Below are 54,925 nucleotides of genomic sequence, written 5' to 3' on the forward strand. Positions count from 1 at the left end.
TAGGGGCATCCCCGGTATCCGACCGCCCGGCCCACTTGCGAGACGAAACCTGGACTCCGTCTCGGCGTCGCCATGATCGGCAGGACACGCCCTAGAGCTCGTCCGAAGGTACGCCGGCCCACGTCTCGGCCAGCACCTTGACCAGCCGGGTGTCGGTCGCCGGCACCTCGTCGAGGCTGGCGATGCCCCGGACTCCGTGCGAGTTCACCGCCGCCGCCCCCGGGAACGAGGTCAGGTCTGCGGCGTCGACAGGCCGCTGCGACCACGGCGTGCCGTTCATGGTCATCGCGATCTGCAGCAGCACCATGGTCACCCCGCGCAGCACCGGGGCCTGCGGCCACACCACCTGGTCGCCGTCCCACAGGGCGACGTTCCACGTCGTACCCTCGAGGACCTTGCCGTCGCGGCTCACGAACAGCCGGTCGTCGAAGCCCGCCAGCCGGGCCTCGCGCACGTGGTAGCTCTGCATGAAGGTGCCACGGTGCTTGTGCTCGGGGAGGTGCCGTTCGAAGGGCACGGTCTGGACCCGCAGCGGCGGACGGGGCGTCTCGGGCACCGGGTCGGAGACCGACACCAGCACGTCCGGCGGACCTTCGAAGCCGCCCGGGCCGGGCACCAGCATCACCTGGACCGACGCGTCGCGGACCCGGCGCAGCGCGTGCCGCACGAGGCCGAGCAGGCGATGCTCCTCCTCGACGCCGATCCGGTGGCCGAACAGCTCCTCCGCACCGTCGGCGAGCCGCGCCAGGTGCAGGGCGAGCCCCCGGACCCGGCCGTCGTGCACCTGGAAGGACGTGTAGTGCCCGTAGTTCAGCGTGACGAGCCGGTGCAGCTCCGCGACGCCGGGCTCCCGCCCGTTCAGCTCGACGTACATCGCGGCCAGCCTACGGGGTCCGGGTCACCCGGCATCCGCGGCGGCGGGCCATCGCGGCCATCGCGGCGGCGTCGGTGACGGCCGCGCCGCCGGGATCGTTGTTGAAATACACGTACGTCGGCAGCTCGGGCAGCCGGTCGAGCCACGAGGCCAGCGACGCGCGACCGTAGTGCGGCCACGGCTGTGCCCGGCCCTCGTGCATCCGCAGGTACGCGAAGTCGGCGGTCAGCCACAGCGGGGTCATCGGGCGCCCCTTGCGGTCCGCCCAGGCCAGCGCGGCGTTGTGCCGCTTGAGCACGTCACGCACCTCGTCGGTCCACCAGCTGTCGTGCCGCGGCTCGACCGCCACCTTCACCTCGCGCGGGAACAGCGACAGGGTCTCGTCGAGGGCCGCCACGTCGGCCTTGAGGGTCGGCGGCAGCTGGATGAGCACCGGCCCCAGCTTGTCGCCCAGGGCTTCGGCGCGGCCCAGGAAGCGGGCGACCGGCTCGGCCGGCTCCTTCAGCCGCTTGATGTGGGTCAGGTAGCGGCTCATCTTCACCGCGAAGCAGAAGTCGTCCGGGGTCCGCTCCCGCCACTGCGCGAAGGTGTCGCGCTCGGGCAGCCGGTAGAACGCGTTGTTGATCTCGACGGTGGCGAACGACTCGGTGAACTTCTCCAGCCAGAGCCGCTGCGGCAGACCCTCCGGATACAGGTACGGCCGGGTGTCGTCGCCGCCCTTGGGAGGACGCCAGTCCTTGTACTGCCAGCCCGAGGTCCCCATCACCAGCACACCCGGGGACTCCCCAGATTAGGGGTGATCGAAACGGGGTACCGCGGTGTCTCCACCAACGAAGGGGAAACGATCATGCGACTCAGCGACGACGACATCACCGGCGGCAGCGGCGTCTCGGGCGAGGGCGTGGCGGACGGCGGCGCGAACGCGAACGGCCAGGACGGCGGCGCTGACGGTGGCGCCGGCGAGGGTCCGGCCGACGGCGGCGCGAACCCGGCGGGCCACGACGGCGGCGCGGACGGCGGCGCGGGCGAGGGTCCGGCCGACGGCGGCGCGAACCCGGGCGGCGTGGACGGCGGCGCGGACGGTGGCGCTTCCGACGAGGGCCCCGCGGACGGCGGCGCCAACCCCGGCGGCCACGACGGCGGCGCCGACGGCAGCGCGTCCTGAGGATCCAGGTGACGAACCCGACGCCGGACGGCACCGACGACCGTCCGGCCCTGACCCGGGTCGTCGCCGTCGACCCGGCCAAGTTCGCCGAGGCGTACTGGGGGCGTCAGCCCCTGCTCACGCGCGCCGACGACCTGGCCGGGCCCGACGGCTTCCGCGACCTGCTGTCCCCGGAGGCCGTCGACGAGCTCCTCAGCGAGCGCGGGCTGCGGACCCCGTTCCTGCGGGTCGCCAACCAGGGCACCGTCCTGCCCGCGTCGGCCTTCACCGGCCCGGGCGGCGCCGGCGCCGAGATCGGTGACCAGGTCATCGACGACAAGATCATGAGGCTGTACGCCGACGGCGCCACCCTCGTCCTGCAGGGTCTGCACCGGATCTGGCCGCCGCTGATCCGCTACGCCGGCCGCCTCGGCGCCCAGTTGCGCCAGCCGTTGCAGGTGAACGCGTACCTGACGCCGGCCGGCAACAAGGGGTTCGCGACCCACTACGACACCCATGACGTCTTCGTGCTGCAGGTCGACGGGACCAAGCGCTGGCGCATCCACGAGCCGGTGCTCCCCGAACCGCTCGAACGCCAGGCGTGGGGCGGCCGGGCCGACGAGGTCGGCGCCGTCGCCCAGGGCCCGGCCGCGCTCGACGTGGTCCTCTCCCCGGGTGACGCCCTCTATCTGCCGCGGGGCTGGCTGCACTCCGCCGAGGCGCAGGGTGAGCGGTCGCTGCACCTGACGTTCGGCGTACGCGCCCTGACCCGCTACGCGATCGTCGAGGAGCTGCTCGGCCTCGCCGCCGGCGACCAGCGGCTGCGCGCCACCCTGCCGTACGGGATGGACGTCGCCGACCCCGGCCAGGTCGCCGCGGAGCTGACCCAGACCGTCACGGCGCTGCGGGACTGGCTGCTCACCGCCGACCCGGCCGACGTCGTCGACCGGCTGCGCGCCCGGGCCTGGCCCGCGACCCGTCCGGCCCCGGTGCGGCCGCTGGCGCAGCTCGCGTACGCGGAGAACCTCGGCCCGGACGACCGGGTCGCCGCCCGCGAAGGGCTGCACTGGGATCTGCGGGCGGACGGGCCCGAGCACGTGGTGCTCCGGCTGACCGGCCACACGTTGCGCTTCCCGGCGTTCTGCGAGCCGGCCGTACGCGCGGCGCTGGACGGCCGCACGCACCGCGTGGGCGACCTGCCCGGCCTCGACGACGACGCGGACCGCCTGGTGCTGGCCCGCCGCCTGCTCCGCGAGTCCGTCCTCGTCCCGGCCTGAGCAGGAGCCCGCGGTCTCCTCGTGAGGCCGCGGGCCGTCGACGTCAGCCGCCCGTGCCGGCGCTGTTCCGGACGGCGAGCATGATCACGACGGCGGTGATCACCGCCGAGACCAGCACGGTGGCCACGGACGAGGCGTCGAGGGGCGTGCCGCTGCGGTCCGCCACCCGCTTGGCCGTCACGACCGCCAGGATCGGCCCGAGCAGCGCCACGATCAGCGCCACGACCGGCAGGCCCACCGCCAGGTCACCGCCGCCCTCGCGGCCGGCCCAGCGCAGCAGCGACCACGCCGCCAGCCCCACCGCGCCGCCGAGCGCGCCCAGCCCGGCGTACAGCAGGGTGGCGCCCTTCAACGGCTTGGCCGGCGGCTTCCATGCCGCGGCGGACGCGGCCTCCTGCAGATATTCCTCGGCGTCCCGGTCGCGCTGCCGGGGGATCGTCGGCTGGGGCGGCTGCCCGAAGCGTTCCGCGGCCCGGCCCGCCTTGTGGGAGAACTCCGCCCACACCCCGGCGACACGCGCGTCGACCTCCTCGAGGCCGCGCTGCGCCGCCCGCAGCGCCGACTGTGCCTCGCGGACCCGGTCGTCGGCGGCGCGCACCGCCTCGTCGGCCTCGCGGGCCCGGGTGTCGTGCCAGGTGCGGGCCTCCGCGCGGTGGGCCGCCGCCTCCTCGTCGAGGTTGGTCAGCTTGCGGATCACGCTGCGGTAGTCGGGGGTGCGGCGCTCGAGCACGCCGTCTGGCTCTGTCATGACGGTCCATACGGGATGATGACCTCGGCGCCGCGGTGCACCGAGCGGTCGAAGTGCAGGGCGCGCCACGGCCGCGGATACCAGACCGGCGCGCCGTGGCCCGGGTAGTACGGCGAGAGCTCGCTGCCGTGCACGTCGAGCGCCACCCAGGAGCCGATCACGTCCGTGCGGGTGCCCTGGCCGCCGAGGGTGTCACGCAGCAGGGCGGCACCGCGCCACCAGCCGATCACGTGGACCCGGCGCTCCGGCCCCTGGCGCAGGATGCGGCGCAGCAGCTCGGCCGAGCGGGCGGGGGCGGCGTCCACCGCGTACAGGAGCAGGAAGAGTGGGCGGTCCGCGGCCGTGCCCTCGGTGGCGCGGTGGGCGGCGTCCTCGAAGAGGAACTCGACCGTGTCGCCGTCGAAGTAGCCCGTGTCCGGCGGCAGGACCCCCTTGAGCGCCTCCACCGCCGCGCTGGCGTCCGTGTCGAGGCAGGCCACCGCGAACTGGGCGGTGCCCGGCTCGAACTGCGCGGCCAGCGAGCGCGCGGCGGTGTGCAGGACGGCGCAGGCCTCGTCCACCCGCGTACCCATGACGGCGATGTTGCGGCCGGGGGCCCGGCGCAGGACCGTGCGCGCCGAACGGGCCTCGACGTCGATCGTCTCGCCGAGCAGCACCGCGGGTGCCGGCACGGCGCTCGCCGGGGCGAACTGCCGGAAGTCCGGGCTGTCGTCGAGGCGCGGGATCGCGTCGCCGTCGAACAGCCGCGGCGGCGGAAGATCCTGGGGGCGCCGGCGCCAGAGCCGGTGCTGCAGGTCGCTCCAGCGCTCGCGGTTGCCGGCGTCGGGCACCCGGACCACCCGGTTGGCCTCCGTGGCGCCCGAGTCGGCGTTGACCACCGCGTGGTAGCGGGGCAGCGCGTCGGCGGCCGGGTTCGTCTCGGCCAGCACCCGCCGGGCCCGGGGCAGAGCGATGCGCAGCGAGAACTGGGCGACCAGCGCGGGGCGGCCCCACAGCGCCTCGATGCCGGAGACGTCCTGGCTGGCCAGCACCAGGTGGATGCCCTGCGACCGGCCGCGGCGCGCAAGGTCCTCGAGCAGGTCCACCGCCTCGGCCGCGACCGCGTCCCGGCCGGCCAGCAGCACCTGGAACTCGTCGACGACCGCGACGATGCGCGGCCAGGTGCCGCGCGGGTCCTCGGCGCGCAGCTCCGCCAGGTTCGTCGCCTCGTGGCGCTTCGCCGCGTCCGCCCGGCTGCGCAGCTCGGCGCCCAGGAAGCGCAGCAGCGCCAGGCCGAACTCCCGGTCGGTGTTGACGTTGAGGCCGACCAGGCGTACGTGCGGCAGCCAGCTCGGGTCGCGGCGCCCCGGCGCGAACCGGGCGAACGACACCCCCTCCTTGAAGTCGAGCAGGTAGAAGGCCAGCTCGGCGGGGGAGTAGCGGGCGGCGAGCGAGCCCATCCAGGCGTAGATCAGGTTGGTCTTGCCGGTGCCCGAGGGGCCGGCGATCAGGGCGTGCGGTGGATAGTCGGAGAGCGTGACGTGCACCGGCGCGCCCTGTGGACTGTCGCCGAGCGGCGCGGTCAGCGCCCGCGCCGAGCTCTCCTGCCATTCCCGCTCGGGCAGCAGGCTGTCCAGCGCCACCGGCGCCGGGCCCGCGGCGACCGCATCCGCGATCTGCCGGCAGGTGCGGGTCACGACCGCCGCGGACGGGCCGTCGTCCAGGCGTACGGGCAGATCCCCGGTGCCGCTGACCCTCGCCTCGTCCCCGGGCACCGCCGTGACGATCTCGATGCCCGGGCCGGGCGCCACCGGCAGGCCGCGCACGACCAGGTGCACGCCGCAGGCCGCGCCGGTACGCAGAAGCCGGTCGAGCTGGCTGCGCTCGTGCCGCGACAGCTCGTCCGGGCGGCCGGCGCCGAGCAGGATGGCCACCCGCCACGGCTCCGGACGGCGCCCGGTCGCACCGGCCAGCTCGCGCAGCGACGAATGCTCGCCGGCCAGCACGGTCTCGTTGATCCGGCGGACGTGGTCGACGAGCTCGTCGAGCAGAGCCCCGAGGCCGCCGGGGCCGACGAACTGCAGGACGCCGGCCGTGGCGAGCGGGGCGAACCCGGCCAGACCACCGCCCAGCTGCTCGGGGTCGTACCCGGTCAGCGTGACGCGGCCCGGCTCGGCGCAGCCCAGCGCGCGCAGCAGCAGCCCGGCCACCACGTCGTCGCCGGTCGCCTCGTCGCCGCGCACCACGACGTGCCCCCGGTCCAGCAGCGGCACGAGCGCGGGCACCTCACCGTCGTACGGCAGCAGCAGCCGGCCCACCCGCAGCTCGGGCGCGGGCGCTGCGGACCCGGCCGGCGTCGGCCGCCACCGGGGCCACGGCAGCCCGGCCGCGCCCGGGGCGGCGAGCAGGGCGGTCTCGGCCGCGGCGCCCGCCAGCTCGGCCAGGTCGCGTTCGCGCTGCTCGTCGATCTCGCGCAGCCGCTTGTCCCGCTCGTGCGCGAGGCGCCGGCGGCGCTCCCGGGCGGCGGCCACGATCCGGCTGCGCCGGGTGGTGGCGGTCTCGTACTCGGTTCGGGCGGCTTCCAGCGCGTCCGTGGCCACCCCGAGCGCGTGCGACAGCGCGGCCCGGACCTCGACGACCTGCTGGGCGATCGACTCAGGCATCGGCGCCGTGGTGTCGCAGCGGCTCGGGCGCGTCCGGGTGCAGCGTGGCCGGGTCCCGGCCGAGGCGGGCCAGCAGCACACCGGTCAGCACGCCGGCCGTGACCGCCGAGTCGGCCGGGTGCGCCGGTGCCTCGGCCTTCGCCGGCGCCCGGCAGATGCGGGCGAGCAGGGTGTCGAGCACCGCGGGCGGCGTACCCGGCAGCAGCGACCTGACCCGGCCGCTCGCCGCCGTGCGCAGCCGCTGCAGGTCCTCGGGCCGCGGCTCGTGGCCGAGCAGGTCACCGGCGAGGCGGTGCAGCACCGGGTTGCTGGCCGCGGATAGCCCCAGGCCGGTGGCGGCGTTCACCTCGTGCAGGTCGCGGCCGAGCCGGGCCCGGTCGCCGGAGCGGACCCCGGCCGCGACACGGCGCAGCAGCTCGGCGGTGTCGGCGGTCCGGTCGGCCCGGGCACCGGTGTCCTGCGGCGGGGGCGGGGCCTCGCCGGTCAGGGCGGCGACCCGGTCCTGCCACCACTTGCCCAGCTTCTCCGGCGGTGGCTGCTGGTGCTGGTCGCCCGGTCCGGTCGCGGCCGTCTCCTCGGGCTTCAGCCCGGCCTTGTAGTCACCGTCCGGCGGCGGGCCGCCGGCCAGACCGAGCGCCGACAGGTACGCCGCGATCGCATCCTGCGCCAGGCGCAGTGCGGCGGCGGCATGCTCGGCGTGCTCGGTCGCGTTGCCGAGCTGCGGCACGCCCATCGGGTCCACGGACGTCTGACGCACCCAGTTGAGCAGGTCGGCGGCGCTGCGCAGCCGTTCCATGGCGACGGACACCAGTCCGGTGGGCAGCTCCTCCGACGTCGCGCGGAGCTGGGCGCCGAGTTCCTCCAGCAGCGACATCGCGTCAGAGCGTCGCCGTGTAGGTCTGCGCCTGCTCGACCGCCATCAGGGTCGCGCCCAGGCACTCCTCGAGCTGCTGGTCGGCCTGCGCCAGGGAGGCGTGAGCGGCGCCGACGGCATCGTTGCCGGAGCCGTCGAGCGCGGCGGCCAGGCTCTGCTGGGCCTCACCGAGCTTCTCCCGGGCCGCCTGGATGGCCGCCTGGCCCTCGGTGACCTGCTGGAGCGCGGCGTCCACGGCCGCTCTGACCTCAGCGACGCTGGCCACTCGTGCAGCCTCCCGGTGAAATCGTCATGGTGTTACGAGGCTCAGCTTAGTCGTCCGCCATGCGGTGGTCGTGCCCGCGTGCCCGTTTCAGCGCGGGACGCTGGTGGGGCCCCGGACCTCCGCGCCGAGGGCGGTCACCCGGGCGCGCAGGCCCCGGTCCGCGCTCACCACGACGACGCGCCGGTCCGCGCCCTCGGCGGCCACGATCGCCACGATCGCGTCGTCACCCGAGCCGGTGGCCCGCTCCACGCGTACGCCCTCGGCCGCGGCGATGTCGCGGGCCCGGCCCTCCACGACGAGGACGACCTCCACCGGGCCGGGGAGATCGGACAGCCCGCCGGCGTTGATCGGGATGAGGGCGTCGCGCAGCCGCGCAGTGGCGCCCGCTCGGTCGCGCCACCAACCGTCCGGCTTGGAGCCGACGACGTTGGCCGCGTCCACGACCAGCAGGGGGAGAGGCATGCGGCAAGCCTCTCACCTCATGCGGTGGCGAGCTGCTGGACGCCCAGCTGCGGATAGTCCTCGAGCCACTCCACGTAGAGCGGGTTGCGGGCGACCACTTCCGAGTAGGTCTCGCCGGCCATCTCGAGCAGCCGCGGCGCCACCCGGGCGGCCGGGCTGTCCGGGTGCCAGCCGAGCACCTGCCGCCATCGCAGCGGTGCCCCCTGGATCGGCAGGTGGGTCAGCCCGGCCGGGGGCCGGAAGGTCGGCTGGCACAGAGCCAGCGCCAGCCCGGACTCCACCATGTCCACGCAGCCGCGGATGTCGGTCTCCAGCATGCGCCGGGGGGTGAAGCCGGACCGGGCGCAGGACGCGGCGAAGCAGTCGCCGAAGCAGCCGTCGCCGGTGCCGGCCACCCACTGCTCCTCGGCCAGCTCGGCCAGGTCCACCTCGGTGCCCTTGGCCTGGGGGTGGTCCTCGGGCATGAGCACGCAGACCGCGTCGACGGCGATGGTCTGCCAGACCAGGCCGTACTCGGCGGACGGGATGGCGTCGCCGCAGACGCCGACCTGGGCGTAGTCGAGCTTGCCGGCGAGCACCATCGTCGCCAGTTCCTCCACGTAGTACGACGCGTGGGTGGAGATCTGCGCGTCCGGCTGGGCCTCGGAGAGCCGGTGCACCATGCCGCCGATGATCGGCCCGCCGATGGAGCCGATCCGGTAGCGGCTCATGGTGTTGTCGGAGCCGGCGCCGGCGAGCCGGGCCGCCTCGTCCTGCAGGCCCTTCATGGCCGGCAGCAGGACCCGGGCGCGGGAGAGCACCAGCTCACCCAGGGCGGTCGGGCGGGCGCCGCGCCGGTCACGTTCGAAGAGCGGCCCGCCGAGGGTCCGCTCGATGCGTTGCAGCTGCGCGGTCAGGGCCGGCTGGGCGAGGCCGAGCAGCGAGGCCGCCTTCGTCACGCTGCCCGTCTCCGCGATGGCACAGACCACCTTGAGATGCCGCAGCTCCAGGTTCATAGCGTGACGGTAGGACGTTCACGGGATATCGGCTAGACCTTCGGACGGCCAAAGATCGTCCAGTTGTGACAAACGGGTTAACCAAAAGGGCAGAACCAGCTAACCCGTACGCCCGTACGGAAACGTGACGTGTGGCATCTATCACTATGAGTGAATTCAGAGGTCCCGGGGGTACGTGATCCGCCGGCCCATCACGTCGCGGATCTTGTCCACGATGGCCACCGCCGGATCCACCACCTTGTTCCACGGCGGCGTCGCCGGAGTGCCCGGATGGGGCCGGGTCGGCGCCGCCTCCTCCGCCAGCTCCACCCGGTTGCCCAGCCGGATCAGCTCCTCCACCGACGCCATCCGCACCAGCAGCGGCATGAGCTCGCCGGCGGCCGCGTCCACGTGCCGCTCCAGCCGGCGGTGCACGTCCGCCGCCAGCTCCGCCCGGTCGTCGTCGCCCGCGGCCTCCAGCAGCCGCAGCGCCTCCAGCAGAGCCCGGTCCTCGGCGATCTCCCGGTCCGCCAGCTCCTCACCGCCCGGCACCGTGGCGCGCACGGCCGGATAGACGTACTGCTCCTCGGCGGAGAGATGGCGCGACAGGGCGGCGCTGACCACCTGGGCGACCGTCCGGCGGCGCCCGGCGGCCGTGCCGTCGGCGGTCAGCTCGGCACAGAGGGCGAGCAGCTCGCGATGCTCACGGGCGACCACGTCGGCCACATTCGGGCCGGTGGTCTCGCCGCCGACCGGCGGCAGCGGAGGCAGGGGTACGGACACGGCCGCGTCATACCCGGACCTGATCTCCCCCCAAACGCGCGCGGGCGAGCTGGTAAGAAGAGCGGATGGAACCAGTCACCGCCGCCGACGAGGTCGTGGGCATCTGCCGAGACCTGCTCCGGATCGACACGAGCAACACCGGCGACCCCCGCACCACCGTCGGTGAGCGTGTCGCCGCCGAGTACGTGGCCGCGCAGCTCACCGAGGTCGGCATCGAGGTCGAGCTGCACGAGTCGGCGCCCCGGCGGGCCAACCTCGTCGCCCGCATCCCGGGCCGCGACCGGTCCCGCGGCGCCCTGCTCGTCCACGGGCACCTCGACGTCGTCCCCGCGGACGCCAGCGAATGGTCGGTGCCGCCGTTCTCCGGCGAGGAGAAGGACGGCTACCTGTGGGGCCGCGGCGCCATCGACATGAAGGACTTCGACGCGATGATGCTCGCCGTCGTCCGCGACTGGCAGCGCACCGGCGTCGTACCGCCGCGCGACATCGTGCTCGCCTTCACCGCCGACGAGGAGGCGGGCATGGAGTACGGCTCGCAGTACCTCGTCCGCGAGCACGCCGACCTGCTCGAAGGCTGCACCGAAGCGATCGGCGAGGTCGGCGGGTTCTCCTACACGATCAACGACGACCTGCGCCTGTACCTGGTGGAGACCGCCGAGAAGGGCATCGACTGGCTGCGCCTGCACGCCCGGGGCCGCCCGGGACACGGCTCCTTCGTCCACGACGACAACGCGGTGACCGCACTCGCCGAGGCCGTCGCCGCCGTCGGCCGGCACAAGTTCCCGATGGTCGTCACGCCGACCGTGCGCGCGTTCCTCGAACAGGTCTCCGAGGCACTCGGCATCGAGATCGACCCCGACGAGCCCGAGCTCGCCATCGCCAAGCTCGGCCCGATCGCCGCCCTCATCGGCGCGACCGTGCGCAACACCGCCAACCCGACCCGCCTCGAAGCCGGCTACAAGGACAACGTCATCCCCGGCAAGGCGTCGGCCACCATCGACTGCCGTACGCTCCCCGGCCAGGCCGAGAACTTCCTCGAGCAGCTGCGCGACGTGATCGGCCCCGACATCGAGATCGAGCACCTGCAGCAGCAGCCGGCCGTCGAGACCGGTTTCGACGGCGCGCTCGTCGACGCGATGGGCGCCGCCCTGCGCGCCGAGGACCCGGGGGCGCGCGCCGTGCCGTACATGCTCTCCGGCGGCACGGACGCCAAAGCCTTCAGCACCCTGGGCATCCGGTGCTTCGGCTTCGCGCCCCTGAAACTGCCCGCCGACCTCAACTTCTCGGCGTTGTTCCACGGCGTCGACGAGCGCGTCCCGGTCGAAGGACTACAGTTCGGCGTGCGTGTGCTCGACCGACTGCTCAAGGCGAGCTGATGAGAGGACTTTTCGAACCATGACCGACCAGTACGCGGAGCTGGACGCCGCCCTCGAACGGGTCGTGGAGGCCGCCCGGGATCACCTGGCGGCGGTCAAGGCCGCCCAGGGCCGGGTGGACGACGACGACGTGTGGCAGGCCTACGTCAACCTCAACAACGCCTCGTTCGCGTACGACGAGCAGCTGCTCGACGCGTTCGGCGAGGTGACACCGTGGGACGTGGAGTCGATCGACCCGGACGAGGCGGACGCCCGCTTCGGCACGGCGATCGGCGGCCTCGACGGCGCCGCGGCCGACCCGTACGCGCAGGTGATCTCGGTGCGGCAGCGGCGCGACTACCGGGTGCCGAGCGTGGCGGCCCTGCTCCGGGTGGCGGACGCGGCCCGGCGCAACGCGGTGCCCGAGGACGAGGAAGCCGGCACGGTCGAGTCCGTGGGTGAGGCGGTTCTCGAGCTGCTGCAGGCGGGAGACGGGTCGCTGTCGTCGCTCGACGTGCCGGAGCTGGAGCCGCTCGACGGGCTGCTGACCGTGTCGGAGGTGAAGGAGCCGCTCGACCTGGAGGCATTCGCCGACGAGGACGGGACGGGGCCGTTCACGCCGGGGCCGGACGACCAGCTGGTCGGGCGCCTGGACGAGCACCCGTTCCTGCCGGACGAGGAAGACGAGGACGACCACGCGGGGCACAACCACTGAGTCGGGATCAAGGGGGGCCGGCTCTGCTGCCGGCTCCCACGTCGCTCTCGGTGGAGGCCGTCTCGCGCGGGTGCGGTGCTTCGCGGGGCCGGCGGTGGTTGCGCTAGTTGCACGCGGCTGCTGTGCTGCTGGCCTCCGCTTCGCTCCGGCGGGCACTGCGCCCCGAGGAGCCTGTGTCGAGGACACCAAAACAGACCACGGCAAAGGGCGCCTAGTCTGTTTTGGCGCCCTCGACACAGGCGGGCGCAGTGCGACTTTGGTCGCGGTCAGACCAGGGTGGGGTTCGGGCCGTTATCAGGTGAGCAACCCCGTGGGGTTGAGGTCCCGTGCGGCCCGGGGCTGGGGAGACGGGGCTCTACAGAATGAGGCCCGGCTGGGGGGATGCTCCTAGTTTGCGGCGGAGCATTACCTGCCGGGTTCCGTCTCGGAAGAGTTGGACTCGGGCCAGTTCCCAGCCCGAGAACTCTGCTTGGATGGCCAGCTGCGCCGCAGCGGTCAGACGATCGACATTCGACGGCAACCGCAGCGGCGCGTATTCGTAGTCCATGCGTCCTAATATGCGTCAGCTGCGGGTGCGCCACCAGTCCCCGGGCCGGTCAGACCCTCTCGTTCCGGGTAGCCGAGCGGGACCGCGGACACGTCGTCGAGGGCGCCGGCGATCTCGGTCGGCAGGGTGAGGTCCTCGCTGAGCAGGGCACCCTGCAGCTGCCCGGCGGTCCGGGCGCCCAGGATCGGGGCGGCCACGCCGGGGCGGTCGCGGATCCAGGCCAGCGCCACCTCCAGGGGTTCCACGCCCAGCCCCGCGGCAGCCGTGACCACCGCCTCGACGATGCTGGAGCTGCGCGGCTCCAGGTAGGTCTGCACGAACGGGGCGAGGTGGTCCGTGGCCGCGCGGGAGTCGAGGGGGCGGCCGTTGCGGTACTTGCCCGTGAGCACCCCGCGGCCCAGGGGCGACCAGGGCAGCACGCCGATGCCCAGCGCGGCCGCCGCCGGCAGGACCTCGCGTTCGATGCCGCGTTCCAGCAGGGAGTACTCGACCTGGGTGGCCACGATCGGGGCCCGGCCCGGGAACGCCCGCTGCCAGGTGGCGACCTGGGCGGTCTGCCAGCCGGCGAGGTTCGACACGCCCACGTAGCGGACCCGGCCGGTGTGCACCGCGTGGTCCAGCGCCGCGAGCGTCTCCTCCAGCGGGGTGTGCGGGTCGTAGCCGTGGAGCTGCCAGAGGTCCACGTAGTCGGTGCCGAGCCGGCGCAGCGACGCGTCGAGGGTGCGCAGGAGGTGACCTCGCGAGCTGTCCCGGCGGCGGTGCGGGGAGTGGCCCAGGCCCGCCTTCGTGGCGATCAGCACCTCGTCGCGGGGGACCAGGTGGCCGAGCAGTGACCCGATGACCGTCTCGGCGTCGCCGTCGCCGTACACGTCGGCGGTGTCGATCAGGGTGCCGCCGGCGTCGAGGAAGAGCTTGAGCTGGGCGGCCGCGTCGTCGGGGTCGGTGTCACGTCCCCAGGTCATGGTGCCGAGGGCCAGCCGGGAGACCGCCAGCCCGCTTCGGCCGAGCGGTCGCTGTTGCATGGGGTGAACCTTATTCAGCAAGAACGGCCCGCGGAACGGCGGCGGCAGGTCAATAGGGCTGCGGATGCGTCGGGTACGCGACGGAGCACCCCGAAGATCACTGAGCGTGTTCGCCTAGGCTTCGTATCGCGGAGCATCGGTGCTCCGGCAGGCAGGATCGGGAGGACCCGTGCGGCTCGGACTCAGCCTCGGTTATCAGACAGCGTGGACCACGCCCGCCGATCATCTGGCCATGGCGCAGGAAGCCGACCGGCTCGGCTACTCGGTGGTGTGGGCGGCGGAGGCGTACGGCTCGGACTCGCCGAGCATGCTGGCGTGGATCGCCGGACAGACCGAACGCATCGACGTCGGCGCCGCGGTCATGCAGATCCCGGCCCGCACCCCGGCGATGACCGCGATGACCGCCGCCACCATCGACACGCTCTCCGGCGGCCGGTTCCGGCTGGGGCTGGGGGTGTCCGGCCCGCAGGTCTCCGAGGGGTGGCACGGCGTACGGTTCGCCAAGCCGCTCGCCCGCACCCGCGAGTACGTCGACATCGTCAAGCTGGCGATCGCGCGCAAGCCCGTCGCCTACGACGGCGAGCACTACACGCTGCCGCTGCCCGACGGGCCCGGGAAGGCGCTGCGCCTCGGCTTCCATCCGCCGCGTCCGGCCGTACCGATCTATCTCGCGGCCGTGGGACCGAAGAACCTGGAGCTGGCCGGCGAGATCTCCGACGGCTGGCTGGCGATCTTCTTCGCGCCGGACGCCGCCGAGGAGAACCTGCAGCACATCCGGCGCGGGCGGGAGAAGGCCGGGGCCGGCCTCGAAGGCTTCGACGTCTGCCCGAGCGTGCCCGTCATGATCGGCGACGACATCGCCGCGTGCGCCGACGTGATCCGGTGGTACGCGGCGCTCTATGTCGGCGGCATGGGCAGCCGGGAGCAGAACTTCTACAACCAGCTGGCCGTGCGGATGGGCTACGCGGACGAGGCCAAGGAGGTCCAGGACCTCTATCTGAGCGGCAAGCAGCGCGACGCGGCGGCGGCCGTTCCGCAGGAGTTCATCGAGCGTACGTCCCTGATCGGCCCGAAGGAGCGGATCGCCGAGCGGATGCGCGAGTACGCGGCGGCGGGCGTGAACACCCTCTCGGTCAGCCTGTTCGTCGCCGACCGGGACAGCGGCATCGCCATGCTGCGCTCGGTCGCGGAGGCGTACGAGGCTTCCGGCGTGGCCGAGTAGCCGTGGCCACCGTCCTGCTGCTGCGCCACGGGCGCACCACCGCCAACGCCACCGCCCAGCTGGCCGGGCGCCGGCCGGTCGAGCTCGACGACACCGGCCGCGACCAGGCCCGGCGGGTCGGCGAGCGGCTCGGCGCCCTGCCGCTGTCGGCGGTCGTGACCAGCCCGCTGGCCCGCTGCCGGCAGACCGTGGAGCTGGCCCTGCCGGAGGTCATCCCCGCGGTCGACGAGGGGCTCATCGAGTGCGGGTACGGCGACTGGGAGGGCCGGCCGCTCAAGGAGCTGGCCGAGGATCCGCTCTGGCCGGTCGTGCAGCAGCACCCGAGCGCCGCGGTCTTCCCGAACGGCGAGGCCATGGCGGCCATGTCGGCCCGGGCGGTGGCCACGATCCGCCGCTGGGACGCCAAGGTGACCGCGGAGCACGGCGCCGACGCCCTGTGGCTGGCATGCAGCCACGGCGATGTGATCAAGGCCATCGTCGCCGACGCGATGGGGCTGCACCTCGACGAGTTCCAGCGCATCGTCGCCGACCCCGCATCGGTCAGCGTCATCCGCTACACGCCGACGCGGCCGTTCCTCGTCCGGCTCAACGACACCGCTGACCTGACCTCTCTCGTACCGGTGAAGAAGGCCGGCGACGACGCCGCGGAACCGGCTGCGCAGTCCGATGCCGCCGTCGGCGGCGGTGCCGGCGCCGGTGTCTGAACACTTCCTGTGACGGTTCTGTTACCCCTGCGTGTGCTCGCGTTGCGCCCTCGGCGAACCGGCCTGGTGCGCTGCGCGCTCACGCGTGCGGACGGATAGGGTCGTTGTCATGACCCACCAGGTGCATGCCTTCGAGCCGCCGGAGCGGTTCGTCGCCGGGACGGTGGGCGAGCCGGGCGACCGGACGTTCTTCCTCCAGGCCCGCGGTGGCGGCCGGGTGGTCAGCGTGGCGCTGGAGAAGGTTCAGGTGTCGCTGCTCGCCGAAAAGCTCGAGGAGCTTCTCACCGAGGCCAGCCGGCGCTTCGGCGTCGAGCTGCCGGAGACCTCACCGATCGTCGTGAGCGACAACGAGCCCCTCGACACCCCGGTGGACGAGGAGTTCCGCGTCGGCACCCTCGGCCTCGCCTTCGACGTCGACACCACCACGGTGGTCATCGAGGCGATCGAGGCCGGGGAGGCCGACGCCGAGGCCGAGCTCGCCGGCGACGAGGACGAGGACACCCCGCTCGACGACGAGGACGACGAGCCCGACGACGACCTCGACCGGCTGCGGGTCCGGCTCACCCCCGAGGCCACCCGGGCCTTCATCGACCGCGCCCGGCGCGTGGTCGCGGCCGGCCGCCCCCCGTGCCCGCTCTGCGGCCAGCCGCTGGACCCGGCGGGCCACCTCTGCCCCCGGCACAACGGCTACCACCGGTGACCACGGAGCCGGCCTCCGTGCTCGCCGAGGACGAAGCCCTCGAGCTGCTCACCCACGGGACGATGGAGCTCGAGGGCCGCCTGGTCGACGCCTCCAACACGACGCTGCGCGCCGAGATCACCCTCGACGGCCTGACCCGCCGCTGCGTGTACAAGCCGGTGCAGGGCGAACGTCCGCTGTGGGACTTCCCCGACGGCACCCTGGCCGGCCGCGAGGTCTCGGCGTTCCTCGTCTCCCGGGCCACCGGTTGGGGCCTCGTCCCGCCGACCATCCTGCGCGACGGCCCGCTCGGCACCGGCGCCTGCCAGCTGTGGATCGACGAGCCGGAGGACGCCGAGGCGCTGGTCGGCTTCGTCCCGGCGTACGACGTGCCCGAGGGCTGGCTGCCGGTCGCCTCCGCCCGCGACGAGGACGGCGACGCGTACGCCCTGGCCCACGCCGACGACCCGCGGCTGTCCCGCCTCGCGATCCTCGACGCCGTCATCAACAACGCCGACCGCAAGGGCGGCCACGTCCTGTACGGCCCCGGCGGCAGCGTCCACGGCGTGGACCACGGCGTCTCGTTCCACGTCGACAACAAGCTCCGTACGGTGCTGTGGGGCTGGACCGGTCGGCCCATCCCGCCGGAGTCGCTCGAGGTCCTGACCCGCTTGGGGGCGGAGCTGGACGGGGCGCTGGGGGAGCAGCTCGAGGAGCACCTCACGATCTCCGAGGTGCAGCATGCGCGGCTGCGGGTGCGGCGGCTGCTGCGCGCGGGCCGCTTCCCGAAGCCGCCGCAGGACTGGCCGGCCGTCCCCTGGCCACCGGTCTGAGGTTCCTCGCGGCGCGGTCTGAGTCTTTACTCACGCCGCGCCGAAACTGTCGGTGGGGCTCGATAGGCTCGTGACCATGGACGCTTGGACCGGGCACGACGTGCCGACCCTGCCGGGAGAAGCCGCCCCGCCGGCCCTGTTCGACTCGGCCCGCCGCGAGATCGTCCCCACAACGCCGGGGCGCACCGCGACGATGTACGTCTGTGGCATCACGCCGTATGACGCGACCCACCTCGGCCACGCCGCCACGATGATCGCGTTCGACCTGGTCCAGCGCGCCTGGCGCGACGCCGGCCTCGACGTGCGCTACGTGCAGAACGTCACCGACATCGACGACCCGCTGCTGGAGCGCGCCGCCCGCGACGGCGAGGACTGGGTCGTCCTGGCTATGCGCGAGACCGCCCTGTTCCGCGAGGACATGGAGGCGCTGCGGATGATCCCGCCGGCGCACTACGTCGGCGCCGTGGAGTCCATCCCCGCCATCGCCGGGCACGTGCGCGAGCTGATCGCCGACGGCTCGGCGTACACGCTGGACGACGGCACCGGCGACGTCTACTTCTCCATCGCAGCCTCCCCGTCCTTCGGCTACGAGTCGCACCTCTCCCGCGACGAGATGCTCAAGCTGTCGGCGGAGCGCGGCGGCGACCCCGACCGCGCCGGCAAGCGCGACCCCCTCGACCCGCTCCTCTGGCGCGGCGCCCGCGACGGCGAACCGGCCTGGGACGGCGGCGACCTCGGCCCCGGCCGCCCCGGCTGGCACATCGAGTGCGCGACCATCGCCCTGGGCCTGCTCGGCACCACCATCGACGTCCAGGGCGGCGGCAACGACCTGCTGTATCCCCACCACGAGTGCTCCGCCGCCCACGCCGAGCGCCTCACCGGCGAGTCGCCGTTCGCCTCCCACTACGTGCACGCCGGCATGATCGGCCTCGACGGCGAGAAGATGTCGAAATCCAAGGGCAACCTCGTCTTCGTCTCCCGCCTCCGCGGCGACGGCGTCGACCCCATGGCGGTCCGCCTGAGCCTGATGGCCGACCACTACCGCACCGACCGCCAGTGGACGGACGACGTCCTCAAGACCGGAGAAGCCCGCCTGGCCCGCTGGCGCTCCGCCGCCGCGGCCCCCGCGGGCCCGTCGGGAGAGGGGCTGCTGGCGGCGGTCCGTGAGGCCCTCGGCCACGACCTGGACACACCGGCGGCGCTCGCGCTGGTCGACGCGTGGGCGGAGGCGGCACTGTCCGGCGTGGGTGACGACACGGCGGCGCCGGAGCTCATGGCTCGGACGGTGGACGCGCTCCTGGGAATCCGCCTGTAGAACCACGCAGCCGCGCCCGTCCCGGCGGTTGTGTTGCTTGCCGGGGCCTGCGTCCGGCGGCCGGTCGCGGCCGCCGGACGGTCGTCGGTCAGGCCGTTGTCAGCGCGGGGTAGTCGGTGTAGCCACTGTGGTCGCCGCCGTACGCCTTGGTGTAGTCGGGCTCGTTGAACGGGCCGCCCGCCGCGAGCCGCTCCGGGAGGTCCGGGTTCGCCAGGAAGAGCGCACCGTACGACACCAGGTCCGCCTCGCCGGTCTCGACGAGCTTGAGCGCCTCCGGTCCGGTCCAGGCACCCGGCGTGTACGGGTTCAGGATCAGCGGTCCCTGCCACCGTGCCCGCAACTGCGGCGTGAACTCGGTGTCGGGACCCTCGGCGACGTGCAGGTAGGCGAGGCCGAGCGGGTTCAGGGCGTCGACCAGGGCCAGATACGTCTCCCGGTGGCCGTCCTCGACGATGTCGTTGAACGGGTTGGACGGCGAGATCCGCAGACCGACCCGGTCCGCGCCGATGGCCGCGGACACTGCCCTGGCGACCTCCACGACCAGGCGGATGCGGCCCTCGACCGTGCCGCCCCACCCGTCCGTGCGGACGTTGGCGTTCGTGGACAGGAACTGGTGGAGCAGGTAGCCGTTGGCGCCGTGCAGCTCGACCCCGTCGAAGCCGGCCTCGACGGCGTTGCGTGCGGCGGCGGCGAAGTCGGCGATGGTCGCCTGGATCGCGGCCTCGTCGAGCGGTTCCGGGGTGACCAGGTCCTTCGGGCCGTCGGCGGTGAAGACCTGGCCGGCGGCGGCCACTGCGGAGGCCCCGACCGGCGTCGCACCGTGCAGGCTCGGGTGGCCGATCCGCCCGCTGTGCATGATCTGGGCGAAGATCAGGCCGCCGCGCTCGTGCACCGCCGCGGTCACCGGCTTCCAGGCCTCGATCTGAGTGGCGGTGTGCAGGCCGGGAGTGTTCAGGTAGCCCTGGCCCACGGCGGACGGCTGGGTGCCCTCGGTGATGATCAGGCCGGCCCCGGCCCGCTGCGCGTAGTAGTGCGCCATGAGCTCGGTGGGGCTTCCGTCAGGCCCGTACGCCCGGCTTCTCGTCATGGGTGCCATGACCACGCGGTTGCGGGTGGTGTGGCGCCCGAGCCGGATGCCGTCGAATGCGGTCGTCATGACCATCTCCTGTCCTGGACAGCTATTTTGCTGTCCACGACAGGCAATCCCGGTCAGCGTCCGTTTCTTCCGGGGCGGCGCGGTGATCACCATCACCGTCACGGCGCTACGCTTCCGTGCATGACCGAGGCGCCGGGCGCGGCCGCGAGTGGGCCGATCAGCCACGCGATCTTCCGGCTGGCCCGCATCCACCAGCTGCTGGCCGGCCGGCTGCTGCGTGAGCTCGGCCTGCACCCCAGCCAGGAGCTGCTGCTCATGCGCCTCTGGGAGTCGGGGCCGCAACGCCAGACCGACCTCGCCGCCGAGCTGGGCACCGACTCGGCGAGCACCACCCGCATCGTGCAACGCCTCGAGGCCGCCGGCTACGTCCGCCGGCTGCCCGACACGGCCGATCGCCGCGCGTCCCTGGTCGCCAGCACGCCGGCCGGCGATGACCTGCGGGCGTGCGTCGAGCGGATCTGGGCGCAGCTCGAGGAGCTGACGGTGGGGGACATGAGCGAGGAGCAGCGCAAGGCGGCCCTGGCCAGCCTGGTGAGGCTGGAGGAGAACGTCCTGGCCACCGAGGAGGGCTCCCGCTGCGGCATGCCCGCCGGAAAGCGCGGCGCCCCGAGAGGGTAGGACTCGGGTGCCGGTGATGTCGGAGAAGAGCGTCCCGGCCGGGGGAGCACGGCGTCAGGCCAGCGTGAGGCCGGGGTCCGGGTCGGGCTCGGGAGCCGGCGCCGGGATGCGGTACTCCTCCGTCAGCGTCGTCATCGGGCCAGGCCAGGTCGCCTGCGCCACCTCGATCGGCTTGCGGGTCTCATCGAAGGCGACGTGCAGCAGGTGCAGCACCGGCGTGTCGGGCCGGATCTGGAGGATCTCGGCCTCCTCCCGGCTGGGCTGCCGGGCGCTGATCGTGTCGGTCGCCGACGCGTACCGCCGCCCGATCGCCTCCTCCGCTTCCTGATAGAGGGGGCGGCCGTAGGCTTCGGCGCGTTCCAACGAGGTGCCGGTCGCGTCGGTCACGCGGAACCAGGAGGCGCCGACCTCGACGGTGGCGTCCTCGGCGCGGACGATGTGGCGCCGGACCAGCATCTCGGTGCCGTCGCGGACGCCGAACGCGTCCGCCACCTCGGGAGGTGCCGGTTCCCGGCCGACGGCGGTGAGCTGCTGGCGGTAGCGGGCGGCGAGGTCGGCGTGGTAGCCGCGGTGCACGCCGTAGCGGCCGCGGGAGAGCCGGTTGAGCCGGCGCCGGGTACCGCGGACGTACGTGCCGGAGCCCGGCTTGGTGATCAGGATGCCTTCGACGCGCAGCTGGTCGACGGTCCGCTGGACGGTCTGCTTGGCCACGCCGAACATCTCGGCCATCGCCGGGATCGAGGGCAGCCGCTCGCCCGGCTGCCAGTCGCCGCGCCGGATGCGCTCCTTGAGCTGCGCCGCGATCTGCCGGTGCGGGAACTCGGCGGCGCCGGGATTGATCGTCATGCTCCGACCTCCAAACCCTAGGTTCCTAGGATGGCCTACGGGGTGTGCGCCGGGCGGCAGCGACACGCCGAAACTCGATCGACTGTGGTCGGAGGGCCGCCGGAGGATGGACGGCATGCTGAGCCCCGAGATCCTCGACTACTACCGGCGCGGTGGAGAACGGGTACGCCTCACCGCCGGCACCGGACGCCTCGAGTTCCTCCGGACGTGGGACGTGCTCACCCGAGTCCTGCCACCGCCACCGGGCCGGGTCCTGGATGTGGGCGGCGCCACGGGTGTCTACGCCGAGCCGCTCGCCGCCGCCGGTTACGCCGTACACGTGGTGGATCCCGTGCCGGACCACGTGGACGAAGCCGCGACGCTGCCCGGGGTGACCGCGCAGCCGGGCGATGCACGGCAGCTGCCGGTCCCGGATGCGAGCGCCGATGCGGTGCTCATGCTCGGCCCGCTGTATCACCTGCTGGAGCGTGCCGACCGGCTCGCCGCGTGGCGGGAGGCCCTCCGTGCGACACGGCCCGGCGGCGTCGTGGTGGCCGCGCTGATCACCCGTAACGCGGCACTCTTCGACGGGCTCGTGAAGAACTTCTTTCCGGATCCGGAGTTCCGCGATCTGGTGGATGGCGTCATGCGCGACGGCGTGCACGACAGCAACGGCGAGCGGTTCTTCACCCGCGCCTACTTCCACGATCCGCGCGAGGCCGCGCCCGAGGCGCAGGAGGCGGGCCTGACAGGGGTACGGGTGCTCGCGGTCGAGGGGCCGTTGGCCTACGCCGGTCCCGTCCTCGGTGACATCCTGGCCGACCCCGAGCGCACCGCCGTGCTGCTCGAGCGGATGCGAGGCGTCGAGGAGGATCCGGGAATCCACGGCGCCACGGGGCACCTGCTGGTCATCGGGCACCGGGGCGCCCACTAGGCTGTGCCGCCATGGAGGCTCTGCGGTTGATCCTGCGCTATGCGCACCTCATCGGCTTCGCGCTGCTGCTCGGCGGTGCCGTGGTCCAGTTCGTCTCGGGCAAGCTGCGGATCAACCCGGCCATGCTGTGGGGCTCGATCATCCAGGTGCTGACCGGCCTGGCGCTGGCCGCCCCGCTGCGTGGTGGCGGCGACGCCGAGCCCAGCCCCGTCAAGCTCGTGGTGAAGCTCGTGATCGCCATCATGATCTTCGTGATGGTGTTCATCCCGTGGCGCCGCAAGCGGGAGGACGTCAACCGCGGCCACTTCATCGGCATCATCGCCCTGACGCTGATCAACGCGGCCGTCGCCACCTTCTGGCACTGACCCGCCCGCGGGCGGGCGTCAAGGAACGGGCGTCCTCCGGCCCCGGAACGTTGCCGGGGCCGGAAGCGGATCCGGCTACCAGGAGCCGGCGGTCGGTCCGGCCGACCCGCCGCGCCGCCGCAGGTACTTCTCGAACTCGCTGGCGATCTCGTCCCCGGTCAGCGGCTTGATCCCCTCGTCACCGACCCGCTCCTCGAGCTCGCGCACGTACTCGCCCAGCTCCGCGTCCTGCTCGGCAGCCGCGCGGACCCGCTTCTCCCATTCGTCGGCCTCCTCGGCGAGGTCGGCCAGCGGCACCGGGAGGTCGAGCACGTCCTCGAGCCGGCTGAGCAGGGCCAGCGTCGCCTTCGGGCACGGCGGGTTGTTGGCGTAGTGGGGGACGTGCACCCAGAACGACAACGCGTCGAGCTCCGCGCGGCCGGCCGCCTCCTGCAGCACGCCGACGATGCCGGTGGGGCCGTCGTAGCGGGTCGGGACGACCTTGTACTTCTCCGCGACCTCCTTCTCGGACGCGGTGCCGCTGATCGGCAGGGGCCGGGTGTACGGGACGTCGGCCAACAGGGCGCCGAGCAGCACGATCCGGTCGACCTCGAGGCTGTGGCAGACCTCGAGGATCTGCTCGCAGAAGGTGCGCCACTTCATGCTGGGCTCGATGCCGCGGATCAGGACGACGTCGCGTTCCGTGCCGGGCGGGCTGGCCACGCTGAACCGGGTGGTCGGCCACTCGATCTTGCGGGTCTCGCCCTCGGCCATGGTGATGGTCGGCCTGCTGACCTGGAAGTCGTAGAACTCCTCCGGGTCGATGGTGGTGATCTCGCGGGCCTGCCACACCTGTTCCAGGTGCTCCACCGCGGCCGTCGACGCGTCCGCGGCGTCGTTCCACCCTTCGAAGGCGGCGATCGCCACGGGGGAGCGCAGCAGGGGGAGGCCGTCGAACTCTGTCACGATGCCAACCTTTCGTACCTCAGTACCTCAGAGCCTACGTGGCGTCACCGGATCCCACCCGGCGGCGCCCCGGCGGGGCCGCCGGGCGGGCCTCGCCAGAACTGGCGGGGGGCGTAGCCGTCGCGGCGCAGCCAGTGCTCGGTGTAGACGATGCGGGTGGCCGGCACGGCCACGAGAGGGCCCAGGGGAGGGTCGTCGAGGGAGCGAGACCGCTCCACGTGGTCGGACTGCCAGCGGACCGCCGGCCAGTAGGCGGCGAACTCCGGGTCGTCGGGGGAGAGGGTGCGCGCCTCGCCGAGGACCTGAGCGCCGCGGCTGCTCGCCTGCCCCACCAGCGGCGCGAAGACGCCGATCGAGACGCGGGGGTCGGCGGCGATGTTCCGCATCTTCGGTGAGCCGGCGGCCGCGGTGAACAGCAGGGTGAAGCCGAGGTGGAAGTAGCGGACCGGCGTTGCCAGCGGGCCCGAGGAGCCGGCTGTCGCGAGCACGCACATGTTCTGCGAGGAGAGCAGGTTGAGGATGCGTTCCTCGAGACGGTCCGGCGGGAGCCGGCGGCTCGGTGAGGGGCCGGCCAGCCATGGGTTGGTCACGGGCATGCGTGATCGTTGCACACCAGGGCGGGTAGCGCGGCGAGGTCGTCCAGGCTGTCGGCGGGCAGGTAGGCGTCGGGGTCGTCGCGCAGGGCCGCGGCCTGCGGGTAGCCGGCGTTGGTGACCAGCACCGGGCGCATCCCGGCGCGGGCCGCGCCCCAGTGCTCCCTGCTGCCGCCGTCGCCGACGAACCAGCAGTCGGCCGGCGTCACGCCCAGGCGCTGCGCCACCGTCTCGTACAGCCGGGGGTCGGGCTTGCGGTAGCCCTCCTGCCAGGAGAAGACGGGGGCGTCGATGAGCGGCGCGTACGGGGTGGACGGCCAGCGTTCCACCAGTTCACTGCTGCAGTCGCTGATGAGTCCCAGCCGGAAGCCGGCTGCGCGCAGGGTGCGCAGCGCGGGCAGCGCATCGGGGCGGGGGCTGTGCATCCCGGCTGCCCCGCGGAGCTGGGCGGCGACGGCCTCGGTGAGGGCCGCCTCGGACGGCGTGACGCCGCACCGCCGGGCGATGGTGTCCAGCGTGGAACGGGTGTCTCCGAGGAGTCCGCAGATCCGCTCGGGGAAGGAGCCGGACATCGCCGTCCAGAAGGCGTCGGCGGGCACGCCGAGCGCGGCTGCGGTGCCCGCGAAGGACGCTCGCCGGCCTGCTTCGAGCGACGGGTCGGTGAGGGTGCCGAAGAAGTCGAGGACGACGGCCTTCACCGGACGGCGTGGGGGGCCAGGACCGCGGCGCAGCGCAGGTTGCGGTAGTGGCCGCGGTAGTCGAGGCCGTAGCCCACGATCAGGCCGGGTTCCACGTCGAAGCCCACGTAGGTCGGCACGTCGAAGGCGGGGCTGTGCGGCTTGCGCAGCAGGGCGCAGACGGCGATGGACGCGGGCCGGCGCTGCTGGAGGTTGGCGATCAGCCACGACATCGTCAGCCCGGTGTCGATGACCGTCTCGGTGATGATGACGTCGCGCCCCTCGATCTCCAGATCAAGATCTTTGAGCAGGCGTACGGAGCCGGAGCTGCGTTTGCTCGTCGTGTACGAGCGCATCGCCATCCAGCCGATCTCGACCTGGGTCTCCAGGGCGCGGGCCAGGTCGACGGTGAACGTCGCCGCTCCGCCCAGCACGCCGACGAGCACGATCTCGCGCCCCGCGTAGTCCTTGCCGATGGTGCGGGCGAGTTCGCCGACCCGAGCGAGGATCTGGTCCTCGCTCAGCAACACCGCTTCCAGATCGCCTGCCACGTGCTCGGCGTCCACTCGTCTCCCCCGGAGGTCGGCCGGCCGGTCCTGCCGGGAATCCTGACACGCGGGGCTGCCGCGGCCAACACGGCCATCGCCCGCTCGGCTGACGCGGGGCACCCCGACCAGGTCGCCGTCGACGAGTCGGTGATCTTCGTCACCGCTGGATGTCAGGTCCTTGTCACGCTCCGTAGTCGGAGTGACGTGCTCCGCCGAAGTGCTGGCCAGATGCCCGCACCGAGGGGCGGATCATGTCGCCGTTTGTCCAGATCTTCGGCCGGGGCTCTATGCTGCGAAACGGTCTCCTGTAATGTCCGCGCGTCTCACTATTCATGTATTCATCACGATGGTGGAGTTGTGGCATGGCACGACGGTTCACGCTCGACGAGATCCGCACCCGCACGTACAAGGATCGCGACGCGTGGTGGACCGTCTGGCTGGTCGACCCGCTCGCGTCGCGGCTCGTGTGGCTGGTCGCGCCGCTGAAGTGGGTCACGCCCAACCTGCTGACCATGGGCGCCTTCCTGCTGGGCGTGCTCTCCGCGGTGTGCTTCGCCCAGGGTGACTACAAGTGGCTGGTCGCGGGCGCGATCGGCTTCCACTTCAGCTTCGTGCTCGACTGCATGGACGGCAAGATCGCCCGGCTCAAGGGCACCGGCTCGGTCTTCGGCTCCTGGCTCGACTACGTCTTCGACCGCCTGCGCGTCGTCACCTGCGCGGTCGCGCTCATGGGCGGCCAGTACGCACAGACCCACAACGTCCACTACCTGTGGATGGCCGGCGTGGTCATCTTCCTGGACGGCTTCCGCTACCTGAACGCCCTGCAGATGGGCAAGGTCAAGAACGACATGCGCCGCCGCCTCGAGGCGGCCCAGGGCGAGGGCGCGGCCCCGCCGATGTTCGTCGAGGAGACCGACTCCGAACACCCCGTCGGCGCGGCGGCGGTCACCGGCCCGGCCACCGACGGTACGGGCGCACAGCGGCCCGTGGTCGACGTGTACGGCGACTTCCGCACCAAGTTCAGCACCTTCGTGCGCATCCGCAACATGCTGGTCCGCCAGCGGATCCGCGCGCACCTGTTCAGCGGCATCGAGTTCCAGATGTTCGTCTTCATCATCGGCCCGCTGACGGCGCAGATCATCCCGGTGACCATCGGGTCCGGGATCCTGCTGGTCGCGTTCGAGCTGCTGCTGATCTACAAGCTCTGGACGGCGACCCGCAGCTACACCCGCCAGATGGCGAAGATGGGCGTGACATCGGAGGCGCAGGCCGAGGCCGTGGCCGCCGCGGCGGGCGTCGAGCCGGTCGAGCAGGTCGTCGACGCCGACCAGCTGGGCACCGACACCGTGGCCCTGCCGACGGTCACCGTCCGCCCCTGAGTCCCACCGGCGGGAACGTCCGGATCGCCCGGCCCCGGCCGGGCCGGAAGATGCGGCAGCGCGGCACTGCCTAAGACGCCTGCGCCGTGGCAAGCTGACCCGCCATGGACGCAGTGGTGATCGCCGGCGGGCTGCTGGCCTGCCTGGCCGTCCCCGTCGCGGCCGTGGTGCTCGCGGTCGTCGTCGGCCGCCGGCGGGAACGCGAACGCCGTGAGGCCCTGCAGACATGGGCGGCCGCCGCCGGCTGGACCCTCGTCTCGGACCCCGCGGTGGACTGGAGTGACCGGCTGCCGGGGCGCAACCGGCGCGGCGTGACGCTCGCGCTCACCGGGCCGTTGTGGGGACGCCGCGCCAGCGTCGCCGACTACTCGTACACCGAGACCAGCACGACCAGCACGCCGGACGGGCAGGGTGGCACCACCCACGGCACCAAGTCGACCACGCACCACTTCACGGTGCTCGTCGTCCACCTCGACCGGCCCTCGCAATACCTGGGCATCCAGCCGCGCGGAACCCTGTCGAAGTGGGGCCGGGCGTTGTTCGGCGCCGGTGCCGAGCTGGGGCACGAACGGTTCGACAAGGACTTCCGGGTGGTCGGTGAGCCGGGCGCATCCCCGTACCCGTTGAGCGCGGCCCTGCTCGCCGCCCATGTCGACGGTGCCGTGCCGGCCTGGACGCTGCAGGGCACGGACCTGATGACGTGCACGCCGGGCCGGCTCAAGGATCCGGCGTCGATCCCGCAGCTGCTGGGATCCCTCTACCGGGTGGCGGACCTGCTGAGCGGCCGTCCCCCCGCCGGCGGCTCCGCATAATCGGTGTCGTGGAGGATCATCCGCTGGAGGTCGGCGAGGACGCGACCACCTTCTTCCAGCCGCGGGCCATGGTGTTCGTGACGATGCTGTGGGTGATCGCGCTCGGCGCCCTCGGGTGCGCCCTGATCGTCCTGCTCGTGGTGCTCGGGCTGGGCATCCGCCCCACGGCTTCCGACCTGGTCACGGCGGTGGAAGCCTTGCTCATCGTGCCCGTGGTGGCTGCCGGCCTGATCGTGCTCGTCGCCTGGAACCGGTTCGGGTGGCTCAAGAGCTCGGTGCGCGGCCTGGAGTTCGGTGCCACCGGCCGGCGCGGCGTGCACGTGCCGTGGTCCGCGGTCGCCTCCGTCGGGCTGCGCCGCTGGGGGCCCTTCACCGAGCTCGTGATCACGCCGTCCGCGACGAGTGCGGTCACCGAGCTGCCCGGCCCGGGTCGCCGCCCGCGCATGCTGCGCCGCGACTCGGGGCCGGCCTTCGTGGTCGACGTGGGGCTCATGTCGCCCGGCCCGGACGTCCTGCTCGCGGAGCTGCACCGCCGCATTCCCGCGCGCGTCTGACAGTCAGCGGGCCGCCACTGCGGGCCCGCCGAAGGTGACCGGCACGCCGGGGGAGTACAGCACGCTGACCGGGGGCCCGGTCAGCGCCGGCAGGCCCGCCGCGCGGACCAGGCCGTCGTCGAGCTCCAGCAGCTCGGCGCGGAAAAGCGGCCACCGCGGGTGCTCGTTCGGCAGATGCACCGTACGGCCCCAGGCGCGCGTGTGCAGACCCCACCGGGCCGTCACGAAGTGCTCGAGCGGCGAGGGCTCGTCCAGCGCTGCTCCCGGCCGTACCGCAAAAGCGGTTGTGGCCCGCGGACCGGGCCATCGCCGCGTGCTGGCATAGCGCAGCACGCCGGCGTCCTTCTCGAGGGTCATCCGGGACCATTTGTACGGCAGCCGCAGCAGCGCCTGCGCGGTCAGCACGGGCAGCAACCGCTCCGCGTCCAGCGACAGGAACACCACCGCCCGCCGGCCCTGGTCGTCGACGCTGTAGAGCCGCACGTTCGTCTCGAGGAACGTCCCAGGTACGGCAGGCCGGGGCCGCGCATCGGGCCGAGCCCGACCATCCGGAACCCGATGAGGCCGACGAAGGTGACCCCGTCGAGCGTGTCCGGCACGGTGCCGCGCGGCAGGAACGGCGCCACGGTCTCCGGCGGGACCGCCCAGTGCAGGAAGGCCAGGTCCCGCCAGCTCTGCACCAGCCACGACCGCCGCACCGGGCGCAGCGTCTCCGGCGTCACGTCCTCGATCCGCACGCGCCCATCATGCACCGCGCCGTCGACCGTCCGGGCGCACACTGATCCGCTTTGCCCTGCCCGTCCGTATCGAGGGGTATCCCCGGTCACGCCTGCCCTCGGAGGACCCCCGCATGCCGGTGCCGCGCCACCGCCTCGTGATCCCGACCCTGCTCGCCGGCGCCCTCGTCGCGCTCGGCTGCGTCGCCGCACCGCAGGCCCCCGCCGGCCGGCCTCCGGCCCCCGCACCGACGACGGCCAAGAAGACGACCAAGGGCAAGACCCCGGACCCGAACCTCGACGGTACGGACACAGTCGAGGAGTTCCAGTCCGACGTCGAAGCCGCGCGCAGGCTCGCCGAGGAGTACTGGGCCGGCCAGTTCCGGCGGTCCGGGCTCACGTTCCGGCCGATCGCCGAGCTGATCCCGTACGACACCGAGGGTGAGGTGGACTGCGGTGGCCAGGGGCTCGGGCTGAACAACGCGGCCTACTGCTCGGCGGGCGACTTCATCGCCTACGACGCGAACTGGGCGTTCGCCGCGTTCCGCCAGATCGGCGACGCCTTCATCTTCTACCTGCTCGGCCACGAGTACGCCCACGCGATCCAGCGGCGGCTGAGCATCCAGAAGCAGTTCTCGATCGAGCAGGAACTGCAGGCGGACTGCATGGCGGGGGCGTACATCGGCGACATGGAGAAGGGCAACCGGCTGAACCTCGCCGACGGCGACCTGGACGAGCTCGCCCGCGGGCTGGAGGCGGTGGGCGACGACCCGGGCCAGCCGTGGTTCGCCGAGGGCGCACACGGTACGGCCCGGCAGCGCACCACCGCCTTCACCGACGGCTACACCCGCTCCCTGAAGCGGTGCCAGCTGTCGTAGCGGTCACACCAGGCCGCGCCGGAGCGCCTGGCGGGGGAAAATGGGGTTTTGGCTCGGCGACTCGGGAGGCCTGCCCTGACATCACGACAACCGGCTGCGGTGCTCTTCGACATGGACGGCACGCTGGTCGACAGCGAGAAGGTCTGGGACGTGGCGCTGCACGAGCTGGCCGCCCACGCGGGCGGCACGCTCTCGGAGCCCGCGCGGCTGGCCATGATCGGCAGCAGCATGGCCACCTCGATGCGCATCCTGCGCGAGGACCTCGGCCAGCCCGACCGGGACGAGACCGCCGACGTCGCCTGGCTGGAGCGGCGCGTCGAGGAGCTGTTCGCCGAGGGCCTGGTCTGGCGTCCCGGGGCGATGGAGCTGCTGCGGGCCGTGCGCGAGGCCGGGCTGCCGACCGCGCTGGTGACCTCGACCGGCCGGCGGCTCGTCGAGGTCGCGCTGGACACGCTGGGCCGGGACAACTTCGACGCGGTCGTCTGCGGTGACGAGGTGTCGGCCCCGAAGCCGGACCCGGCGCCGTACCGCACGGCGGCCGACCTGCTGGGCGTGCGGATCGACGAATGCGTCGCGATCGAGGACTCGCCGACCGGCATGGCCAGCGCGGTGGCGTCGGGGGCGGCCGTCCTCGCCGTCCCCGCCGAGCTGGAGCTGCCACCGACCGACGGCGTCCACCTGCGCGAGACCCTGGTGGGCGTGGACCCGGCATATCTGGCGACGATCTTCAGCCGCGTCACCACTTGACGCACGTCCGCGCCGGCCCCGAGCGGTCGGGGCCGGCGCGGAAGCTGTTCTCAGTCGTGAGCGATGGCGCCCAGCACGTTGAGCCGCGCCGCCCGGATCGCCGGCAGCACCGCCGCGATCACCCCGACGAGCGCCGCCAGCACCAGGTACGTCCCCATCCGCTCCCACGGCAGCACCAGCTCGGTGATCCCGTCGCTCTTCAGCGCCCGCGTCACCGCGGTGCCCATGCCCGCGCCGACTGTCACGCCGAGCAGCGCACCGAAGACCGAGATCACGACCGCCTCGACCGTCACCATGCGCATCGTCTGGGCCCGGCCGAGACCGACAGCGCGGAGCAGCCCCAGCTCGCGGGTTCGTTCCAGGACCGACAGCGCCAGTGTGTTCACCACGCCGAGCACCGCGATGAGGATGGCCAGCGCCAGCAGGATCTGGATCATCGTGATGAGCGTGTCGAACGTGGCGGCCTGCTGGTCCACGAATGCCGCCGCGTCGGTCGCCGACACCTCGGGGCTGTCCGCGACCAGCGCCTTGACCTGCGGAAGCACCGCCGAAACCGCGACGCCGTCGTCGAGGCGGACGAACCCGAAAGCCGGCTGGCTGATGCCGAAGTCCTTGGTGACCGCCCCCGGGAGCGTGATGCTGCCGGGCAGGGCGTCCTCGGCGTACGTGGCCACGACCGTATAGTGGTGCGGCTCCCCGCGGGACGCCTGCACGGTCACCGGGGAACCGACCTTCCAGCCGAGCTCGGCCGCCCGGGGCGCACTGACTGCGAGCTGGTCGTCCTTCAGCGTCGTCAGGGTGGTGGCGTCCGCACCGTACGTCTGCGCCAGCGAGGCCAGGTCGTCGGTGGCGGTCACGTACTGCCGCTTGCCGTCGATGAGCACCTGGTCCTCCCACAGGCCGGCTGCCGCCCGTACCCCGGGGATCTGTGCGGCCTTGCGCACGACGGCCGGATCGAACGTCGGCGGCCGCGGCCCGTTCTGGTCCCCGCTGATCATGATCTGGGCCTTGAGGACCCGGGCCGCCTCGGCCTTGAGGCTGCTCTTGGCCGAGTCCATGACCACGGTGACGCCGGTGACCAGGGCGATGCCCACCATGAGCGCGGCTGCCGTGATCGCGGTGCGGCGCGGGTTGCGTCCCGAGTTCAGCCGGCCCAGGCGGCCCGGCAGCGACCAGGAGAACAACCGGCCGAGCAGCGCCACCACCGGACGGCTGATCAGCGGCGTCAGCAGCGCCACCCCGACGAACGAGACGAGCACCCCGCCCAGGATCAGCCACAGCTCGGCGCCGACGTCCGCGAACAGGCCCAGGCCCAGCGCCGCCGCCCCGGCCGCGGTGACCGCCGCGCCCGCGACGCTGAGCTTCGTCAGCGGCCGGTCCGGCGTGGCGACGTCCTGCATGGCGGCCACCGGCGCGATCCTCGACGCCCGCAGCGCCGGCAGCACCGCCGCGACGACCGTGACGAGCACGCCGACGACGAACGAGCTGATGATGGCCGCGGCCGGCACGGCGAGCGGCGCCAGCTGCAGGCCGCCCGCGGCGAAGGACCCGAACAGGTACGCGAGCAGCGCGCCGACCCCGACTCCGGCGGCCAGCCCGAGCACCGCAGCGACCAGCCCGATGACGACCGCCTCGACGAGCACCGAGGTGATGACCTGCCGCCGGGCGGCGCCCAGCGCCCGCATCAGGGCGAGCTCCCGGGTCCGCTGCGCCACGATGATCGAGAAGGTGTTGAGGATGAGGAAGACCCCGACGAACAGCGCGACCCCGGCGAACCCGAGCAGGATCTGACCGAAGAAGCTGAGTCCCTCCTGCAGGTCCGCGGCGTTGTCGTCGGCGAGCTGGTCACCGGTCTTGACCACGTACCCGGTGCCGAGCGCGGACCCGATCCGGTCGCGCAGCGCCTCCGGCGTGACGTCGCCTGCGGCCTGGACCCGCACCGAGCTGTAGACGCCTGTACGCCCGAGCATCAGCTGCTGCGCCACGGGCTCGGTGAAGGCGACCTCCTGTACGCCGCCGAGGCTGTCCCGGTCGCCGCTGTAGCCGTACACGCCGACCAGGGTGAACTCCTTCTTCGGCTCGAGGGTGAGCACGCCGACGCGGTCACCGACCTTCAGCCCGGCGGCCTCGGCCACCGCCGCGTTGACCGCGATCTCGCCGGCGGCGGCCGGCCCGCGACCCTCGCGCAGCTGCACCAGGTCGTCCGCACCCCTCCAGGCGACGCCCATCCGCGGCGGCCCCATCGAGGTCAGAACCTTGCCGTCGCTGCCGATCACCCGCGCACCGTCGGCCTCCACGAGACCGGTCGCCGCCCGTACGCCCGGCACGGTCTTGATCTTGTCCACGGTGGCCGCCGGCACCGGCGCGGCGACCTGTTCGCCGTCCATCTCGGAGACCTCGACCTTGGGCTTGGCGGTCACGCCGACGTCGGTGGTCGAGTACGCGCTGGCGAAGACGGCGTCGAAGGAGCGGCTGAGCGTGTCGGTGACGACGAACGCGCCGGACACGAACATGACGCCGAGCACGACCGCCAGACCCGACAGGATGAGCCGCAGCTTGCGCGCCAGCAGGCTCTTGAGGGTCGCCCGCAGCATCAGAGCATCACCGGCTCGGCGTGCGTGTCCAGCTTCTTCATCATGTCCAGCACCGCGTCGGCGGTCGGCTCGGTGAGCTCGTCGACGATCTCCCCGTCGGCCAGGAACACCACCCGGTCGGCGTAGCTCGCGGCGACCGGGTCGTGGGTCACCATCACGATCGTCTGCTGGTGCTCGCGCACGCTGGCGCGCAGGAACGACAGCACCTCGGCCCCGGACCGCGAGTCCAGGTTGCCGGTCGGCTCGTCGGCGAAGATCACGTCCGGCCGCCCGATCAGCGCCCGCGCGCACGCGACCCGCTGCTGCTGGCCTCCGGAGAGCTGGCTGGGCCGGTGGCTCAGCCGGTCCCGCAGCCCGACGGTGTCGATGACGATGTCCCACCACTGCGGGTCGGGTTTGCGGCCGGCGATGTCCAGCGGCAGCCGGATGTTCTCCTGCGCGCTCAGCGTGGGCAGCAGGTTGAACTGCTGGAAGATGAAGCCGATCCGGTCGCGGCGCAGCCGGGTGAGCGCCTTGTCGTTGAGCTTGCTGACTTCGGTGCCGCCCACGTGGACGGTGCCCCGGTCGACCGTGTCGAGGCCGGCGAGGCAGTGCATGAGCGTCGACTTGCCGCTGCCGGACGGGCCCATGATGGCCGTGAACCGGCCCTGCCCGAACTCCGCGCTCACGCCACGAAGCGCGACGACCTGCGCCTCACCCGAGCCGTAGACCTTCCAGACCTCGTTCGCCCGGGCCGCCGCGGGTCGGTCGGCATTGGTCGTTGTCACTGTCGCTCCCTGTGGTCCGCCGTGGTCCGGCCGGGCGGTTCGCCCGGCCGGCGTTGCCAGTGTTCCGGCGGCGAGCGCCTCGGTCGTCCGCCCGAGGGCGGACAGCGACGCGGAGATTTCGGTGCGGGTCGCCACCTACGTCGGCTCAGGGTTTCCCCCGAACTCGCCATGTGACGTCACTTCGACGCTTGACAGACGTCATCGATGACGTCAGAGTGGTGGCATGGACCTCACGCCGTACGTCGAATCGCTGCAGGCCGATCTCTCCGCCGCCGCCGCGCCCGGGGGACCGGACACCGAACGGGCCGCGGAACTCCTCGGTCACGCCCTCGACGCATCGGTCCGGCTGGCGCTGCTACAGGCGCTGTCGGACGCCACGGCCGAGATCACCACCCGGCTGCACGGCCCGGTCGTCGACGTCCGCCTCCGCGGCCGCGAAGCCGACCTCGTCGTCAGCCACCTTCCGGCAGAGCCGGCACCCGACCCCGTCACGCCGCAGCCCGCCGCGGCCGACGGCGGCGACCTCGCCCGGCTCACCCTGCGCATGCCGGAGTCCCTGAAGGCCCACGTCGAACAGGCTGCCGCCGCCGAGGGAATCTCCGTCAACGCGTGGCTGGTCCGCGCGGTGATGGCCGCGGCGACCGCCACACCGTCGCCGCCGTCGGCCTCCGCCCCGCGGCGCGGCGGCCGCCGCATCACCGGCTACGCCCAGGCCTGACCACCCCCACCCACCAGCGAAGGAGCACTCTCGTGCCCGAGTTCGACCACTCCAGCCCCGTCACCGTCTCCCTGCGCGTGCAGCGCGGCTCCGCCGAGGTCGTCGCGGAGCAGCGCGAAACCGTGCGCGTCGACGTCACCGCCCCCGACGGCACCGACGCCACGGACCAGTTCACCATCGCCCTCGACGGCGACACCCTGATCGTGCACGCCCCCGACGCCGGCGGATGGGCGTGGCGGCGCACGGCCAAGGTCCACGTCGCCGTGCGCGTACCGCTGGACAGCACCGTCGCGGCGAAGTCCGCCGCCGCCGACCTGCGCCTCGCCGGCCGCTATACGACAGTGCAGGCGGTCCTGTCATCGGCCGACGTCCACCTCGAATACGCCACCGGCGACGTCCAGCTGAAGTCCTCCAGCGGCGACATCACCGTCGACCGCGTAGGCGGCTCCCTGCGAATGAACACCGCCTCGGGCGAGCTGCGCGCCGGTGACGTCACAGGTGACGTCAGCGCCGGCACGGCCAGCGGCGACATCGCCATCCACCGCGTCGGCGGCTCCGTCAACGCCCAGGCCGCCTCGGGCGACGTGGAGATCGGCACGATCAGCCAGGGCCGAGCCGACCTGCGCTCGATGTCCGGCGACGTCACGGTCGGCGTCGCCCCGGGCACCGGCGTGTGGCTGGACCTCACCACGGCCTCCGGCTCCACGACCAGCGACCTGGCGATGGGAGACACCCCGCCTGAAGGCCGCGCGGCGGCGACCCTTGAGCTGCGCGTACGCACGGCCAGCGGAGACATCAACGTGCACCGCGCCCTGGGCCACCCGGCCGCCGCCTGATGTCACCCGCCCGGCCGGACCCCGGCCGCCGCCCGGCTCACCCGCCGGGACGGATCCCCGGCCGGCGCCCGGCTCACCCGCCGGGACGGATCCCCGGCCGGCGCCCGGCTCACCCGCCCGGACGCACCAGTCCGGTTTCGTAGGCCAGCACGACCGCCTGCACGCGGTCCCGCAGCCGCAGCTTCGTCAGCACGTGGCCGACATGCGTCTTGACGGTCGTCTCGGACACCAGCAGCGACCGCGCGATCTCGGCGTTCGAGTGTCCCTTGGCGACATGCACGAGAACCTCACGCTCGCGCTCGGTGAGAGTGTCCAGCGCCGGCGCCGCAGCCGCGGTCTCGGCGGCGGGCAGGACCTCGGCCATCCGCCCCAGCAACCGCTGCAGGATCGGCGGAGCCACGACCGCGCCTCCGGCGGCAACGGTACGGATGGCAGCAACCAGCTCCTCCGCCGGCACGTCCTTGCCCAGGTACCCGGACGCCCCGGCGGCGACCGCCCCCAGCACGGTCTCGTCGGTGTCGTCCGCGGTCAGGATGAGCACCCGCACCGGCAGCCCCGACCCGGCGATCCGCCGCGTGACGGTCAACCCGTCGAGCCGAGGCAACCGCAGATCCATGACGACGACGTCGGGCAGCAACCGCCGGGACAACTCGACGGCCTCGGCCCCGTCCCCGGCCTCCCCGACGACAGCCAGCCCACCAGCGCCGGCCAGCGCCATCCGCAGCCCCGACCGAAGCATCGGCTGCTCATCGGCGAGCAGCACCCGGACGGTACGCACCACGGCCGGCCCGGCCGCTCTTGTCCCGTCGCCCGCCGTCACCGCCAGCCTCCCCGAACCCGACTCCGGCGCTCACCCTAAGCGATCGGCAACCCTCGCCGGGTGCGCGGTCCGCGGCTTGCGGCCTGCTTCGGGCGGTCGTCGGGCTTCGGTCGGGGTGTGGTCGCCGGCTCGGGGTGGGCGGTCGGCGGTTTACGCCGGGAGCGCGGTTGCTCGCCGGCGGCTGGCGGTCAACCCGGGCGGTTGGCGGACCTTGGCGGGGGTGTGGTCGGCGGCTTGGAGTTGGCGGTTTCGTCGGGCGGTCGGTTGTTCGTCGGCGGTGTGGTTGGCGGGTCTAAGCGCGTCCCGACCGGCGCCCGGCGCGACCGGTTGTTCGGTGACGTCAGGCAAGAGCCGGCCTGTGCTCATGGCTGACGGGGAACCGGCGTCAGAGCGTCACCGCCGGTGAGACCTTCCGTGGGCTGCGGGTAGGGCGGCGGGGTGCCGCCGAACTCGGGGCAGAACTGCTGGTGGCTGCACCATCCGCAGAGCCGGCTGGGCTTCGGGCGGAAGTCCTGCTCCCGCTTGGCGCGCTCGATGGCCTTAGACAGCGCGACGAGGGTGCGTTCGAAGCGTTCGAGCTCCTCCGCGTCCGGGCTGTAGTCGCAGACCTCCGCATCCTTGAGGTAGAGCAGGCGGAGCACGCGGGGCACGACGCCGCGGGTGCGCCACAGCACCAGGGCGTAGAACTTGAGCTGGAAAAGCGCCCGGCCCTCGAAGGCCTCGCGAGGCGCGCCGCCGGTCTTGTAGTCGACGACGCGCAGGTCGCCGGCGGGAGAGACGTCGAGGCGGTCGATGTAGCCGCGGATCAGCAGCTCGTCGTCGACCAGCGTGGAGACCAGGCTTTCGCGCTCCGCGGGCTCCAGGCGCCGGGGGTCCTCCACGGCGAAATACCCGTCGAGCAGCTCACCCGCGCCGGCGAGGAAGGCCTCGAGCCGCCCGCGCTCATCCGAAGGCGGTTCCGGCATGCCGGGCAGTGCCTCCGGCGCCGTCGTCGCGGCGCGGTTCGGCCCGGCATCCGTCGAGAGAGCCGCCAGAGGGCCGCCGGTTGCGACCGGGACGACGGGCGCGGCGGGGTGGTCCTCGACCGGGACGGGTGCGGGCACGTCGCCCGCCGTCTCGAAGAGCTGCGACAGGGCCGGCTCCTCCTCGACCAGGCGCTCCCACTGCGGGGTCACCAGCGCGGCCGCGGCGTCAGGCGTGCGTTCCTCGGCCGGCAGGTCGAAGAGGCGTTCCAGCACGGCGTGGACCAGCGTGCCCCGGACCTGGTCGCGGGTCGGCTGCTCGGGGAGCCGGTCGATGGTGCGGAAGCGGAACAGCAGCGGGCAGGTCTTGAAGTCGGCTGCGCGCGACGGCGACAGCGACGGCCCGGCGGGCCGTTCCCCGCCCGGCTCGGAAAGGGGCTCGGAAGGGGGCAAGACCGTTTCTGCCGTCATGCGGGTAAGGCTAGGGGAGGGGTATGACGAAACCGGCGAGGCGGGGCTCTCAGACTCGGTCCGTAGCATCGACGGCGTGGACGACAGAGGGCAGCGGAGCCGGCCCGTCCGGCGGCGCGGGGCGTGGGAGGTCGGGCGGGTGCTCGGCATCCCGGTCTTCGTGAATGCCTCGATGCTGCTGCTCGCCCTGCTGGTCACCGTCGTCTACGGCGGCTACGCGGAGAACCAGCTGGGACTTCAACCCCTTTTCGGGTACGGCGTGGGCCTCGGTTTCGTGGTGTGTCTGCTGGGTTCGGTGCTGCTGCACGAGCTGGGGCACGCCCTCACCGCGCGGCGGTACGGGATCGGTGTGCGCGGGATCACGCTGGAGCTGCTCGGGGGCTGGACCGAGATGGATCGGGACGCGCCCTCGCCCCGGGTCGACGCGCTCGTGTCGCTGGCGGGGCCGGCCGTGTCGCTGGTGCTGGGCGGGGTGGCCACGGGCGCCGCCTTCGCGCTTCCCGAGCGTACGGTCGCGGGTGAGATCGCCTTTCAGCTCGCCGCGAGCAACGTCATCGTGGCGATCTTCAACGTGCTGCCGGGGCTGCCGCTCGACGGCGGGCGGGCGCTGCGGGCCGGGCTGTGGGCGCTGTTGCGCGACCGGAACAGGGCTACGGAGCTGGCCGCGTGGGGCGGGCGGGGCATCGCGCTGGTCACCGGGTGTGCCGTGTTCACGCTCTATCGGCTGAACCTGCTCACCCTGTTCGGGCTGATCTTCCTCCTGCTCGTCGCCTTCACGCTGTGGCAGGGCGCCGGGCAGTCGATCCGGCTCGCGCGGATGACGCGGCGGTTCCCCCTGGTCGACCTGAAGACGCTGGCGCGGCCGCTCTTCGCCGTACCGTCGGGAACGTCGATCGCGGAGGCACAACGCCGCGCCGATGCGGCTGAGCCTGCGCGGAAGGGGCTGGCCGTGGCTGATTCCAGCGGCCGGGTGTTGGCTCTCGTGGACGGCACCGCGGCGGCTGCTGTGCCGGCGGAGCGGCGGCCGTGGGTGAGTGTCGACACCGTGGCGCGGGACGTGGCGCGGCTGCCGGCGATGCGGGTCGGGCTCACCGGCGAGCAGGTGGTCCGGGCCGTGCAGGCCCACCCGGGTGCGCAGTACGTGGTGACCTCAGGCGAGGATGTCGTCGGCGTGCTGCACGTCGCGGATCTGGCCGAGCTGCTGGAGCCGCGCCGGCCGGCCCGCCGTGCCGCCGCGAGGTAACCAGGAGAGGGATCAGTGACCGTTCAGGAAAACACCGTCGCCGCCGAGCCGGTTCCCGCCCACCGCGGGCCGTTCCGCCCGGGCGACCGTGTGCAGCTCACCGATCCCAAGAACCGCATGCACACCATCGTGCTGGAGCCCGGGAAGGCGTTCCACACCCACCGGGGGGCGCTCGAGCACGACGCTCTGATCGGGCTGCCCGACGGCAGCGTGGTCACGTCGAGCGGCGGCACGCCCTATCTGGCGCTGCGCCCGCTGCTGTCCGACTACGTGCTCTCGATGCCGCGCGGTGCGCAGGTCATCTACCCGAAGGACGCCGCGCAGATCGTCGCCATGGGTGACGTCTTCCCGGGTGCGAAGGTGCTGGAGGCCGGTGTCGGTTCCGGGGCGCTGACCTGTTCGCTGCTGCGGGCCGTCGGTGGCAGCGGTGAGCTGCACTCGTACGAGCTGCGCGAGGACTTCGCCGCGATCGCCCGCAAGAACGTCGAGGCGTTCTTCGGCGGGCCGCACCCGGCGTGGCACCTGCACCACGGCGATGTCGCCGACGCCACGGAGACCGGTTTCGACCGCATCATCCTGGACATGCTCACCCCCTGGGAGGCCCTCGACATGGTCGAGAAGGCGCTCGTGCCCGGCGGGGTGTTCATCGGGTACGTGGCCACGACTCCGCAGCTCTCCGAGCTCGTGGAGGCGCTGCGCGAGCGCGGTGGCTGGACGGAGCCCCGGGCCTGGGAGTCGCTGGTCCGCGACTGGCACGCCGAGGGTCTGGCCGTACGCCCGGACCACCGCATGATCGCGCACACCGCGTTCCTCGTGTCGGCCCGCAAGCTCGCGCCCGGCGTGACGGCACCGCCGCGGCGGCGCAAGCCCAGCAAGGGCGCCGAGGCGTACGCGCTGCGCAGGGCCGCTCAGGCGGCTCTTGCCGCCGAGCGGGCGGAGACCGGGACCGATCCCGGGGTGTGACGGCTCGCCCCGCGTCCGGTAGTTTCCGTCGCGGGTTTCATGGGGCTTGGGAGGGAACGGGTGGGCGCGATGTCATCTCCGCCGTTCGGGGGCAGCAACGAGATGCCGGCGGTCTTCCCGGACTGGTCGCCGTATGAGGATCTCGATTCGGCGGCACGCGCCTACCTGCGCGACCCGGAGGTGGCGCTGGACGCGCTCTTCGGGGTGCTGCGTGGTGCCTCTGTGCTCTGTTTCACGCTGGAGCGCTTCGTGAACGAGGTGAACGGCGTGTGGCAGGAGGTCGTCATCTGTGACGGCAGCCGCCTCGTGCTGTGGCACGGCGAGGACGTGGCGCCCGGCGACGGGCCGGTCGGCTCGATGACCTCGTCGTTGCGGGTGGTGCCGCTGTCGACCGTGACCGAGGTCGGGTGCCGGCGGCGCCTGACCCGCACGTCGAGCGGGCAGGCGCGGGTCGACAGCATCGACGTCTACCTGCTGCTGAGCTCGGTGGACGACGCGGTGCCGCCGCCGGGAATGGCCGAGGAGGAGGGCCGGGCGGCGCTGCGGCACGACGCGCTGCGCTTCGGCAAGACGCTGGACGACGGCGGGCCGGGGCAAATCGCCCGTTTGGAGGAGTTCTCCCGGATTGTCGCATCTTTGGTCGGCCGTCCGACACTGTGACATTTTCCGCTCTCCGCGGAGATCGTAGGGGCGCGGCGGAGCCCGTACCGAAAAAGATCAGTCCGCGTCCGGACCGGCCACCTCGACGTCGTCGGACGAGCGCACGACGTGGATGCAGTCGCCCGGGCACTCCTTCGCCGCGTCGATCACCTCGAGCCGCAGCCGCGCCGGCACCCCGGTGCGCACTCCGGGGCTCTGCAGCAGCTCACCGCTGCTGTCCTTGACGTACGCGAGGCCGTCGATGTCGAACTCGAAGACCTCCGGTGCGTACTGCACGCAGAGCCCGTCGCCGGTGCACAGGTCCTGATCCACCCAGACCTCAAGCTCATCAGTCCCGGTCTGCACAGACACCGAACACCTCCCAGAAATCGCCCTGTCCGACGGTACCTGAAGGGTCTGACCACCCGGTGCACCCACCTGACCCAATCGATCAAGGTTCAGTGACGAGGGTGTTGCATGGGTCGAAATCCGGCCCGCAGCGGTTAGTGTTGTCTCAAGACGTTCGAGCCCCCGGGGAGGTGGGACGTGGCACGTAGCGACGAGGCGGATTCACGCGCCGCACGTTGGGAGAAAGAGGCCAACGATCTCTCCAGCCAGGTTGCGTTCCTGCAGGAGGAACTCGCTCTGGTACGGCGCAAGTTGACCGAAAGCCCCCGACACGTCCGGCAGCTCGAGGAGCGGCTCGCGGCGACGCAGGCGCAGCTGGCCCGACTGACCGAGAACAACGACCGGCTCGTGGCGACCCTCAAGGAAGCCCGGGCTCAGATCGTCACTCTCAAGGAAGAGATTGACCGGCTCGCCCAGCCGCCCAGCGGCTACGGCGTTTTCCTGGCCGCCCACGAGGACGGCACCGTCGATGTCTTCACCGGTGGCCGCAAGCTGCGGGTCGCCGTGTCCCCGAGCCTCGAGGTCGAGGAGCTCAAGCGGGGACAGGAGGTCCTGCTCAACGACGCGCTCAACGTGGTCGACGCGTTCGGCTACGAGCGGGTCGGCGAGGTCGTCCTGCTCAAGGAGGTCCTGGCCGGTCCGGGCGGCGCCCCGGGTGACCGTGCCCTGGTCGTCTCGCACGCCGACGAGGAGCGGATCGTCCACCTGGCCGAGTCGCTGCAGGTGTCCGCGCTGCGGGCCGGCGACTCGCTGATGATCGAGCCGCGCTCGGCGTACGCGTACGAGCGCATCCCGAAGAGCGAGGTCGAGGAGCTCGTTCTGGAGGAGGTGCCCGACGTCGACTACACCGACATCGGCGGTCTGCACTCGCAGATCGAGCAGATCCGCGACGCGGTGGAGCTGCCGTTCCTGCACGCCGACCTGTTCCGGGAGCACCAGCTGCGCCCGCCGAAGGGCATCCTGCTCTACGGCCCGCCCGGCTGCGGCAAGACCCTGATCGCCAAGGCGGTCGCCAACTCGCTGGCGAAGAAGATCGCCGAGCGCCGCGGCGAGGAGAAGCACACCAGCTACTTCCTCAACATCAAGGGTCCCGAGCTGCTCAACAAGTACGTGGGTGAGACCGAGCGGCACATCCGCCTGGTCTTCCAGCGGGCGCGGGAGAAGGCCGGCGAGGGCACGCCGGTCATCGTGTTCTTCGACGAGATGGACTCGATCTTCCGGACCCGTGGCTCCGGCGTCTCCTCCGACGTCGAGAACACCATCGTCCCGCAGCTGCTCAGCGAGATCGACGGCGTCGAGGGCCTGGAGAACGTCATCGTCATCGGCGCCTCCAACCGGGAAGACATGATCGACCCGGCGATCCTGCGGCCCGGCCGGCTGGACGTGAAGATCAAGATCGAGCGCCCGGACGCGGAGGCGGCGAAGGACATCTTCGCCAAGTACATCCTCCCCGGCCTGCCGCTCAGCGCGGAGGACCTGGCCGAGCACGGCGGCGACGCCGACGTGACGGTCGCGGCCATGATCGAGGCGGTCGTGCTCCGGATGTACACGGAGTCCGAGGAGAACCGCTTCCTGGAGGTCACCTACGCCAACGGTGACAAGGAGGTCCTGTACTTCAAGGACTTCAACTCCGGCGCGATGATCCAGAACATCGTCGACCGCGGCAAGAAGATGGCCATCAAGGAGTTCCTCACCTCCGGCAAGAAGGGGCTGCGCCTGCAGCACCTGCTCGACAGCTGCGTCGACGAGTTCCGCGAGAACGAGGACCTGCCCAACACCACCAACCCGGACGACTGGGCCCGCATCTCCGGCAAGAAGGGCGAGCGGATCGTCTACATCCGTACGCTCGTCTCCGGCGGCAAGGGCGCCGAGGCCGGCCGTTCCATCGAGACGGCCAGCAACACCGGTCAGTACCTGTAGACATCGACGAGGGACGCGGGCGGAGGTCATCCTCCGCCCGCGTCTTCTCATCTCATTTCCTGTCGTCTTCGTCGCTCTGCGTGGTGCCGGCCGCCGTCGCGGGGCCTGCTCCCCGGCGCGAAGACGCCCGCTGTGACGGATGATCGCCACCGAGCGTGCCGTGACGCGTACGGCCCGGGGCGAGAACCGATACAGAAGCGTCTAGGCTCGACACATGGGCAACGGCAACACAGTCTCGGGCGGAGTGGTCGCATGAGCGTTCGGCGGATTATGGGCACCGAGGTCGAGTACGGCATCTCCGTGCCGGGGCAGCCCGGAGCCAACCCGATGGTCACCTCGTCCCAGGTCGTCAACGCCTACGGCGCCCGTCCCGAGCTCAACCGCGGCGGCCGCGCCCGGTGGGACTACGAGGAGGAGTCGCCGCTGCGCGACGCCCGTGGGTTCACCTACTCCGGTGCGGCGTACGACCCGGCGGACGCGCTCGCCGACGAGGACCTCGGCCTGGCCAACGTGATACTCACCAACGGCGCCCGGCTCTACGTCGACCACGCCCACCCGGAGTACAGCACGCCCGAGTGCACCAACCCGCTGGACATCGTGAAGTGGGACAAGGCCGGCGAGCGCGTGATGGCCGAGGCGTCCCGGCGCGCCGCCACGATCCCCGGCACCCACCGCATCCAGCTCTACAAGAACAACACCGACAACAAAGGCGCCTCGTACGGGTCGCACGAGAACTACCTGATGCGCCGCCAGACGCCGTTCGCGGACATCGTGGCCCACCTGACGCCGTTCTTCGTCACCCGGCAGATCGTCTGCGGCGCCGGCCGCGTGGGCATCGGCCAGGACGGCTCCGGCTCCGGGTTCCAGATCTCGTCCCGCGCGGACTTCTTCGAGGTCGAGGTCGGCCTCGAGACCACGCTCAAGCGCCCCATCATCAACACCCGCGACGAACCCCACTCCGACGCGGACAAGTACCGCCGCCTGCACGTCATCATCGGCGACGCGAACCTCTCCGAGATCGCCACGTACCTGAAGATGGGCACCACGGCGCTGATCCTCAACATGATCGAGGAGAAGGTCTTCACCGGCGAGCTCGGCGTGGCCGACCCGGTCTCGGAGCTCAAGGCGGTCAGCCACGACCCGTCCCTCAAGCACCTCATGCGGCTGCGCGACGGCCGCCGGCTCACCGCCCTGGACCTGCAGTGGGCGTACTACGAGCGCGCCAAGGCCTTCGTGGACGAGCGCTACGGCGCCGACGTCGACGAGCAGACCGCGGACGTGCTGCGGCGCTGGGAGGACGTGCTCACCAGGCTCGGCGACGACCCGATGAGCTGCTCCGACCAGCTCGACTGGGTGGCCAAGCTGCGCCTGCTCGAGGGCTACCGGGAGCGGGAGAACCTGGCCTGGTCGTCGCCCAAGCTGCAGCTGGTCGACCTGCAGTATTCGGATGTACGGCCGGAGAAGGGCCTCTACCACCGCCTGGTGGCCCGCGGCTCGATGAAGACCCTCCTCGGTGCGGAGGAGACCCAGCGCGCGATGGTGGAGCCGCCCGAGGACACCCGGGCGTACTTCCGCGGCCAGTGCCTGGCCCGCTACGCGTCCGAAGTGGTCGCGGCGAGCTGGGACTCGGTCATCTTCGACGTCGGCCGCGAGTCGCTCGTGCGGGTCCCGATGATGGAGCCCGAGCGGGGTACTAAGAAGCACGTCGGCGCCCTGTTCGACAAGTGCGACACGGCCAAGGACCTGCTCGAGGTGATCACGAGCCGGTGACCGGACCGGCCCGCGAGGCGGCCATCGCCCGGCGTCGGGTTCGCTGCGCGAGAAACACGCGGACGCGCGGACGTTTTCGTCGTACCCGCGAGGTAGGTTTTTCCCAACCCGAACCGGTTGGGTGTTGAAGGGGGACAGGGATGGCAACGCGAGACACCGGCGGTCAGTCGCAGTCCGGCAAGGGCAAGCGCGACGAGGAGATCGAGGACGTCACCACCGAGGCCAACCCGGAGGTTGCCGAGCGGCACGCCGAGATCACCGAGGACGTCGACGACCTCCTGGACGAGATCGACTCCGTCCTCGAGGAGAACGCCGAGGAGTTCGTCCGAGGGTACGTACAAAAGGGCGGCCAATAAACATATCCCCCGAAACGGACATTCGCCGCGCCGGATCGACACCTCGATCGGGATGATCGCGTCGGTCCGGCGCGCGGGATATGGTGCTTCAACTGCGACGGCGGACTCGGGTGGTTGCGGGACGGCCCGGAACCCCTCGCCGCCGCGATCACGTTTTCGAGAGGAACCACGTGGCAGCGGGTTTTGATCCATCCGGGCGTCTTCCAGATGTGTTCACCAACGCGGGGACGTCATCCTTCACGCAGTTCCTGAGCCAGGCCGCCCCCGAGCTGCTGCCGGGTCGCCGGCCGCTGCCGCCGGGCATGGCGGCCGACATCGCGCCGCACGGCACCACGATCGTCGCCATCGCCACCACCGAGGGTGTCGTGATGGCCGGTGACCGGCGCGCCACCATGGGGAACCTGATCGCCAGCCGGGACATCGAGAAGGTGCACCCGGCCGACGCCTACTCGCTGATCGGCATCGCCGGGACCGCGGGCATCGGCATCGAGCTCATGCGCCTGTTCCAGGTGGAGCTCGAGCACTACGAGAAGATCGAGGGCGCCATGCTGTCCCTCGACGGTAAGGCCAACCGGCTCGCCGCGATGGTGCGCGGCAACCTGGGCGCGGCCATGCAGGGCCTCGCCGTGGTGCCGCTGTTCGCCGGCTTCGACCTGGCGCCGGCCGACCCGTCGAAGGCCGGGCGCATCTTCAGCTTCGACGTCGCGGGCGGCCTCTACGAGGAGACCGGCTTCGACGCGATCGGCTCCGGTTCGCTGTTCGCCAAGGCGGCGCTGAAGAAGCGGTACAGGCCGGGTATCGGCACGCAGGACGCGATCCGGCTGGCCGTGGAGGCGCTCTACGACGCCGCCGACGACGACACCGCGACCGGCGGGCCCGACCTGACCCGCAAGATCTACCCGGTGGTGATGACCGCGACGGCGGACAGCACGCACCGGCTGACCGAGGCCGAGATCAACGAGGTGGCCGAGGCGGTCGTCGCCGGCCGGATGGAGAACCCGGGCGGCTGAGCCGCAGGACACGTCGCCGGTCCGGCTTCCGGACCGGGTTCGTGTCCCGGCAGCATCGTCCCGTCTCCGCCATCGCGACCATCACCCGCCATCCCGGCATCGAAGGAGTAGCCACCCGTGGCCATGCAGTTCTACGCCTCGCCCGAGCAGGTCCAGCGCGACCGCTCCGAGTACGCCCGCAAGGGCATCGCCCGCGGCCGCTCCGCCGTCGTGCTCACGTACGAGGGCGGCATCCTGCTGGTCGCCGAGAACCTCACCTCGCTGCGCAAGATCAGCGAGCTCTACGACCGGATCGGCTTCGCGGCCGTCGGCCGCTACAACGAGTTCGAGAGCCTGCGCCGGGCCGGCGTGCGGATGGCCGACCTCAACGGCCTGGCGTACGACCGGCGCGACGTGACCGGACGGGCGCTCGCGAACGCCTACACCCAGACGCTCGGCGCGATCTTCTCCGAGACCCAGAAGCCGTACGAGGTGGAGATCTGCGTGGCGCAGGTCGGCGCCACCCCCGAGGCCGACGAGCTGTACCGCATCACCTACGACGGCTCGGTCATGGACGAGCCCGGCTTCATGGCGATGGGCGGCTCCGCGGAGGCGATCTCCACCGTCCTCAAGGAGCGCCACGACGTGGCCGCGGACCTGCCGACCGCACTGGCCCTCGCGGTCAAGGGCCTCGGCAGCGTCGGCGGCGAGAACGGTGCGGCCCGCGAGCTCGGCGCGTCCCAGCTCGAGGTGGCCGTGCTCGACCGGCGCCGCAAGGGACGGGCGTTCCGGCGCATCGCGGGGGCGGCGCTCGAGACGCTGCTCGGCGGCGGCAAGGACCAGCCGGAGCCCGAGGTGGGCGAGGCGGGCGACACGGCACCGCCGGCCCCGGGCGAGGAGAAGCCGACGGTGTCAGCCGCCTCGGTCGACCTCGAGGGCAAGCCGGAGGACTCCGACAGCTGACCCGGCGATCCCAGCGCCCGGCGCTGACCGCCTGTGGCCTATGAGCGCGTCGAAGCTGCTGCTTCGGCGCGCTCACGCATTTCCCTGCCGAGGCCTGCCTCGTTGCCCTTCACTGCCCGGAATGCCTGCCTCTCAGCGCTCTCGTGAACCGGCGTGCCGCGCCCCGCGTCTTCAGCGCGAACGCCGCAGCCGTCGCCCGTCCGACGGTCGTGGCTGCCGCGGAACCGTTCCGACGAAAGGGGTTGGCGGATGCGAACAACCAAGACGCGGGTGGCGATCGGCGCGGCCGTGCTGATGGCGGCCGCCGCCGGGATTGTGGGGGCCGGCTTCGCCGACGCGGCGACGAGTGAGGTCGCCACGATCGCTCAGCGGGCCGCGGAGCAGGCGCCGGCGTGGCAGCCGAACACGGCGTACGCGGTCGGTGCCAAGGTGTCCTACGACGGAGTGGAGTACACGTGCAGACAGGCGCACACCAGTCTGGTCACGTGGGAGCCCCCGGCCACGCCGGCGCTCTGGCTGGCGGTGCCGGCGACCGTGCCGTCGACCGTGCCGTCGAGCGTGCCGAGCAGTGGTGCCCCGTCGAGCGAGCCGCCGGCCGTTCAGCAGGTGGCGGGCGTGATCCCGGCTCCGGTCGAGTACCGCCAGGACCAGGCGGCGTCCTTCACCATCACCGACAAGACGGTCGTGCGGACCGCTGACGACGAGGGCGCCAAGAAGGTCGGGGAGCAGCTGGCGGCGGCGTTGCGGCCGGCTACCGGGTTTCCGCTGGATGTGACGACCGGTACGGGGACAGGCGCCATCGCCCTGCTGCTCGACGGGGCCGATCAGCGGGTCGGGGCGGAGGGCTACCAGCTCGACGTCGCGGCCGACGGGGTGACGATCCGGGCCACCGCTGCGGCCGGGCTCCACGCCGGTGTGCAGACCCTGCTCCAGTTGCTTCCCCCGGAGATCGAGGCCGGCTCGAAGAAGGACGGGAAGTGGGTCGTGCCCGGTGGGCGCATCGTCGACTTCCCGCGCTTCGCGTACCGGGGCGCCATGCTGGACCTGGCGCGGCACTTCCACCCGGCGAACGACGTCAAGAGCTACATCGACCAGATCGCCAAGTACAAGATCAATTACCTGCACCTTCACCTCACCGACGACCAGGGGTGGCGGATCGAGATCAAGAAGTGGCCCGACCTGACCGTCAAGGGCGGCGGTGAGGGCACCGGCGTGAACGGCAAGGGTCCCGGCTTCCTCACCCAGCAGGAGTACGCCGACCTGGTCGCGTACGCCGCGGACCGCTTCATCACGGTCGTGCCCGAGATCGACATGCCGGGGCACAGCAACGCCGCGCAGGCCGCCTACCCCGAGCTCAACTGCGACGGCAAGGCGGTGCCGCCGCGGACCGACATCGAGGTCGGCTACAGCTCGTTCTGCGTCGCCGGTGACAAGACGTACGCGTTCCTCGACGACGTGCTCGGTGAGCTGGCGGAGCTGACGCCGGGCCCGTACCTGCACATCGGCGGTGACGAGGCCAAGGCGACGACCGACGCGGACTACCGGACCTTCATGTCGAAGGTGCTGCCGCTGGTCGCCAAGCACGGCAAAAAGGTGCTCGGCTGGAACGAGATCACCGCCGCCGACCTGCCCGAAGGTGCTGTCGCGCAGTGGTGGAACACCACGAACAGCGATCCGAACCTCGCCACCGCGGCCGGTAAGGGCACCAAGGTGCTGATGTCCCCGGCGAACAAGGCGTACCTGGACCAGAAGTACGACGCAAGCACGCCGATCGGTCTTTCCTGGGCCGGTCCGACGAGCGTGAAGACCGCGTACGACTGGGATCCGGGCGCGCTGGTGCAGGGCGTCGGGGAGGAGAACGTCCTCGGTGTCGAGGCGCCGCTGTGGTCGGAGACGCTGCTCAGCTCCGACGACATCGAGTTCATGGCGTTCCCGCGCCTGCCCGCCCTGGCCGAGGTGGCCTGGTCGGCCAAGGCGAGCCACGACTGGGAGGGGTTCCGTGCCCGCTTGGCGAGCCAGGCACCCCGCTGGGCCGCGTGCAACGTCAACTTCTTCAAGTCGCCCGAGATCGACTGGAAGGAGTAGGCGTGCGGCGGAGGCGGTCAGTCGATGACCAGGGGACGCCACCAGTCCCGGTGGTCGCGGTACCACTGCACCGTCTCCGCCAGCCCGGCGCGGAAGTCGACCTGGGGCCGGTAGCCGAGCTCCGTACGGATGCGGGTGTCGTCGAGGGCGTACCTCTGGTCGTGTCCCTTGCGGTCCTGCACGTGCTCGACCCGGTCCCAGGCGGCGCCGCACTCCTGCAGCAGCAGCCCGGTCAGGTCCTTGTTCGTCAGTTCCTCGTTGCCGCCGACGTGGTAGACCTCGCCGGGCCGGCCCCGGGTCAGCACCAGGGCGGTGGCGCGGCAGTGGTCGTCCACGTGGATCCAGTCGCGGACCTGTTCACCGTCGCCGTAGAGCGGCACCGTCCGCCCCTCGAGCAGGTTCGTGACGAAGCGGGGGATCAGCTTCTCCGGATGCTGGTACGGCCCGTAGGTGTTGGCGGCGCGGGTCACCGTAACGGGCAGCCCGTGCGTGCGGTGGTACGCCAGCGCGAGCAGGTCGGCGCCCGCCTTGGTGGCCGCGTACGGCGAGTTCGGGGCCACCGGGGAGGCCTCGGTCCAGGAGCCGGACGGGATCGAGCCGTAGACCTCGTCCGTCGACACGTGGACGAACCGCTCGACGCCGTGCCGCAGGGCCGCGTCCAGCAGGATCTGGGTGCCGACCACGTTGGTGGTCGCGAACTCGGCCGCCGCCAGGATGGAGCGGTCGACGTGGGATTCCGCCGCGAAGTGGACCACGTGGTCGTGCCTGCGCAGCACCGACTCCACCAGGGCCGCGTCGCAGACGTCGCCGGGGACGAAGTCGAGACGCTTGTTCTCCGCCACCGGGCCGAGGTTGGCGAAGTTGCCCGCGTACGTGAGCTTGTCGAGGACCGTCACCCGTGCTTGCTCCAGGCCCGGCAGCGCGTCCGCGAGCACCGCGCGCACGAAGCCGGACCCGATGAAGCCGGCGCCGCCGGTGACCAGAAGATTCATCAGACGCCGAGTGTATCCGCAGGTGACAGCGCTGCGACGGGAGATGACCACGCAGTGCTGCGGTGAAAGGGCGCGTTGTCACTGCCGTTGGGAGCCGTTCTGCCGCTAATGTTTCGACATGGAACGGCGAATTTTCGGCCTCGAAACCGAGTACGGCGTCACGTGCACCTACCGGGGGCAGCGGCGGCTGTCTCCTGACGAGGTGGCCCGCTACCTGTTCCGCCGAGTGGTGTCCTGGGGACGCAGCAGCAACGTCTTTCTCCGCAACGGTGCCCGCCTCTACCTCGACGTCGGTTCCCACCCCGAGTACGCGACCCCCGAATGCGACTCCGTCACCGACCTGGTCGCCCACGACCGCGCCGGCGAGCGCATCCTCGAGGGCCTCCTGGTCGACGCAGAGAAGCGGCTGCACGACGAGGGGATCGCGGGGGAGATCTACCTCTTCAAGAACAACACCGACTCCGCCGGCAACTCGTACGGGTGCCACGAGAACTACCTGGTGTCGCGCCACGGCGAGTTCGGCCGCCTCGCCGACGTGCTCATCCCGTTCCTCGTCACCCGGCAGCTGATCTGCGGCGCCGGCAAGGTCCTGCAGACGCCGCGCGGTGCGGTGTTCTGCCTCTCGCAGCGCGCCGAGCACATCTGGGAGGGCGTCTCCAGCGCCACCACCCGCAGCCGGCCGATCATCAACACCCGCGACGAGCCGCACGCCGACGCCGAGCGCTACCGCCGGCTGCACGTCATCGTGGGCGACTCCAACATGAACGAGGTCACCACGCTGCTCAAGGTCGGCAGCGCCGACATCGTGCTGCGGATGATCGAGGCCGGCGTGGTCATGCGCGACCTGACCCTGGAGAACCCGATCCGGGCCATCCGCGAGGTCAGCCACGACGTGACCGGCCGCCGCAAGATCCGGCTGGCGAACAACAAGGAGGTCAGCGCCCTCGAGATCCAGCAGGAGTACCTGGCCAAGGCGACCGAGTTCGTCGAGCGCCGCGGCGGCGACCAGACCGCCAAGCGGGTCGTCGAGCTGTGGGGCCGGGTGCTGTCCGCCATCGAGAGCGGCGACCTCGACCCGGTGGCCCGCGAGATCGACTGGGTGTCGAAGCTCAAGCTCATCGAGCGCTACCAGGCCAAGCACGAGATCCCGATGTCGCACCCGCGGATCGCGCAGCTCGACCTCGCGTACCACGACGTGCGCCGCGGCCGCGGCCTGTACGCGCTGATGGAGAAGCGCAAGCAGGTCGACCGGATCTCCAACGACCTCGAGATCTTCGAGGCCAAGGAGACGCCGCCGCAGACCACCCGGGCGCGGCTGCGTGGCGAGTTCATCCGGCACGCCCAGGAGAAGCGGCGCGACTTCACCGTCGACTGGGTGCACCTCAAGCTCAACGACCAGGCGCAGCGGACCGTGCTCTGCAAGGACCCGTTCCGGGCGTACGACGAGCGGGTGGAGCGCCTGATCGCCAGCATGTGAGGCCGGAGCGATAGGCTGGTCGGGCCATGACGACGCCGCAGGAGCCCGACCAGCACGCGCCCGGGGACAGGCGCATCGCACGGCGCCGGGAGAAGATCCGCAGCGAGGTCGCGCGCAACAGGGAGGGCGGCCACAAGGTCCCGACGTGGGTGCTGGCCGTCATCCTCGGCGTGCTGGTGTTCGGCTGGCTCTTCCTGGTCTTCTACTTCGGCTGACGCGGCGGGTCTTTGCCCCTGGCGCCGAGATCCGGAACGCTGGGGGCATGCCAGACATCATCGATCCCGCCATCAGTGACTACCTGCTCGCCCACTGCACTCCGGCCGACGACGTCCTGCGCGACCTGGCCGCGGAGACGAGGGCCTTGTTCCCGGACAGCGCGGGCATGCAGATCTCGCACGACGAGGGCGAGCTGCTCACCCTGCTGGTGCGGCTGACCGGGGCGCGGACGGCCGTCGAGGTGGGCGTGTTCACCGGCTACTCGGCCATCTGCATCGCCCGGGGGCTGGCCGAGGGCGGCCGCCTGATCGCCTGTGACGTCTCCGAGGAGTGGACGACCGTGGCGCGCGGGTACTGGAAGCGGGCCGGCGTCGACGACCGCATCGATCTGCGGATCGCCCCGGCGATCGAGACGCTGCGCGCCCTGCCGGCCGATCCGGTGGTCGACTTCGCGTTCATCGACGCGGACAAGACCGGTTACCGGGCCTATTACCAGGAGCTCGTGCCGCGGCTGCGGTCCGGCGGGCTGATCGTGCTCGACAACGTGCTGCAGGCCGGCCGGATCGTGAAGAGCGGCGATCCGACCCCGAACGTCGCCGCCATCCGGGAGGTCAACGACCTGGTGGTCGCCGACGAGCGGGTCGAGTCGGTGATGCTGCCGGTGCGCGACGGCGTCACCCTCATCAGGAAGCGGTAGCGAGCAACGACGCGGCGTGCCGTCCGGCGGCGGCGGCCGCGACGAAGTAGGCGTGGTCCTCGGCCAGGCCGCGGCCCATCGTCGACAGCTTGACCGGGCTGGCCAGCAGCGCCGCGTCCAGGCCGTCGGTCGCGACCTCGACGACGCGGTGCAGCGTCGCCAGCGGTGCCAGCGCCTCGGCGACGGCCTTCGCCAGATCCGCGGGCAGGTCGGCCGGCACCGGCAGGTCGGCGGGGACGAGCGCCACTTTCCCGTACGCGGTGAGGCTGTGGTGCGAGACCCCGCGGTGCCGGGGCCGGCCGTCGGCGTCGGAGATGCGCAGGGAGCCGACGGGGCGGCCGCCGAGTGCCACCACGGCGTTGACGGCTTCGCCCAGGGCGACCCCGGAGAAGCCCCACGGCGTACCGGTGCCGAGGTTGCCCGGGCCCTGGGCGACGATGGCGACGTCGGCGTGCAGCACGTGCCGGGCGGCGAGCAGGCCGGTGTGGACTGTGCTCGCTTCCAGGTCACCGCCGAAGGCCTGGCCGGTCGTGACCGTGCCGGCCAGGTGGTCGCGCAGGTCGTCCAGGGTGCGGGAGAACCAGGCCGGGAGGGCGCCGCCATCGGTCATCACGTACGCGACGCGCGCGTCGGGGCGGTCGGCGTGGACGCCGGCCAGGATCGCGGGCAGCGCTGAGTGCAGGTCCGCGGTGACCACCGGCATGTCGTCGATGCCGGTCGCCGCGGCCAGCGTCTCGTGATGCGGCGACGCCTCCTCGTCCACACCGAGCAGGATCGGCTGCAGCGGCGTGTAACGGGCCTTGACCAGGTGGCCCGAGTCCCGGGTGGTCCCGTCGGTGGCGGGGTCCGGGGGCAGGCGGTCGGGCAGGGCCACGACCAGGGCGTACCCGCCGGTGCCGAGGCCCATGACGAGGGCTCCCACGTTGAGCAGGACGCGGTCGCCGGGCTGCGGGGCGCCGGTCAGCTCCGGGTAGGCGAGCGCCTTGACCGGGCCGTCGTCCGTGGCGACCTCCAGCTCGACCGCGCCACGCCACTCTCGCCGTACCGAAGAAACCGTTCCCTGCCGCCAGCGCACCATGGCGGCGACCCTATATGTCCACCCCGCCGTCGCGGTGGTTGCGTCCCGCGCGTCCGCGGGTCGGGTCCAGGAAGACGTAGCGGATGCCCGGGTAGCGGGCGCGGAGGCGGCGTTCGGCCTCGTCGGACGCCTCCTCGATCTCGGCGCCGGTCACCTCGTCGTCGAAGTCCACCTTCGCCGCGACCAGGATGTCGCCCGGGCCCAGCTGCATGGTCAGCAGCGTCGGGACCGCGGTGACGACCGGGATGGCGGCGAGGTCGTCGGCGATCTGGTTGTGCATGCGGCGCGGCACCGCCCGGCCCACCAGCAGCGAGACGTTGGCGCGGGCCAGGACCGTGGCGACGACCAGCAGCAGGATGCCGATGAGGATCGACGCGACGCCGTCCCACACCTCGGAGCCGGTGAGCTGGGCCAGCCCGATCCCGGCCGCGGCCAGGACCAGGCCGATGAGCGCGGCCGAGTCCTCCAGGAAGACCGCCTTCACCGTGGTGTCCGGGGTCAGCCGCAGGAACCGGCGGCGGCTGATGCCCCAGCGCTCGGACTCGCCGGTGACCTGCCGCTGGGCCTTGAGGAACGAGACCCCCTCGGCGACGAACGACACCGCGAGCACGATGTACGAGATCAGGTAGTGACCGCTGTGCTCGCCGCCGGTGATGGTCGTGACGCCGTGATAGATGGAGAAGCCGGCGCCGCCGACGAAGGTGAACAGGGCGGCGATGAAGGCCCAGACGAAGCTCTCCTTGCCGTACCCGAAGGGGTGCTCCTCGTCGGCGGGCTTGCCGCCGCGGCGCAGCGCGACGAACAGGAACACCTCGGTGACGGTGTCGGCCAGCGAGTGCGCGGACTCCGACAGCATCGCCGCCGAGCCGGACAGCAGACCGGCGACCAGTTTCGCGGCGGCGATCACCAGGTTGGCCAGCCCGGCGATGATGACGGTGCCGACGCTCTCGTTCCCGCCCTCGGACTTCGGCTCGGCGGGAGCGGGCAGGGGGCGGGCCGCGTCCAGGCCTACAGGTGTCTCGGGCACGACAGCTGTCTTCCCCGTGGTGGTTACAGATAACCGTCCGGCCTTGGCGGATGCCGCCATAGCGCCGGTGGGCTGCTAGCGTTTCGGTCGTGTCGCGGACCCGTACCGAGCGCCTGGTGAACCTGGTGATCTGTCTGCTGTCCACGCGACGGTTCCTGACCGCCGCGCAGATCGCCGCGACCGTGCCCGGCTACGAGCACGACCCGGAGGATCCCCGCGACCACGAGGCGTTCCAGCGCAAGTTCGAGCGCGACAAGGCGGAGCTGCGCGAGCTCGGTGTGCCGCTGGAGACCGGCCTCGCGAGCGCCTTCGACACCGAGCACGGCTACCGCATCGCCCACCGCGAGTACGCCCTGCCCGACATCCCGCTCGAGCCCGACGAGGCCGCCGCCGTGGGCATCGCCGCGCGGCTGTGGCAGCACGCCGGGCTGGCCGCCGCCGCGTCGTCCGGGCTGGCGAAGCTGCGGGCCGCCGGCGTGGAGGTCGACCCGCAGGCCACCCTCGGGATCGAGCCGGTGGTGACCGTCGACCCGGCGTTCGCGCCGCTGACCGGGGCGGCCCGGGCGCGGCGGGCGGTGACGTTCTCCTATCGCGTACCCGAGGTGGACGAGCCCTCCACCCGCCGCCTGCAGCCGTGGGGCGTGGTCTGCTGGCAGGGCCGCTGGTACGTGGTCGGGCACGACCGCGACCGCGACGCCACCCGCTGCTTCCGGCTGTCGCGCATCGTCGGTCAGGTCCGGGTGGTCGGACCC

The 54,925-nt window shown here is 72.2% G+C and carries 58 protein-coding genes and 1 pseudogene (1 of these 59 cut by a window edge); 33 read left to right on the forward strand and 26 right to left on the reverse strand.

Annotated elements, in window-relative coordinates:
• Positions 1-91: 91 nt before the first annotated feature.
• Entirely contained in the window at positions 92-874 is a 783-nt protein-coding gene (locus AB0J80_RS35020) for an aminotransferase class IV (RefSeq protein WP_364713714.1), read from the reverse strand.
• 10 nt (positions 875-884) lie between these two features.
• Positions 885-1,637 (reverse strand): DUF72 domain-containing protein, encoded by a 753-nt coding sequence (locus AB0J80_RS35025; protein WP_364713811.1) that lies wholly within the window; start codon positions 1,635-1,637, stop codon positions 885-887.
• A gap of 84 nt (positions 1,638-1,721) precedes the next feature.
• Here AB0J80_RS35025 and AB0J80_RS35030 point away from each other — a divergent pair, with 84 nt between their 5' ends.
• Both AB0J80_RS35030 and AB0J80_RS35035 read left to right on the forward strand, forming a co-directional pair.
• Positions 1,722-2,039: a BatC protein gene (locus AB0J80_RS35030; RefSeq protein WP_364713716.1), complete on the forward strand. Its 318-nt coding sequence runs from the start codon at positions 1,722-1,724 to the stop codon at positions 2,037-2,039.
• 8 nt (positions 2,040-2,047) lie between these two features.
• Positions 2,048-3,295 carry a cupin domain-containing protein gene (locus AB0J80_RS35035; protein ID WP_364713718.1) on the forward strand — a complete coding sequence of 416 codons (1,248 nt, stop codon included), beginning with the start codon at positions 2,048-2,050 and terminating at the stop codon, positions 3,293-3,295.
• Between the two features lie 43 nt (positions 3,296-3,338).
• Here AB0J80_RS35035 and AB0J80_RS35040 read toward each other — a convergent pair whose 3' ends face one another.
• The 7 genes from AB0J80_RS35040 to AB0J80_RS35070 all read right to left on the reverse strand — a co-directional run bounded on the left by AB0J80_RS35040 (position 3,339) and on the right by AB0J80_RS35070 (position 10,043).
• A complete protein-coding gene (locus AB0J80_RS35040; protein WP_364713719.1) occupies positions 3,339-4,043 on the reverse strand; it encodes a hypothetical protein in 705 nt (234 codons plus the stop codon).
• Positions 4,040-6,685, reverse strand: a complete 2,646-nt coding sequence (locus AB0J80_RS35045) for an FtsK/SpoIIIE domain-containing protein (RefSeq protein ID WP_364713720.1) — start codon at positions 6,683-6,685, stop codon at positions 4,040-4,042. The genes AB0J80_RS35040 and AB0J80_RS35045 overlap by 4 nt, the downstream gene beginning before the upstream one ends.
• On the reverse strand, positions 6,678-7,559 hold the full coding sequence (locus AB0J80_RS35050; protein WP_364713722.1) for a hypothetical protein: 882 nt from the start codon (positions 7,557-7,559) through the stop codon (positions 6,678-6,680). Before AB0J80_RS35050 ends, AB0J80_RS35045 begins: the two co-directional genes overlap by 8 nt.
• 4 nt (positions 7,560-7,563) lie before the next feature.
• On the reverse strand, positions 7,564-7,824 hold the full coding sequence (locus AB0J80_RS35055; RefSeq protein WP_364713724.1) for a hypothetical protein: 261 nt from the start codon (positions 7,822-7,824) through the stop codon (positions 7,564-7,566).
• Between the two features lie 87 nt (positions 7,825-7,911).
• Complete coding sequence (locus AB0J80_RS35060) at positions 7,912-8,286, reverse strand: hypothetical protein (protein WP_364713725.1); 375 nt, start codon at positions 8,284-8,286, stop codon at positions 7,912-7,914.
• A 17-nt stretch (positions 8,287-8,303) separates the two neighbouring features.
• Positions 8,304-9,281: a LysR family transcriptional regulator gene (locus AB0J80_RS35065; protein ID WP_364713727.1), complete on the reverse strand. Its 978-nt coding sequence runs from the start codon at positions 9,279-9,281 to the stop codon at positions 8,304-8,306.
• 156 nt (positions 9,282-9,437) lie between these two features.
• A complete protein-coding gene (locus AB0J80_RS35070; protein WP_364713729.1) occupies positions 9,438-10,043 on the reverse strand; it encodes a hemerythrin domain-containing protein in 606 nt (201 codons plus the stop codon).
• Between the two features lie 65 nt (positions 10,044-10,108).
• Here AB0J80_RS35070 and AB0J80_RS35075 point away from each other — a divergent pair, with 65 nt between their 5' ends.
• Positions 10,109-11,419 carry a M20/M25/M40 family metallo-hydrolase gene (locus AB0J80_RS35075; protein WP_364713731.1) on the forward strand — a complete coding sequence of 437 codons (1,311 nt, stop codon included), beginning with the start codon at positions 10,109-10,111 and terminating at the stop codon, positions 11,417-11,419.
• 19 nt (positions 11,420-11,438) lie between these two features.
• Positions 11,439-12,113 carry a hypothetical protein gene (locus AB0J80_RS35080; RefSeq protein ID WP_364713733.1) on the forward strand — a complete coding sequence of 225 codons (675 nt, stop codon included), beginning with the start codon at positions 11,439-11,441 and terminating at the stop codon, positions 12,111-12,113.
• A 355-nt stretch (positions 12,114-12,468) separates the two neighbouring features.
• On the opposite strand, the gene AB0J80_RS35085 is transcribed toward AB0J80_RS35080, so the two are convergent.
• Together AB0J80_RS35085 and AB0J80_RS35090 are read right to left on the reverse strand one after the other, a co-directional pair.
• Entirely contained in the window at positions 12,469-12,660 is a 192-nt protein-coding gene (locus tag AB0J80_RS35085) for a DUF5703 family protein (RefSeq protein ID WP_364713735.1), read from the reverse strand.
• A 5-nt stretch (positions 12,661-12,665) separates the two neighbouring features.
• On the reverse strand, positions 12,666-13,682 hold the full coding sequence (locus AB0J80_RS35090) for an aldo/keto reductase (RefSeq protein WP_364713736.1): 1,017 nt from the start codon (positions 13,680-13,682) through the stop codon (positions 12,666-12,668).
• A 169-nt stretch (positions 13,683-13,851) separates the two neighbouring features.
• On the opposite strand from AB0J80_RS35090, the gene AB0J80_RS35095 reads away from it, so the two are divergent.
• The 5 genes from AB0J80_RS35095 to mshC all read left to right on the forward strand — a co-directional run bounded on the left by AB0J80_RS35095 (position 13,852) and on the right by mshC (position 18,435).
• The gene (locus AB0J80_RS35095; RefSeq protein ID WP_364713738.1) at positions 13,852-14,904 is read left to right on the forward strand and encodes an LLM class F420-dependent oxidoreductase; all 1,053 of its coding nucleotides are present in this window, start codon (positions 13,852-13,854) and stop codon (positions 14,902-14,904) included.
• 2 nt (positions 14,905-14,906) lie between these two features.
• Entirely contained in the window at positions 14,907-15,608 is a 702-nt protein-coding gene (locus tag AB0J80_RS35100; protein WP_364713739.1) for a histidine phosphatase family protein, read from the forward strand.
• 109 nt (positions 15,609-15,717) lie between these two features.
• On the forward strand, positions 15,718-16,308 hold the full coding sequence (locus AB0J80_RS35105; RefSeq protein WP_364713741.1) for a DUF3090 domain-containing protein: 591 nt from the start codon (positions 15,718-15,720) through the stop codon (positions 16,306-16,308).
• Positions 16,305-17,120, forward strand: coding sequence for an SCO1664 family protein (locus tag AB0J80_RS35110; RefSeq protein ID WP_364713743.1), 816 nt, complete (start codon positions 16,305-16,307; stop codon positions 17,118-17,120). The genes AB0J80_RS35105 and AB0J80_RS35110 overlap by 4 nt, the downstream gene beginning before the upstream one ends.
• Positions 17,121-17,196: 76 nt before the next feature.
• Positions 17,197-18,435: a cysteine--1-D-myo-inosityl 2-amino-2-deoxy-alpha-D-glucopyranoside ligase gene (mshC, locus tag AB0J80_RS35115; RefSeq protein WP_364713745.1), complete on the forward strand. Its 1,239-nt coding sequence runs from the start codon at positions 17,197-17,199 to the stop codon at positions 18,433-18,435.
• Positions 18,436-18,523: 88 nt separating this feature from the next.
• On the opposite strand, the gene AB0J80_RS35120 is transcribed toward mshC, so the two are convergent.
• Positions 18,524-19,591 (reverse strand): alkene reductase, encoded by a 1,068-nt coding sequence (locus tag AB0J80_RS35120; protein ID WP_364713747.1) that lies wholly within the window; start codon positions 19,589-19,591, stop codon positions 18,524-18,526.
• 120 nt (positions 19,592-19,711) lie between these two features.
• On the opposite strand from AB0J80_RS35120, the gene AB0J80_RS35125 reads away from it, so the two are divergent.
• Positions 19,712-20,209 (forward strand): MarR family winged helix-turn-helix transcriptional regulator, encoded by a 498-nt coding sequence (locus tag AB0J80_RS35125; RefSeq protein WP_364713749.1) that lies wholly within the window; start codon positions 19,712-19,714, stop codon positions 20,207-20,209.
• A 54-nt stretch (positions 20,210-20,263) separates the two neighbouring features.
• Here the strand turns inward: AB0J80_RS35125 and AB0J80_RS35130 are convergent, their stop codons facing one another.
• Positions 20,264-21,055, reverse strand: coding sequence for a GntR family transcriptional regulator (locus tag AB0J80_RS35130; RefSeq protein ID WP_364713750.1), 792 nt, complete (start codon positions 21,053-21,055; stop codon positions 20,264-20,266).
• Between the two features lie 115 nt (positions 21,056-21,170).
• Here AB0J80_RS35130 and AB0J80_RS35135 point away from each other — a divergent pair, with 115 nt between their 5' ends.
• Positions 21,171-21,968: a class I SAM-dependent methyltransferase gene (locus AB0J80_RS35135; RefSeq protein ID WP_364713752.1), complete on the forward strand. Its 798-nt coding sequence runs from the start codon at positions 21,171-21,173 to the stop codon at positions 21,966-21,968.
• Positions 21,969-21,979: 11 nt separating this feature from the next.
• On the forward strand, positions 21,980-22,333 hold the full coding sequence (locus tag AB0J80_RS35140; RefSeq protein ID WP_364713753.1) for a hypothetical protein: 354 nt from the start codon (positions 21,980-21,982) through the stop codon (positions 22,331-22,333).
• A gap of 75 nt (positions 22,334-22,408) precedes the next feature.
• Here the strand turns inward: AB0J80_RS35140 and AB0J80_RS35145 are convergent, their stop codons facing one another.
• Genes AB0J80_RS35145 through hpt form a run of 4 tightly spaced genes read right to left on the reverse strand, consistent with a single transcriptional unit; the run spans position 22,409 to position 25,114 of the window.
• Positions 22,409-23,278: a PAC2 family protein gene (locus AB0J80_RS35145; RefSeq protein WP_364713755.1), complete on the reverse strand. Its 870-nt coding sequence runs from the start codon at positions 23,276-23,278 to the stop codon at positions 22,409-22,411.
• 44 nt (positions 23,279-23,322) lie between these two features.
• Complete coding sequence (locus AB0J80_RS35150; protein WP_364713756.1) at positions 23,323-23,874, reverse strand: pyridoxamine 5'-phosphate oxidase family protein; 552 nt, start codon at positions 23,872-23,874, stop codon at positions 23,323-23,325.
• Positions 23,865-24,569, reverse strand: coding sequence for an HAD family hydrolase (locus tag AB0J80_RS35155; protein ID WP_364713757.1), 705 nt, complete (start codon positions 24,567-24,569; stop codon positions 23,865-23,867). Before AB0J80_RS35155 ends, AB0J80_RS35150 begins: the two co-directional genes overlap by 10 nt.
• A complete protein-coding gene (gene hpt / locus AB0J80_RS35160) occupies positions 24,566-25,114 on the reverse strand; it encodes a hypoxanthine phosphoribosyltransferase (protein WP_364713759.1) in 549 nt (182 codons plus the stop codon). The genes AB0J80_RS35155 and hpt overlap by 4 nt, the downstream gene beginning before the upstream one ends.
• A 344-nt stretch (positions 25,115-25,458) precedes the next feature.
• Here hpt and AB0J80_RS35165 point away from each other — a divergent pair, with 344 nt between their 5' ends.
• The 3 genes from AB0J80_RS35165 to AB0J80_RS35175 all read left to right on the forward strand — a co-directional run bounded on the left by AB0J80_RS35165 (position 25,459) and on the right by AB0J80_RS35175 (position 27,841).
• Complete coding sequence (locus AB0J80_RS35165; RefSeq protein WP_364713760.1) at positions 25,459-26,475, forward strand: CDP-alcohol phosphatidyltransferase family protein; 1,017 nt, start codon at positions 25,459-25,461, stop codon at positions 26,473-26,475.
• A gap of 104 nt (positions 26,476-26,579) precedes the next feature.
• The gene (locus tag AB0J80_RS35170; protein ID WP_364713762.1) at positions 26,580-27,287 is read left to right on the forward strand and encodes a hypothetical protein; all 708 of its coding nucleotides are present in this window, start codon (positions 26,580-26,582) and stop codon (positions 27,285-27,287) included.
• An 8-nt stretch (positions 27,288-27,295) separates the two neighbouring features.
• The gene (locus AB0J80_RS35175; RefSeq protein WP_364713763.1) at positions 27,296-27,841 is read left to right on the forward strand and encodes a hypothetical protein; all 546 of its coding nucleotides are present in this window, start codon (positions 27,296-27,298) and stop codon (positions 27,839-27,841) included.
• A 3-nt stretch (positions 27,842-27,844) separates the two neighbouring features.
• On the opposite strand, the pseudogene AB0J80_RS35180 reads toward AB0J80_RS35175, so the two are convergent.
• A pseudogene (locus tag AB0J80_RS35180) lies at positions 27,845-28,578 on the reverse strand (DUF2071 domain-containing protein).
• Positions 28,579-28,691: 113 nt separating this feature from the next.
• Here AB0J80_RS35180 and AB0J80_RS35185 point away from each other — a divergent pair.
• Together AB0J80_RS35185 and AB0J80_RS35190 are read left to right on the forward strand one after the other, a co-directional pair.
• Entirely contained in the window at positions 28,692-29,435 is a 744-nt protein-coding gene (locus AB0J80_RS35185) for a neutral zinc metallopeptidase (protein WP_364713764.1), read from the forward strand.
• Between the two features lie 99 nt (positions 29,436-29,534).
• On the forward strand, positions 29,535-30,182 hold the full coding sequence (locus AB0J80_RS35190) for an HAD family phosphatase (RefSeq protein ID WP_364713765.1): 648 nt from the start codon (positions 29,535-29,537) through the stop codon (positions 30,180-30,182).
• 50 nt (positions 30,183-30,232) lie between these two features.
• On the opposite strand, the gene AB0J80_RS35195 is transcribed toward AB0J80_RS35190, so the two are convergent.
• Positions 30,233-32,776 (reverse strand): ABC transporter permease, encoded by a 2,544-nt coding sequence (locus AB0J80_RS35195; protein WP_364713766.1) that lies wholly within the window; start codon positions 32,774-32,776, stop codon positions 30,233-30,235.
• Positions 32,776-33,543, reverse strand: a complete 768-nt coding sequence (locus AB0J80_RS35200) for an ABC transporter ATP-binding protein (RefSeq protein WP_364713768.1) — start codon at positions 33,541-33,543, stop codon at positions 32,776-32,778. Before AB0J80_RS35200 ends, AB0J80_RS35195 begins: the two co-directional genes overlap by 1 nt.
• Before the next feature lie 223 nt (positions 33,544-33,766).
• Between AB0J80_RS35200 and AB0J80_RS35205 the strand changes: the two genes are divergently transcribed.
• Positions 33,767-34,261: a DUF1778 domain-containing protein gene (locus tag AB0J80_RS35205; RefSeq protein ID WP_364713769.1), complete on the forward strand. Its 495-nt coding sequence runs from the start codon at positions 33,767-33,769 to the stop codon at positions 34,259-34,261.
• Positions 34,262-34,293: 32 nt separating this feature from the next.
• Positions 34,294-35,097, forward strand: coding sequence for a DUF4097 family beta strand repeat-containing protein (locus tag AB0J80_RS35210; protein WP_364713770.1), 804 nt, complete (start codon positions 34,294-34,296; stop codon positions 35,095-35,097).
• A gap of 109 nt (positions 35,098-35,206) precedes the next feature.
• On the opposite strand, the gene AB0J80_RS35215 is transcribed toward AB0J80_RS35210, so the two are convergent.
• Positions 35,207-35,917 (reverse strand): response regulator transcription factor, encoded by a 711-nt coding sequence (locus tag AB0J80_RS35215; RefSeq protein ID WP_364713772.1) that lies wholly within the window; start codon positions 35,915-35,917, stop codon positions 35,207-35,209.
• A gap of 362 nt (positions 35,918-36,279) precedes the next feature.
• A complete protein-coding gene (locus AB0J80_RS35220) occupies positions 36,280-37,350 on the reverse strand; it encodes a PD-(D/E)XK nuclease family protein (protein ID WP_364713774.1) in 1,071 nt (356 codons plus the stop codon).
• 172 nt (positions 37,351-37,522) lie between these two features.
• Here AB0J80_RS35220 and AB0J80_RS35225 point away from each other — a divergent pair, with 172 nt between their 5' ends.
• The 3 genes from AB0J80_RS35225 to AB0J80_RS35235 all read left to right on the forward strand — a co-directional run bounded on the left by AB0J80_RS35225 (position 37,523) and on the right by AB0J80_RS35235 (position 40,216).
• On the forward strand, positions 37,523-38,593 hold the full coding sequence (locus tag AB0J80_RS35225) for a site-2 protease family protein (RefSeq protein ID WP_364713812.1): 1,071 nt from the start codon (positions 37,523-37,525) through the stop codon (positions 38,591-38,593).
• 15 nt (positions 38,594-38,608) lie between these two features.
• Positions 38,609-39,556: a tRNA (adenine-N1)-methyltransferase gene (locus tag AB0J80_RS35230; RefSeq protein WP_364713776.1), complete on the forward strand. Its 948-nt coding sequence runs from the start codon at positions 38,609-38,611 to the stop codon at positions 39,554-39,556.
• Positions 39,557-39,625: 69 nt separating this feature from the next.
• Positions 39,626-40,216, forward strand: coding sequence for a hypothetical protein (locus AB0J80_RS35235; RefSeq protein ID WP_170148562.1), 591 nt, complete (start codon positions 39,626-39,628; stop codon positions 40,214-40,216).
• Positions 40,217-40,273: 57 nt separating this feature from the next.
• On the opposite strand, the gene AB0J80_RS35240 is transcribed toward AB0J80_RS35235, so the two are convergent.
• On the reverse strand, positions 40,274-40,561 hold the full coding sequence (locus AB0J80_RS35240) for a ferredoxin (protein WP_364713814.1): 288 nt from the start codon (positions 40,559-40,561) through the stop codon (positions 40,274-40,276).
• 180 nt (positions 40,562-40,741) lie between these two features.
• Here AB0J80_RS35240 and arc point away from each other — a divergent pair, with 180 nt between their 5' ends.
• The 7 genes from arc to AB0J80_RS35275 all read left to right on the forward strand — a co-directional run bounded on the left by arc (position 40,742) and on the right by AB0J80_RS35275 (position 48,686).
• Positions 40,742-42,523 (forward strand): proteasome ATPase, encoded by a 1,782-nt coding sequence (gene arc / locus AB0J80_RS35245; protein WP_364713778.1) that lies wholly within the window; start codon positions 40,742-40,744, stop codon positions 42,521-42,523.
• Positions 42,524-42,775: 252 nt separating this feature from the next.
• Positions 42,776-44,293 carry a depupylase/deamidase Dop gene (gene dop, locus AB0J80_RS35250; RefSeq protein WP_364713779.1) on the forward strand — a complete coding sequence of 506 codons (1,518 nt, stop codon included), beginning with the start codon at positions 42,776-42,778 and terminating at the stop codon, positions 44,291-44,293.
• Positions 44,294-44,433: 140 nt separating this feature from the next.
• Entirely contained in the window at positions 44,434-44,649 is a 216-nt protein-coding gene (locus tag AB0J80_RS35255; RefSeq protein WP_106124861.1) for a ubiquitin-like protein Pup, read from the forward strand.
• Between the two features lie 78 nt (positions 44,650-44,727).
• On the forward strand, positions 44,728-44,901 hold the full coding sequence (locus tag AB0J80_RS35260) for a hypothetical protein (protein WP_364713816.1): 174 nt from the start codon (positions 44,728-44,730) through the stop codon (positions 44,899-44,901).
• On the forward strand, positions 44,820-45,659 hold the full coding sequence (prcB, locus tag AB0J80_RS35265) for a proteasome subunit beta (RefSeq protein WP_364713781.1): 840 nt from the start codon (positions 44,820-44,822) through the stop codon (positions 45,657-45,659). Before AB0J80_RS35260 ends, prcB begins: the two co-directional genes overlap by 82 nt.
• Before the next feature lie 117 nt (positions 45,660-45,776).
• The gene (gene prcA / locus AB0J80_RS35270; protein WP_364713783.1) at positions 45,777-46,601 is read left to right on the forward strand and encodes a proteasome subunit alpha; all 825 of its coding nucleotides are present in this window, start codon (positions 45,777-45,779) and stop codon (positions 46,599-46,601) included.
• 249 nt (positions 46,602-46,850) lie between these two features.
• A complete protein-coding gene (locus AB0J80_RS35275; RefSeq protein WP_364713785.1) occupies positions 46,851-48,686 on the forward strand; it encodes a family 20 glycosylhydrolase in 1,836 nt (611 codons plus the stop codon).
• 17 nt (positions 48,687-48,703) lie between these two features.
• Here the strand turns inward: AB0J80_RS35275 and rfbB are convergent, their stop codons facing one another.
• Positions 48,704-49,678: a dTDP-glucose 4,6-dehydratase gene (rfbB, locus tag AB0J80_RS35280; RefSeq protein ID WP_364713787.1), complete on the reverse strand. Its 975-nt coding sequence runs from the start codon at positions 49,676-49,678 to the stop codon at positions 48,704-48,706.
• A 118-nt stretch (positions 49,679-49,796) separates the two neighbouring features.
• Here rfbB and pafA point away from each other — a divergent pair, with 118 nt between their 5' ends.
• Genes pafA through AB0J80_RS35295 form a run of 3 tightly spaced genes read left to right on the forward strand, consistent with a single transcriptional unit; the run spans position 49,797 to position 52,068 of the window.
• On the forward strand, positions 49,797-51,155 hold the full coding sequence (gene pafA, locus AB0J80_RS35285; protein WP_364713789.1) for a Pup--protein ligase: 1,359 nt from the start codon (positions 49,797-49,799) through the stop codon (positions 51,153-51,155).
• A 26-nt stretch (positions 51,156-51,181) separates the two neighbouring features.
• The gene (locus tag AB0J80_RS35290) at positions 51,182-51,370 is read left to right on the forward strand and encodes a hypothetical protein (RefSeq protein ID WP_364713791.1); all 189 of its coding nucleotides are present in this window, start codon (positions 51,182-51,184) and stop codon (positions 51,368-51,370) included.
• Between the two features lie 47 nt (positions 51,371-51,417).
• Complete coding sequence (locus tag AB0J80_RS35295; protein WP_364713792.1) at positions 51,418-52,068, forward strand: class I SAM-dependent methyltransferase; 651 nt, start codon at positions 51,418-51,420, stop codon at positions 52,066-52,068.
• Here AB0J80_RS35295 and AB0J80_RS35300 read toward each other — a convergent pair.
• Positions 52,055-53,146: a DUF3866 family protein gene (locus AB0J80_RS35300; RefSeq protein WP_364713794.1), complete on the reverse strand. Its 1,092-nt coding sequence runs from the start codon at positions 53,144-53,146 to the stop codon at positions 52,055-52,057. The two genes, AB0J80_RS35295 and AB0J80_RS35300, sit on opposite strands and share 14 nt — an antisense overlap.
• 10 nt (positions 53,147-53,156) lie before the next feature.
• Positions 53,157-54,134, reverse strand: coding sequence for a cation diffusion facilitator family transporter (locus AB0J80_RS35305; RefSeq protein ID WP_364713817.1), 978 nt, complete (start codon positions 54,132-54,134; stop codon positions 53,157-53,159).
• 128 nt (positions 54,135-54,262) lie between these two features.
• Here AB0J80_RS35305 and AB0J80_RS35310 point away from each other — a divergent pair, with 128 nt between their 5' ends.
• On the forward strand, positions 54,263-54,925 hold the 5' portion of the coding sequence (locus AB0J80_RS35310; RefSeq protein ID WP_364713795.1) for a WYL domain-containing protein. 333 nt of this gene lie beyond the right edge of the window; the window shows 663 of its 996 coding nt (coding positions 1-663); its start codon is at positions 54,263-54,265; its stop codon lies off the right edge, out of view.

Source organism: Actinoplanes sp. NPDC049548, assembly GCF_040676695.1.
GTDB lineage: Bacteria > Actinomycetota > Actinomycetes > Mycobacteriales > Micromonosporaceae > Actinoplanes.

Excerpts from the sequence above, each read along its gene's own strand:
- AB0J80_RS35020 (WP_364713714.1), bottom strand. The coding sequence starts at position 874 with ATGTACGTCGAGCTGAACGGGCGGGAGCCCGGCGTCGCGGAGCTGCAC.
- AB0J80_RS35025 (WP_364713811.1), bottom strand. The coding sequence starts at position 1,637 with ATGGGGACCTCGGGCTGGCAGTACAAGGACTGGCGTCCTCCCAAGGGC.
- AB0J80_RS35030 (WP_364713716.1), top strand. The coding sequence starts at position 1,722 with ATGCGACTCAGCGACGACGACATCACCGGCGGCAGCGGCGTCTCGGGC.
- AB0J80_RS35040 (WP_364713719.1), bottom strand. The coding sequence starts at position 4,043 with ATGACAGAGCCAGACGGCGTGCTCGAGCGCCGCACCCCCGACTACCGC.
- AB0J80_RS35045 (WP_364713720.1), bottom strand. The coding sequence starts at position 6,685 with ATGCCTGAGTCGATCGCCCAGCAGGTCGTCGAGGTCCGGGCCGCGCTG.
- AB0J80_RS35050 (WP_364713722.1), bottom strand. The coding sequence starts at position 7,559 with ATGTCGCTGCTGGAGGAACTCGGCGCCCAGCTCCGCGCGACGTCGGAG.
- AB0J80_RS35060 (WP_364713725.1), bottom strand. The coding sequence starts at position 8,286 with ATGCCTCTCCCCCTGCTGGTCGTGGACGCGGCCAACGTCGTCGGCTCC.
- AB0J80_RS35065 (WP_364713727.1), bottom strand. The coding sequence starts at position 9,281 with ATGAACCTGGAGCTGCGGCATCTCAAGGTGGTCTGTGCCATCGCGGAG.
- AB0J80_RS35075 (WP_364713731.1), top strand. The coding sequence starts at position 10,109 with ATGGAACCAGTCACCGCCGCCGACGAGGTCGTGGGCATCTGCCGAGAC.
- AB0J80_RS35080 (WP_364713733.1), top strand. The coding sequence starts at position 11,439 with ATGACCGACCAGTACGCGGAGCTGGACGCCGCCCTCGAACGGGTCGTG.
- AB0J80_RS35085 (WP_364713735.1), bottom strand. The coding sequence starts at position 12,660 with ATGGACTACGAATACGCGCCGCTGCGGTTGCCGTCGAATGTCGATCGT.
- AB0J80_RS35090 (WP_364713736.1), bottom strand. The coding sequence starts at position 13,682 with ATGCAACAGCGACCGCTCGGCCGAAGCGGGCTGGCGGTCTCCCGGCTG.
- AB0J80_RS35105 (WP_364713741.1), top strand. The coding sequence starts at position 15,718 with ATGACCCACCAGGTGCATGCCTTCGAGCCGCCGGAGCGGTTCGTCGCC.
- mshC (WP_364713745.1), top strand. The coding sequence starts at position 17,197 with ATGGACGCTTGGACCGGGCACGACGTGCCGACCCTGCCGGGAGAAGCC.
- AB0J80_RS35120 (WP_364713747.1), bottom strand. The coding sequence starts at position 19,591 with ATGACGACCGCATTCGACGGCATCCGGCTCGGGCGCCACACCACCCGC.
- AB0J80_RS35125 (WP_364713749.1), top strand. The coding sequence starts at position 19,712 with ATGACCGAGGCGCCGGGCGCGGCCGCGAGTGGGCCGATCAGCCACGCG.
- AB0J80_RS35130 (WP_364713750.1), bottom strand. The coding sequence starts at position 21,055 with ATGACGATCAATCCCGGCGCCGCCGAGTTCCCGCACCGGCAGATCGCG.
- AB0J80_RS35135 (WP_364713752.1), top strand. The coding sequence starts at position 21,171 with ATGCTGAGCCCCGAGATCCTCGACTACTACCGGCGCGGTGGAGAACGG.
- AB0J80_RS35140 (WP_364713753.1), top strand. The coding sequence starts at position 21,980 with ATGGAGGCTCTGCGGTTGATCCTGCGCTATGCGCACCTCATCGGCTTC.
- AB0J80_RS35150 (WP_364713756.1), bottom strand. The coding sequence starts at position 23,874 with ATGCCCGTGACCAACCCATGGCTGGCCGGCCCCTCACCGAGCCGCCGG.
- AB0J80_RS35165 (WP_364713760.1), top strand. The coding sequence starts at position 25,459 with ATGGCACGACGGTTCACGCTCGACGAGATCCGCACCCGCACGTACAAG.
- AB0J80_RS35170 (WP_364713762.1), top strand. The coding sequence starts at position 26,580 with ATGGACGCAGTGGTGATCGCCGGCGGGCTGCTGGCCTGCCTGGCCGTC.
- AB0J80_RS35185 (WP_364713764.1), top strand. The coding sequence starts at position 28,692 with ATGCCGGTGCCGCGCCACCGCCTCGTGATCCCGACCCTGCTCGCCGGC.
- AB0J80_RS35195 (WP_364713766.1), bottom strand. The coding sequence starts at position 32,776 with ATGCTGCGGGCGACCCTCAAGAGCCTGCTGGCGCGCAAGCTGCGGCTC.
- AB0J80_RS35205 (WP_364713769.1), top strand. The coding sequence starts at position 33,767 with ATGGACCTCACGCCGTACGTCGAATCGCTGCAGGCCGATCTCTCCGCC.
- AB0J80_RS35220 (WP_364713774.1), bottom strand. The coding sequence starts at position 37,350 with ATGACGGCAGAAACGGTCTTGCCCCCTTCCGAGCCCCTTTCCGAGCCG.
- AB0J80_RS35225 (WP_364713812.1), top strand. The coding sequence starts at position 37,523 with ATGCTGCTGCTCGCCCTGCTGGTCACCGTCGTCTACGGCGGCTACGCG.
- AB0J80_RS35235 (WP_170148562.1), top strand. The coding sequence starts at position 39,626 with ATGTCATCTCCGCCGTTCGGGGGCAGCAACGAGATGCCGGCGGTCTTC.
- dop (WP_364713779.1), top strand. The coding sequence starts at position 42,776 with ATGAGCGTTCGGCGGATTATGGGCACCGAGGTCGAGTACGGCATCTCC.
- AB0J80_RS35255 (WP_106124861.1), top strand. The coding sequence starts at position 44,434 with ATGGCAACGCGAGACACCGGCGGTCAGTCGCAGTCCGGCAAGGGCAAG.
- AB0J80_RS35275 (WP_364713785.1), top strand. The coding sequence starts at position 46,851 with ATGCGAACAACCAAGACGCGGGTGGCGATCGGCGCGGCCGTGCTGATG.
- rfbB (WP_364713787.1), bottom strand. The coding sequence starts at position 49,678 with ATGAATCTTCTGGTCACCGGCGGCGCCGGCTTCATCGGGTCCGGCTTC.
- pafA (WP_364713789.1), top strand. The coding sequence starts at position 49,797 with ATGGAACGGCGAATTTTCGGCCTCGAAACCGAGTACGGCGTCACGTGC.
- AB0J80_RS35290 (WP_364713791.1), top strand. The coding sequence starts at position 51,182 with ATGACGACGCCGCAGGAGCCCGACCAGCACGCGCCCGGGGACAGGCGC.
- AB0J80_RS35295 (WP_364713792.1), top strand. The coding sequence starts at position 51,418 with ATGCCAGACATCATCGATCCCGCCATCAGTGACTACCTGCTCGCCCAC.
- AB0J80_RS35300 (WP_364713794.1), bottom strand. The coding sequence starts at position 53,146 with ATGGTGCGCTGGCGGCAGGGAACGGTTTCTTCGGTACGGCGAGAGTGG.